Source organism: Microtetraspora niveoalba (assembly GCF_001570405.1).
GTDB classification, from domain to species: Bacteria; Actinomycetota; Actinomycetes; order Streptosporangiales; family Streptosporangiaceae; genus Microtetraspora; species Microtetraspora niveoalba.
This window is the reverse complement of sequence record NZ_BBYM01000037.1, coordinates 1-55812: the sequence shown is the minus strand read 5'-3', so window position 1 is coordinate 55812 and position 55812 is coordinate 1. Positions and strand designations below refer to the sequence as shown.

Annotated in this window: 51 protein-coding genes and 1 pseudogene (1 of these 52 only partly in view); 27 read left to right on the top strand and 25 right to left on the bottom strand. The window is 72.5% G+C overall.

Going from position 1 to position 55812, the window contains the following annotated elements:
- Window positions 1-110, top strand: the final stretch of a protein-coding gene (locus AWQ70_RS30630) for a bifunctional copper resistance protein CopD/cytochrome c oxidase assembly protein (protein WP_067183761.1). It extends 1882 nt beyond the left edge of the window; the window shows 110 of its 1992 coding nt (coding positions 1883-1992); the start codon falls outside the window, past its left edge; its stop codon occupies window positions 108-110.
- 235 nt (window positions 111-345) lie between these two features.
- Window positions 346-762 carry a sensor histidine kinase gene (locus tag AWQ70_RS30625; RefSeq protein ID WP_067183757.1) on the top strand — a complete coding sequence of 139 codons (417 nt, stop codon included), beginning with the start codon at window positions 346-348 and terminating at the stop codon, window positions 760-762.
- Between the two features lie 90 nt (window positions 763-852).
- On the opposite strand, the gene map is transcribed toward AWQ70_RS30625, so the two are convergent.
- A complete protein-coding gene (gene map / locus AWQ70_RS30620) occupies window positions 853-1701 on the bottom strand; it encodes a type I methionyl aminopeptidase (protein ID WP_067183754.1) in 849 nt (282 codons plus the stop codon).
- 43 nt (window positions 1702-1744) lie between these two features.
- Here map and AWQ70_RS30615 point away from each other — a divergent pair, with 43 nt between their 5' ends.
- The gene (locus tag AWQ70_RS30615; RefSeq protein ID WP_245647223.1) at window positions 1745-1921 is read left to right on the top strand and encodes a hypothetical protein; all 177 of its coding nucleotides are present in this window, start codon (window positions 1745-1747) and stop codon (window positions 1919-1921) included.
- Between the two features lie 73 nt (window positions 1922-1994).
- Window positions 1995-2450: a hypothetical protein gene (locus AWQ70_RS30610; RefSeq protein WP_067183748.1), complete on the top strand. Its 456-nt coding sequence runs from the start codon at window positions 1995-1997 to the stop codon at window positions 2448-2450.
- A 17-nt stretch (window positions 2451-2467) separates the two neighbouring features.
- On the opposite strand, the gene AWQ70_RS30605 is transcribed toward AWQ70_RS30610, so the two are convergent.
- A complete protein-coding gene (locus AWQ70_RS30605; RefSeq protein WP_174552438.1) occupies window positions 2468-3046 on the bottom strand; it encodes a hypothetical protein in 579 nt (192 codons plus the stop codon).
- Between the two features lie 286 nt (window positions 3047-3332).
- On the opposite strand from AWQ70_RS30605, the gene npdG reads away from it, so the two are divergent.
- Both npdG and AWQ70_RS30595 read left to right on the top strand, forming a co-directional pair.
- Window positions 3333-3998 carry an NADPH-dependent F420 reductase gene (npdG, locus tag AWQ70_RS30600; protein WP_067183743.1) on the top strand — a complete coding sequence of 222 codons (666 nt, stop codon included), beginning with the start codon at window positions 3333-3335 and terminating at the stop codon, window positions 3996-3998.
- A 253-nt stretch (window positions 3999-4251) separates the two neighbouring features.
- Window positions 4252-5421: a trans-sulfuration enzyme family protein gene (locus AWQ70_RS30595; RefSeq protein WP_157530634.1), complete on the top strand. Its 1170-nt coding sequence runs from the start codon at window positions 4252-4254 to the stop codon at window positions 5419-5421.
- Between the two features lie 237 nt (window positions 5422-5658).
- Here AWQ70_RS30595 and panB read toward each other — a convergent pair whose 3' ends face one another.
- Entirely contained in the window at window positions 5659-6501 is an 843-nt protein-coding gene (panB, locus tag AWQ70_RS30590; RefSeq protein WP_067183737.1) for a 3-methyl-2-oxobutanoate hydroxymethyltransferase, read from the bottom strand.
- A gap of 157 nt (window positions 6502-6658) precedes the next feature.
- Here panB and AWQ70_RS30585 point away from each other — a divergent pair, with 157 nt between their 5' ends.
- From AWQ70_RS30585 to AWQ70_RS30570, 3 genes are all read left to right on the top strand, one after another.
- Entirely contained in the window at window positions 6659-7849 is a 1191-nt protein-coding gene (locus AWQ70_RS30585; protein ID WP_067183734.1) for an MFS transporter, read from the top strand.
- A gap of 636 nt (window positions 7850-8485) precedes the next feature.
- Window positions 8486-10084 (top strand): MFS transporter, encoded by a 1599-nt coding sequence (locus AWQ70_RS30575; protein ID WP_245647222.1) that lies wholly within the window; start codon window positions 8486-8488, stop codon window positions 10082-10084.
- A gap of 7 nt (window positions 10085-10091) precedes the next feature.
- Window positions 10092-10706, top strand: coding sequence for a TetR/AcrR family transcriptional regulator (locus AWQ70_RS30570; RefSeq protein ID WP_245647221.1), 615 nt, complete (start codon window positions 10092-10094; stop codon window positions 10704-10706).
- A 145-nt stretch (window positions 10707-10851) separates the two neighbouring features.
- On the opposite strand, the gene AWQ70_RS30565 is transcribed toward AWQ70_RS30570, so the two are convergent.
- The 4 genes from AWQ70_RS30565 to AWQ70_RS30550 form a co-directional block, all read right to left on the bottom strand.
- A complete protein-coding gene (locus AWQ70_RS30565) occupies window positions 10852-12633 on the bottom strand; it encodes an NAD+ synthase (RefSeq protein ID WP_067183724.1) in 1782 nt (593 codons plus the stop codon).
- Between the two features lie 166 nt (window positions 12634-12799).
- Window positions 12800-14335: a BTAD domain-containing putative transcriptional regulator gene (locus tag AWQ70_RS42285; protein ID WP_067183720.1), complete on the bottom strand. Its 1536-nt coding sequence runs from the start codon at window positions 14333-14335 to the stop codon at window positions 12800-12802.
- Window positions 14336-14495: 160 nt separating this feature from the next.
- A complete protein-coding gene (locus tag AWQ70_RS30555) occupies window positions 14496-16526 on the bottom strand; it encodes a sensor histidine kinase (protein ID WP_067183717.1) in 2031 nt (676 codons plus the stop codon).
- A 12-nt stretch (window positions 16527-16538) separates the two neighbouring features.
- Window positions 16539-17759, bottom strand: a complete 1221-nt coding sequence (locus AWQ70_RS30550; RefSeq protein WP_067183715.1) for an MDR family MFS transporter — start codon at window positions 17757-17759, stop codon at window positions 16539-16541.
- 81 nt (window positions 17760-17840) lie between these two features.
- Between AWQ70_RS30550 and AWQ70_RS30545 the strand changes: the two genes are divergently transcribed.
- From AWQ70_RS30545 to AWQ70_RS30535, 3 genes are all read left to right on the top strand, one after another.
- The gene (locus AWQ70_RS30545; RefSeq protein WP_067183713.1) at window positions 17841-18803 is read left to right on the top strand and encodes a DUF5937 family protein; all 963 of its coding nucleotides are present in this window, start codon (window positions 17841-17843) and stop codon (window positions 18801-18803) included.
- Between the two features lie 97 nt (window positions 18804-18900).
- Entirely contained in the window at window positions 18901-20262 is a 1362-nt protein-coding gene (gene glnA2 / locus AWQ70_RS30540) for a gamma-glutamylpolyamine synthetase GlnA2 (protein ID WP_067183710.1), read from the top strand.
- A gap of 289 nt (window positions 20263-20551) precedes the next feature.
- Window positions 20552-21313, top strand: a complete 762-nt coding sequence (locus AWQ70_RS30535; RefSeq protein ID WP_067183708.1) for a hypothetical protein — start codon at window positions 20552-20554, stop codon at window positions 21311-21313.
- 167 nt (window positions 21314-21480) lie between these two features.
- On the opposite strand, the gene AWQ70_RS30530 is transcribed toward AWQ70_RS30535, so the two are convergent.
- The gene (locus AWQ70_RS30530) at window positions 21481-22341 is read right to left on the bottom strand and encodes an alpha/beta hydrolase (protein ID WP_067183704.1); all 861 of its coding nucleotides are present in this window, start codon (window positions 22339-22341) and stop codon (window positions 21481-21483) included.
- Window positions 22342-22461: 120 nt separating this feature from the next.
- Here AWQ70_RS30530 and AWQ70_RS30525 point away from each other — a divergent pair, with 120 nt between their 5' ends.
- The 3 genes from AWQ70_RS30525 to AWQ70_RS30515 all read left to right on the top strand — a co-directional run bounded on the left by AWQ70_RS30525 (window position 22462) and on the right by AWQ70_RS30515 (window position 27733).
- Complete coding sequence (locus tag AWQ70_RS30525; protein WP_084517984.1) at window positions 22462-23190, top strand: type 1 glutamine amidotransferase; 729 nt, start codon at window positions 22462-22464, stop codon at window positions 23188-23190.
- A 127-nt stretch (window positions 23191-23317) separates the two neighbouring features.
- Window positions 23318-26323: a bifunctional [glutamine synthetase] adenylyltransferase/[glutamine synthetase]-adenylyl-L-tyrosine phosphorylase gene (locus AWQ70_RS30520; RefSeq protein WP_067183830.1), complete on the top strand. Its 3006-nt coding sequence runs from the start codon at window positions 23318-23320 to the stop codon at window positions 26321-26323.
- Window positions 26324-26542: 219 nt separating this feature from the next.
- Window positions 26543-27733, top strand: coding sequence for a hypothetical protein (locus AWQ70_RS30515; RefSeq protein ID WP_067183699.1), 1191 nt, complete (start codon window positions 26543-26545; stop codon window positions 27731-27733).
- Window positions 27734-27914: 181 nt separating this feature from the next.
- Here AWQ70_RS30515 and AWQ70_RS30510 read toward each other — a convergent pair whose 3' ends face one another.
- Both AWQ70_RS30510 and AWQ70_RS30505 read right to left on the bottom strand, forming a co-directional pair.
- Entirely contained in the window at window positions 27915-28706 is a 792-nt protein-coding gene (locus tag AWQ70_RS30510; protein WP_067183697.1) for an HAD family hydrolase, read from the bottom strand.
- Window positions 28703-29488, bottom strand: coding sequence for a GntR family transcriptional regulator (locus tag AWQ70_RS30505; RefSeq protein ID WP_067183693.1), 786 nt, complete (start codon window positions 29486-29488; stop codon window positions 28703-28705). The genes AWQ70_RS30510 and AWQ70_RS30505 overlap by 4 nt, the downstream gene beginning before the upstream one ends.
- Window positions 29489-29643: 155 nt before the next feature.
- Here AWQ70_RS30505 and AWQ70_RS30500 point away from each other — a divergent pair, with 155 nt between their 5' ends.
- The 5 genes from AWQ70_RS30500 (at window position 29644) to AWQ70_RS42280 (ending at window position 35850) form a co-directional block, all read left to right on the top strand.
- On the top strand, window positions 29644-30780 hold the full coding sequence (locus AWQ70_RS30500) for a TIGR03364 family FAD-dependent oxidoreductase (RefSeq protein WP_067183690.1): 1137 nt from the start codon (window positions 29644-29646) through the stop codon (window positions 30778-30780).
- A gap of 42 nt (window positions 30781-30822) precedes the next feature.
- Window positions 30823-31764: a phosphate/phosphite/phosphonate ABC transporter substrate-binding protein gene (locus AWQ70_RS30495; RefSeq protein ID WP_067183687.1), complete on the top strand. Its 942-nt coding sequence runs from the start codon at window positions 30823-30825 to the stop codon at window positions 31762-31764.
- Window positions 31761-32585: a phosphonate ABC transporter ATP-binding protein gene (locus AWQ70_RS30490; RefSeq protein WP_084517980.1), complete on the top strand. Its 825-nt coding sequence runs from the start codon at window positions 31761-31763 to the stop codon at window positions 32583-32585. Before AWQ70_RS30495 ends, AWQ70_RS30490 begins: the two co-directional genes overlap by 4 nt.
- Complete coding sequence (gene phnE / locus AWQ70_RS30485; RefSeq protein WP_067183684.1) at window positions 32582-33388, top strand: phosphonate ABC transporter, permease protein PhnE; 807 nt, start codon at window positions 32582-32584, stop codon at window positions 33386-33388. The genes AWQ70_RS30490 and phnE overlap by 4 nt, the downstream gene beginning before the upstream one ends.
- Window positions 33389-33495: 107 nt before the next feature.
- Window positions 33496-35850 (top strand): GH1 family beta-glucosidase, encoded by a 2355-nt coding sequence (locus tag AWQ70_RS42280; RefSeq protein ID WP_067183681.1) that lies wholly within the window; start codon window positions 33496-33498, stop codon window positions 35848-35850.
- A gap of 42 nt (window positions 35851-35892) precedes the next feature.
- Here the strand turns inward: AWQ70_RS42280 and AWQ70_RS30475 are convergent, their stop codons facing one another.
- Window positions 35893-36396 (bottom strand): DinB family protein, encoded by a 504-nt coding sequence (locus tag AWQ70_RS30475; RefSeq protein WP_067183679.1) that lies wholly within the window; start codon window positions 36394-36396, stop codon window positions 35893-35895.
- A gap of 148 nt (window positions 36397-36544) precedes the next feature.
- Complete coding sequence (locus AWQ70_RS30470; protein ID WP_067183677.1) at window positions 36545-37198, bottom strand: pyridoxamine 5'-phosphate oxidase family protein; 654 nt, start codon at window positions 37196-37198, stop codon at window positions 36545-36547.
- Window positions 37199-37596: 398 nt separating this feature from the next.
- Between AWQ70_RS30470 and AWQ70_RS30465 the strand changes: the two genes are divergently transcribed.
- On the top strand, window positions 37597-38148 hold the full coding sequence (locus AWQ70_RS30465) for a hypothetical protein (protein ID WP_218004718.1): 552 nt from the start codon (window positions 37597-37599) through the stop codon (window positions 38146-38148).
- 17 nt (window positions 38149-38165) lie between these two features.
- Here AWQ70_RS30465 and AWQ70_RS30460 read toward each other — a convergent pair whose 3' ends face one another.
- The 3 genes from AWQ70_RS30460 to AWQ70_RS30450 all read right to left on the bottom strand — a co-directional run bounded on the left by AWQ70_RS30460 (window position 38166) and on the right by AWQ70_RS30450 (window position 40614).
- Window positions 38166-38651 carry a DnaJ family domain-containing protein gene (locus AWQ70_RS30460; RefSeq protein ID WP_067183672.1) on the bottom strand — a complete coding sequence of 162 codons (486 nt, stop codon included), beginning with the start codon at window positions 38649-38651 and terminating at the stop codon, window positions 38166-38168.
- 194 nt (window positions 38652-38845) lie between these two features.
- Window positions 38846-39499, bottom strand: a complete 654-nt coding sequence (locus AWQ70_RS30455; RefSeq protein WP_067183671.1) for a response regulator transcription factor — start codon at window positions 39497-39499, stop codon at window positions 38846-38848.
- The gene (locus tag AWQ70_RS30450) at window positions 39487-40614 is read right to left on the bottom strand and encodes a sensor histidine kinase (protein ID WP_067183668.1); all 1128 of its coding nucleotides are present in this window, start codon (window positions 40612-40614) and stop codon (window positions 39487-39489) included. Before AWQ70_RS30450 ends, AWQ70_RS30455 begins: the two co-directional genes overlap by 13 nt.
- 229 nt (window positions 40615-40843) lie before the next feature.
- Between AWQ70_RS30450 and AWQ70_RS30445 the strand changes: the two genes are divergently transcribed.
- A complete protein-coding gene (locus AWQ70_RS30445; RefSeq protein ID WP_084517978.1) occupies window positions 40844-41989 on the top strand; it encodes an alpha/beta hydrolase in 1146 nt (381 codons plus the stop codon).
- Window positions 41990-42074: 85 nt separating this feature from the next.
- Entirely contained in the window at window positions 42075-42653 is a 579-nt protein-coding gene (locus AWQ70_RS30440; protein ID WP_067183666.1) for a maltokinase N-terminal cap-like domain-containing protein, read from the top strand.
- A 358-nt stretch (window positions 42654-43011) separates the two neighbouring features.
- Here the strand turns inward: AWQ70_RS30440 and AWQ70_RS30435 are convergent, their stop codons facing one another.
- A complete protein-coding gene (locus AWQ70_RS30435; protein ID WP_169808765.1) occupies window positions 43012-43572 on the bottom strand; it encodes a CAP family protein in 561 nt (186 codons plus the stop codon).
- A gap of 813 nt (window positions 43573-44385) precedes the next feature.
- Between AWQ70_RS30435 and AWQ70_RS30430 the strand changes: the two are divergent.
- Window positions 44386-44709: pseudogene (locus AWQ70_RS30430) on the top strand (tyrosine-type recombinase/integrase); the annotation flags it as partial.
- Between the two features lie 27 nt (window positions 44710-44736).
- Here the strand turns inward: AWQ70_RS30430 and glnA are convergent.
- Together glnA and AWQ70_RS30420 are read right to left on the bottom strand one after the other, a co-directional pair.
- Window positions 44737-46161 carry a type I glutamate--ammonia ligase gene (glnA, locus tag AWQ70_RS30425; RefSeq protein ID WP_067183659.1) on the bottom strand — a complete coding sequence of 475 codons (1425 nt, stop codon included), beginning with the start codon at window positions 46159-46161 and terminating at the stop codon, window positions 44737-44739.
- Window positions 46162-46811: 650 nt separating this feature from the next.
- Window positions 46812-47225 (bottom strand): hypothetical protein, encoded by a 414-nt coding sequence (locus AWQ70_RS30420; protein ID WP_067183657.1) that lies wholly within the window; start codon window positions 47223-47225, stop codon window positions 46812-46814.
- A gap of 103 nt (window positions 47226-47328) precedes the next feature.
- Here AWQ70_RS30420 and AWQ70_RS30415 point away from each other — a divergent pair, with 103 nt between their 5' ends.
- The 3 genes from AWQ70_RS30415 to AWQ70_RS30405 all read left to right on the top strand — a co-directional run bounded on the left by AWQ70_RS30415 (window position 47329) and on the right by AWQ70_RS30405 (window position 49807).
- The gene (locus AWQ70_RS30415; RefSeq protein WP_067183654.1) at window positions 47329-47790 is read left to right on the top strand and encodes an RDD family protein; all 462 of its coding nucleotides are present in this window, start codon (window positions 47329-47331) and stop codon (window positions 47788-47790) included.
- A gap of 285 nt (window positions 47791-48075) precedes the next feature.
- The gene (locus AWQ70_RS30410; RefSeq protein ID WP_067183652.1) at window positions 48076-48735 is read left to right on the top strand and encodes a TetR/AcrR family transcriptional regulator; all 660 of its coding nucleotides are present in this window, start codon (window positions 48076-48078) and stop codon (window positions 48733-48735) included.
- Between the two features lie 127 nt (window positions 48736-48862).
- Window positions 48863-49807, top strand: a complete 945-nt coding sequence (locus AWQ70_RS30405) for a glycoside hydrolase family 113 protein (RefSeq protein WP_067183650.1) — start codon at window positions 48863-48865, stop codon at window positions 49805-49807.
- Here AWQ70_RS30405 and AWQ70_RS30400 read toward each other — a convergent pair.
- The 7 genes from AWQ70_RS30400 to AWQ70_RS30370 form a co-directional block, all read right to left on the bottom strand.
- Complete coding sequence (locus tag AWQ70_RS30400; protein ID WP_067183648.1) at window positions 49788-50576, bottom strand: class I SAM-dependent methyltransferase; 789 nt, start codon at window positions 50574-50576, stop codon at window positions 49788-49790. The genes AWQ70_RS30405 and AWQ70_RS30400 overlap by 20 nt on opposite strands.
- Window positions 50577-50589: 13 nt before the next feature.
- On the bottom strand, window positions 50590-51261 hold the full coding sequence (locus AWQ70_RS30395; protein ID WP_067183645.1) for a DUF4191 domain-containing protein: 672 nt from the start codon (window positions 51259-51261) through the stop codon (window positions 50590-50592).
- A gap of 96 nt (window positions 51262-51357) precedes the next feature.
- On the bottom strand, window positions 51358-52287 hold the full coding sequence (gene lipA, locus AWQ70_RS30390; RefSeq protein WP_067183642.1) for a lipoyl synthase: 930 nt from the start codon (window positions 52285-52287) through the stop codon (window positions 51358-51360).
- A gap of 35 nt (window positions 52288-52322) precedes the next feature.
- Window positions 52323-52976 carry a lipoyl(octanoyl) transferase LipB gene (gene lipB / locus AWQ70_RS30385; protein WP_067183640.1) on the bottom strand — a complete coding sequence of 218 codons (654 nt, stop codon included), beginning with the start codon at window positions 52974-52976 and terminating at the stop codon, window positions 52323-52325.
- Between the two features lie 52 nt (window positions 52977-53028).
- On the bottom strand, window positions 53029-53778 hold the full coding sequence (locus AWQ70_RS30380; RefSeq protein ID WP_067183637.1) for a Type 1 glutamine amidotransferase-like domain-containing protein: 750 nt from the start codon (window positions 53776-53778) through the stop codon (window positions 53029-53031).
- Between the two features lie 29 nt (window positions 53779-53807).
- Window positions 53808-54704, bottom strand: a complete 897-nt coding sequence (locus tag AWQ70_RS30375) for a TIGR01777 family oxidoreductase (protein ID WP_067183634.1) — start codon at window positions 54702-54704, stop codon at window positions 53808-53810.
- A 301-nt stretch (window positions 54705-55005) separates the two neighbouring features.
- Window positions 55006-55812 (bottom strand): 2-oxo acid dehydrogenase subunit E2 (locus AWQ70_RS30370; protein ID WP_174552437.1); only part of this gene is annotated, 807 nt, incomplete at its 5' end.

The window sequence follows — 55812 nt, the reverse complement described above, 5'->3', positions numbered from 1 at the left end:
ACCGCCGGGCCGAGGAGCGCGCCGCGAAGGTGGGCGGCACGGGTGACGCCGAGCTCGACGCGTACAACGACTACCTGGCCAAGCTGAACAGGCGCGACACCGCCCAGTGACCGGGCGGGGCCCCGGTCCGGCGTTCCGGGCCGGGTCGCGCGTCGCCCCGCCCGGCGCGGCCACCCGCGGGTACGGTGGAAGCGCGTGACCTGCTCAGTGAGCGGGCATAACCCTGAGTGACGTCCGCCCGGGACCGCGGCGGGGTCGTGAGCCGGCAAATCCTGTTCGGAGCTCCCGCCGCCGGCCTCCGCGTCGCCCGCCCGGAAGGCGGTGCGACGATTGAGGAGGGGCGGGTTGGCGGAAGAGCTGCGGATCCGGCCGAACGGCGATCTGGCGTCGGCCCTGAGGGACTACCTCACGGAGTGGTCGGAGCGCTCGGGCATCGCCGTCGAGATCTGGGCGCTGCCGGTCACGGCCGTGCCGGGCCGGGTCGCCCGGGTCGTGTACACCACCCTCGTCGAGGCGCTGTCCAACGTCGAGCGGCACAGCCGCGCCCGGCAGGTGTCCGTCGCCGTCACCGCCGGCAAGGCGGGCCTGCGGATGACCGTGAGCGACGACGGCGCCGGGTTCGCCGTCGACGAGGTCGGGCCCGGCTCGGCGCGGGGACTGGCCGCCATGCGGGCGCGCTTCGCCGAGGCCGGGGGCATGTTGACGATCAACAGCGTCCCCGGCGGCGGCACGACCGTCACCGGAGTGATCCGGGCCCGCTGACCGGCGGGGACGCCTGGTCCCCTTGAAGCGCCGGGGAGGGCGGCCTGAGAACCGCAGGGACGCGGCCACGGAAGCCGCTCGGGGCGCCGGTCAGGGCAGCGTGAGGATCTCGTGGCCCGAGTCGGTGACCACGATCGTGTGCTCGAACTGGGCGGTCCGCTTGCGGTCCATGGTCACCGCGGTCCACTTGTCCGGCCAGATCTCGTAGTCGATGGTCCCCAACGTGAGCATGGGCTCGATCGTGAACGTCATGCCGGGCACGAGCGTGACCGCCAGCGAGGGGTCGTCGTAGTGCGGGACGACCAGTCCCGAGTGGAACGACGCGCCGATGCCGTGGCCGGTGAAGTCGCGGACCACGCCGTAGCCGAAGCGCTTCGCGTACGCCTCGATCACCCGGCCGACCACGTTGAGCTGGCGACCGGGCGCGACCGCCCTGATCGCCCGCATGGTGGCCTCGCGGGTGCGCTCGACCAGCAGCCGGGACTCCTCGTCCACGTCGCCGACGAGGAACGTCGCGTCGGTGTCGCCGTGGACGCCCCCGATGTACGCGGTGATGTCGACGTTGACGATGTCGCCGTCGTTCAGCACTGTGTCGTCGGGGATGCCGTGGCAGATGACCTCGTTGATCGAGGTGCACAGCGACTTGGGGTAGCCGCGGTAGCCGAGGGTCGACGGGTAGGCGCCGTGGTCGCAGAGGAACTCGTGGCCGATCCGGTCCAGCTCGTCGGTGGTGACGCCGGGCGCGACGTGTCTGCCGACCTCCTCGAGGGCCTGGGCGGCGATCCGGCCCGCGATCCGCATCTTCTCGATCGTCTCAGGGGTCTGGACGTCGGTGGCGCCCTTCTTGGGGGCGGCCTTCCCCACGTACTCCGGACGTTCGATGTGGGCGGGGACCTTACGCATGGGCGACACTCGCCCTGGCCGGAGGAGTGTTGTCATGCCGCCAAGTCTAGATGCGGTCCGGAGGGGGAGGATTAGCCCTGTGAGCGATCAATGGTGGTTCTGTCTGAAGCACATGCGTGTGGAGCCGGAGAAGGGCTGCCCCAACAAGGACCGGATGGGCCCGTACGCCTCGGAGGCGGAGGCGTCCAGGGCCCTGCAGACCGCGTCCGAGCGGAACGAGGTGTGGCAGGCCAAGGACGAGGAATGGGACGAGTAGTGCCTTGACCTGATATTGGGGGACATGCCCGCCGAGGGCCTGCGAAGCTGGCCTGGGGCGGGAGGTGGCACACATGACGGAGCTCGGCGAGCCCGGAGCCCCGGGCGGGGTGGACGAGCGCGCGCGCCGGATGTCGGGCGCGGAGCGCCGCGTCGCGGCCCTGCTGGCGGCCGAAGGACACCGGGTCGTCGCCGTTCCCCCCGTCGGCGAGGGGCGGTCCGGCCGCCCGACCCCGGCGAGCCGTCCCGACGCCCTGGTGGACGGGCGACCCACCGACTTCGTCGTCCTCGCCGAGGGCGACACCGGCGTGGCGGTCACGATGGCGCTCAGCCGCGCCGCCCGCCACGCCGACCGGGCCGTGATCGACGCCCGCGGCACCGGGATCGGCCGCGCCGCCGCCGAGGCGGGAGTCCGCTGGTTCACCGCCGTCCCGCACAGCAACGTGCTGCGCGGCTGGCGGGTCATCGGCGACGACTACGACATCAGGCACGGCTTCGACCACGAAACGGACCGCGACCCCGCCCGGTAGGCCGTCCGAGGAGGCCCCTAGTCGGGCACGCGCGGCCCCGTGACCCGGTCGACGAGGCGGGCCAGGCGTTCGCGCAGGCCGAGCCGCCGGATGTCGCCGGCCGCGCTGCTCACCAGGTGCTGGGCGGCGTCGAAGCTGAGCGGGCCGTCCACGCGCGGAATCGCCAGCGAGTCGTGCGCCAGCGACTCCAGCGTGGGATCGCCGCCGTCGAGGGCGAGGATCGTGGCGCCGGTCCGCCGCGCGTCGTCGACGCGTTCCAGCAGGGGAACGGGAGCCTCGTCCTCGCTCACCACGAAGAGCGTCTCGCCGCGCCGGGCGTCGCGCAGCCGGTCCAGGCCGACCCGCAGGTGGGCGGGCGCGTCCGCGGGCGGCGACCAGCGCAGCAGCGTCGGGGAGAGCTGGGGGAGCCCCGACAGCCGCGCCTCGTCCGACAGGTGTGCGGTCAGGTGCCACGGTTCGTCGCCGGGTGTTCCCACCAGGAGCAGCCCTCCGGGGGATCGGGTCGCGCGCAGCGCCAGCCCCAGCTCTCGGGTGCGCTCCAGCCAGCCGGTCGAGGCGAGCACCTCGCGGAGGAGGCTCACCGAGTCAGCATCCATGGCAGCCATGGTGCCTGACATGCCCTCGCGGGGCCGGGCGAATGTCGCTTCTGACACGCCGGCGCCCGCGATCGCGGCGTTCGGCGCGCCCCACCGGTTCGGCGGTCCGCCCCGCTTCGGTGCCCCGCGTCGTGCCGCCCGGTTCCGTGCCCGGCTCGGTCCGGACCCGTGCTCCACGTGCCGCGTTCCGTGCGGCCGCCGGGCCGTGGCCGGGCCGTGCCCCGTGGCCGCCCCGTACTCGGCCCTGGCGGCGACCTGCCGGAACCGCCCTGGCATGATCTGGCCTATGGCTGAGCTGAATGACTTTCCGGATGTTTCCGGCCTCTCCATCGGCATCCTCGGAGGCACCGGGGACCAGGGCAAGGGTCTGGCCCGCAGGTTCGCCCTGGCGGGGCACACCGTGCTGATCGGTTCCCGCAACGCCGAGCGCGCGCGTGAGGCCGCCGAGGGCATCGGCGTACGCGGCGCCGAGAACGCCCAGGTCGCCGCCGAGGCGGACATCGTGATCGTGGCCGTGCCCTGGGACGGGCACAAGGCCACCCTGGAGTCCCTGCGCGCCGAACTCGCCGGGAAGATCGTCGTCGACTGCGTGAACCCGCTCGGCTTCGACAAGAAGGGCGCGTACGCGCTGCCGGTGGAGGAGGGGAGCGCGGCCCAGCAGGCCGCGGCGGTCCTCCCGGACAGCCGCGTCGTCGCGGCGTTCCACCACGTGTCCGCGGTGCTGCTGCTCGACCCGGAGGTGGACGAGGTCGGCCTGGACGTCCTCGTGCTCGGTGACGACAGGGAGGCCACGGACATCGTCCAGGCGCTCGCGTCGCGCATCGCGGGGGTGCGGGGTATCTACGGCGGCCGGCTGCGCAACGCGGGCCAGGTCGAGGCGCTGACCGCGAACCTGATCGCGATCAACCGCCGGTACAAGGCCCACGCCGGGTTCCGCGTCACCGACGTCTGAGGCGCCCGCCGGGCGTGGGACGGCGCTCACACGCCCGGCGTCGGCGGGAGCGTCCCTGGCGTCGGCGGGAGTGTCCCTGGCGTCAGCGGAGCGTCCCCGGCGTCGGCGGGAGTGTCCCCGGCGTCGGCCCTCCGCGGACCGGTGTCCGCCTTCGAGGGGCCGGCGGGCCGGCGGTGATCTGTGACGATTCGCACGGTCCTGTGGCGCCCGCCGCGTCCTGACAACCGGCGGCCGGCGGGTAATCCTTGTGAGCATGACCATGCGCCCGGAGACGCGAGCCGTCCACCTGCCCAGACCCGACCTGAACGGCAGCACGCCGATCACGATCCCCATCTACCAGACGTCGGGTTTCGCGTTCGACAGTCCCGCCGTCTTCGCCGACGGGATGGGGCGCCCGGACGGCCCCTTCGTCTACGGGCGGCTCTCCAACCCGACCGTACGGGCTCTCGAGGAGGCCGTCGCCGGGCTGGAGGGCGGCCAGGGGGCGGTGGCCACCGGGTCGGGCATGGGCGCCATCAACTCGGTGCTGCTCGCGCTGCTGGCGCCGGGTGACCACGTGATCGCCCAGCGGCCGTTGTACGGCGGCACCGCCCACATGCTGGCCGACCTGACCGCGCGGTTCGGCGTCGACGTGACGTACGTGCACGAGGCGGATCCCGCGGCTGTGCGCGACGCGGCGCGTCCGGAGACGAAGCTGCTCTACCTGGAGACGATCGCCAACCCGATGACCCAGGTGGCCGACCTGCCCGGCATGGCCGCCGCGGCGCGCGAGGCGGGGGCGCTGACGGTCGTGGACAACACGTTCGCCTCGCCCGTCCTGTGCCGGCCCATCGAGCACGGAGCGGACGTGGTGCTGCACTCCACCACGAAGTACCTCTCCGGGCACACCGACGTTCTGGGCGGCGTCGCGGTCTTCGCCTCGCCGGAGCTGCACCGCAAGGTCTGGTCGTACGCGATCGAGCTGGGGGCGACGGCCGACCCGTTCGCCGCCTGGCTCACCCTGCGCGGCATCCAGACGCTTCCGCTGCGCATGGAGCGGCACTGCGCGAACACCCGGCTGCTGGCCACCCGCCTGGCCGAGCATCCCGCCGTGGCGGCGGTCCACTGGCCGGGCCTGCCGTCGCACCCGTCGCACGACGTGGCGGCCAAGCTGCTGCCCGACTTCGGCGGCGTGTTCTCGTTCGACCTGCACGGGGGCCGCGCGGCCGGTGAGGCGTTCATGAGCTCCGTACGGCTCGCGCTGCTCGCGCCGTCGCTCGGCGGAGTCGAGACGCTGATCCTGCACCCCGCCACCACCTCGCACCGGTCGCTCGACGCCGCCGCACTGGCCGCCGCCGGGATCGCCGAGGGGACGGTCCGCGTGTCCGTCGGCATCGAGCACCCCGAGGACCTGTGGGCCGACTTCGAGCAGGCGCTCGGCTGACGCCCGCCTTTCGCGGCGGGGCGGCCCTGCCGCGAAAAGGGCGCCGTCTGCGGAAAGCGCCGCCGCGGAAAGGGCGCCGCCACAAGGTGTCCGGCCTCCGCGTACGGTGCCCGCCGCGGGCGGGCGGCCGGGTTCCGAGACGGCCGCGGAACCGGAAGGGCCGGCCCCGTTCGATCGGGAGCCGGCCCTTCGCCTCGTTCGCCACTGTTCGCCGCCCTTCGGCGGGATCGTGGAGGATCAGTGGTAGCTGTGCTCCGGGGCGGGGAAGGCGCCGGACACGACCTCGTCGGCGTAGGCGCGGACGGCCCGCTCCATCTCGCCCGCGAGATCGAAGTACTTCTTCACGAACTTCGCCGGGCGCGGGGTGAGACCCATCAGGTCCTGCCAGACGAGGACCTGGGCGTCGGTGCCCGATCCCGCGCCGATGCCGATCGTCGGGATGCTGAGCGACGCGGTCACCCGCTCCGCCAGCTCGGCCGGGACGCATTCGAGCACGACGGCGAACGCGCCCGCGTGCTCCAGGGCCTTGGCGTCGGCCATCAGCTCGTCGCCCGACTGGCCCCGGCCCTGTACGCGGTATCCGCCGATGACGTTCACCGACTGCGGCGTCAGGCCGATGTGCGCCATGACCGGGACGCCGGCCGACACGAGCAACTCGACCTGGGACAACACCCGGTGCCCGCCCTCCAGCTTCACGGCGTGGGCCCCGGCCTCCTTCATGAACCGCGCGGCCGTCTCCAGCGCCTGCTGCGGCGACGCCTGGTAGGACGCGAACGGGAGGTCGGCGACCACCATCGCCCGTGAGGAGCCGCGGACCACGGCGGCGGTGAGCGGGACGAGGTCGTCGACCGTGACCGGCAGGGTCGAGTCGTACCCGTAGACGACCATGGCGGCCGAGTCGCCGACGAGCAGGACGGGGATGCCCGCCTCGTCGAAGACCTTCGCGGTCATCGCGTCGTACGCCGTCACCATCGGCCACTTCTCGTGGCGTTCCTTCGCGGCGGCGAGATCACGGACGGTCACCCTGCGCCCCGACGTGCCGCCGTAGAGAGCAGCGGGTGCAGCGGAAACAGAGGACATGATTACCTCCAGGTCTCGTGGCGCCCCTGTGGCGTCCCCGGACAGTCAGATCATCGCATGCGGCCCGCAAATAGAACACCCGAGGGACCGACCGTAATCCGGTGGAAATCCTGTCGGAGGGGCACGGCACAATGCCTTCCCGGAGGTACGCACCAAAATGGCACTCGAACCTTATCGGAGGGTTCTCGCCCTGCCCGGAGTCCGCGCGCTGCTGCTGGTCGGCACGCTCGCCAGGATCCCGATGACGGGCACGGGCATCACGCTCACCCTGCACGTGGTCAACGGGCTCGGCATGGGATTCCTGCAGGCCGGGCTGGTCGGCACGGCCAACCTGATCGGCGCCGCGATCGGCTCCCCGCTCGCCGGGCGGTTCGTGGACCAGCGCGGTCTGCGCCCGGTGTTCGCGGTGACCACCGCCGTGCAGCTCGCCTTCTGGTGCTGCGCGCCCTGGCTGCCGTACGCGGCGCTGATCCCCGGCGCGCTGATCGCGGGACTGTTCAACCAGCCCGTCTTCGGCGCGCTCCGGCAGTGCCTGGGCGCGATGGTCCCCGGGGAGCGCCACCAGTCGGCGTTCGCGCTGGACTCGATGGCCGTCGAGGTGTCGTACATGGTGGGCCCGGCCCTGGCCGTGGCCCTCTCGACCGGTTTCTCCACGACCGTGACGATGTACGTGGTGGGCGTCGGCCTGGTGGGCACGGGCGTCGCCCTGTACGCGCTGAACCCGCCGACCAGCATTCCCGGCGAGGAGATCGCCGAGACGGTGCCGCGGCGCGCCTGGCTCCGGCCGGGGCTGATCACGCTGTTCGGCGTCGCGGCGTCGCTCACGTTCGTCCTCACCACGACCGAGTTGTCCGTCGTCGCCATGCTCAAGTCCGGGGCGGCCACCCAGTGGACGGGGCTGGTGCTCGGGCTGTGGTGCGGATACTCCCTCATCGGCGGGTTCGTGTACGGCGGGCTGCCCCGAGGGTTCTCGCCCCTGCTGCTCACCGGCGTCCTGTGCGCGTTCACCGCACCGGTCGGGATCGTCGGCGGCGGCTGGTGGTGGCTCTGCCTGGCGCTGGTCCCCGCCGGTCTGCTGTGCGCGCCCGCGATGTCGGCCACGGTGGCGGCGGTGAACGGACGGGTGCCGGCCGGCGCGCGCGGGGAGGCGATGGGGCTGCACGGCACCGCGCTGCTGATCGGCGGCGCCCTGGCCGGCCCGGCGGCCGGAGCGGTGGTCGACTCGCACGGCCCCGCCTGGGCGTTCGCCGCGGCGGGCGCGATCGGCGTGGCGCTGGTCCTGATCGCCCTCCCGTTCTGGCGCGACGCCAAGCGGCCGGTCGCCGATCCGGTGTCCGTCCCGCTCTGAGCCGGGCGTCCCTCCGGCCGGGGCGGCACCCGGCGCAGGCCGCCGGTCAGCGTGCCGTCGTGCCCTGTGGGCATCGTGTCGCTCCAGGCCTGATAGGCCGCCCCCATTGCCGCTTCGAACAGCGAGAACTGGATCAGGAAGCCGCTCAGGCGCTCAGGCTCGGCGAGCGGCTCCGAACAGTCGTCGACCATCCACACGACGGGGTCGTCCTCGGACGGGTCGAGCGACCATGCGGAGAGGGCGCCCTCCTCCAGCCGGACGATCAGGTGGGCCCGCAGGGAGGAGGTCCACTCCAGGAGCCGGGCGGCGGCAGCGCCCGGCACCGGGCCGAGCAGGCGGAACTCCTCGCCGTTCCACACCCCGCTCGCGGCGAGGTCGTCCACCGCGTCCACGGTGATCACGGCGCCGCGCGGCCCGAGGAGGGCCTCGGCGCCGCCGGCGGTGAACACCTCGGCCTCCGGACCGGCGAGACCGGTCGCCTCCGAACCCTCGACCACGTCAAGGCGATTGAGCCGCAGGGCGCGCAACTCTAGCCGGGCCCCGCCGCCGGCCCGGCGCTCCGCGGGGCCGTCCGCATTATGAAACGCGACGGTTGCGTATCGAATCTTGCTCCGCTACGGTACCGTTCCGAAACTCATGCGTATCGAAACTCTACTGGGGGACTTTGTGGACGCGCATACCGGGCACCCACGCCGATGGCAGATCCTCGGCGTGATGGTGTTCAGCCTGCTCGCCGTCGTGCTCGACAACACCATCCTGAACGTCGCGATCAAGACGATCGCCGACCCGGTGCAGGGTCTGGGGGCGACCCAGAGCGAGCTGGAGTGGGCGATGAACTCCTACACGCTCGTCTTCGCGGGTCTGCTGTTCACCTTCGGCGTGCTCGGCGACAGGTACGGCCGCAAGAAGATGCTCCTGATCGGCATGGTCATCTTCGGTCTCTCGTCGCTCGTCAGCGCGTACGCGCAGGATCCGATGCAGCTCATCATGGCCCGCGCGCTGATGGGGCTCGGCGGCGCGGCGATCATGCCGGCCACGCTCGCGATCATCTCGAACGTCTTCCCGATCCACGAGCGGGGCAAGGCGATCGGCATCTGGGCGGGCGGCGTCGGCATCGCCGTCGCCATCGGTCCGATCACGGGGGGCCTGCTTCTCGAGCACTTCTGGTGGGGCTCGGTCTTCCTGGTCAACATCCCGATCGTGCTGCTCGGCCTGGTGCTGATCGCGATGCTCGTGCCCGACTCCAAGGACCCGGGCAAGACGGGTCTCGACCCCGTCGGCGTGCTGCTGTCGATCGTCGGCCTGGTGGCCCTGGTCTACGGCATCGTCCGGATCAGCGACCTCGGCACGTTCGCCGACGTCTCGGTCGTGGTCCCGTCGCTGGTCGGCCTCGCCATCCTCGGCGTCTTCTTCTGGTACGAGCGGCGCATCGACCACCCGGCCTTCGACGTGCGCTACTTCAGGAACGCCTCCTTCTCCACGGCGATCGCCAGCGTGGGCCTGGTCTTCTTCGCGGCCATGGGCGTGATGTTCTTCATGGCCTTCTACTGGCAGATCGTCCGCGGATACTCGCCGCTCCAGTCGGGCGCGCTGGTGCTGCCGTTCGCCGTGGCTCAGCTGATCTTCGCGCCGCGCAGCGCCAAGGTGGTCGAGAAGTACGGCGCCAAGGCGGTCGGCACCGTCGGCATGCTCGTGATCACCGCCTGCCTCGCGGCCTACGCCTTCGTCGGTGTGGACACGCCCATCTGGATCCTGCTGGTCCTCACGTTCATCCAGGGATCGGCGATGGCGCACATCATGCCTCCGGCCACCACCGCCATCATGAACGCCCTGCCCCGCGAGAAGGCCGGCGTCGGCTCCTCCATGAGCAACGTCGTCCGCCAGGTCGGCGGCACGCTCGGCATCGCCATCCTCGGCGCGGTGCTGTCCGCCGCGTACCGCGACGGCATGGAGGGCAAGGTGACCGGGGTCCCGGAGGAGCTCCACCACGTGGTGACCGAGTCGATCTCGGGCGCGGCCGGGGTCGCGGAGCGCCTCGGCGACCAGGGCGCCGGCCTGATGAAGGCGGCGGGCGAGGCGTTCGTCGGAGGCATCCACTGGGCGGCCCTCGGCTCGGCCCTCGTCGCGCTCGTCGGCGCCGTCCTGATGGCCCGCTGGATGCCGGGTAAGGTGTCCGTTCCCGCCGTCGTCCCGGAGAAGCCGACAGAGGCGGATCGCGAAGCGGCGATAGTGTGAGGCCACGATGATGACGCGGCAGATGGCGGAAGGGGCGGCTCGCGCCGCGGGTCGCCCGCGCAGTGAGAAGGCGGAGAAGTCGATCATCGAGGCCACCCTCGAACTGATCGGCGAGGGTGTCGCGGTGTCCGAGTTGTCCATCGAGGGCATCGCGTCCAGGGCGGGCGTCGGCAAGACGACGATCTACCGCCGCTGGTCGAACAAGGAGGACCTCGTCGTCGACGCCCTGACGACGCTGAAACCGCCCATCCCGCCGCTGGAAGGGGACAGCGTCCGGGACGACCTGATCGCCTACCTCACGGTGATAAGGGAAGAGTCCCGGCACACCCACACGCGCTGCATCATGAACATCGCGATGAGCGACTCCGAGCGGCACCCCCGCCTGGCGGCGCGGTTCGACGAACTGGCGATCCAGCCGCGCCGCGCCGTCATGGCGGAGGTGCTGCGGCGCGGCATCGAGCGCGGGGAGCTGCGCCCCGACCTCGACGTCGAGATGGCGATGGCCATCCTGACCGGCGCCATGTTGTGGCACACCAAGTGGTCGCACCGGGCCGCCGACCTTCGCGACGACCTGGCCGAGCGCATCGTCGACGAGGCGCTGCGCGGCTTCCGCCCCCGGTAACGCTCCCTGCCCTGCCGTGGGCGCCGCGCCGCCCCCGGCCAGGGAAGTGCCACCAGCCGGGGACCGTCCTGGTGGCGGGCCCCCGGTGAGGTTCGTCAGGACGCGGCGGCGTTCGTCGACGCGGAGGTCGAAGGCGGGTGCCCGGTCAGCGGGCCGTCGTCTCCCGCCAGCGGTTGGTGATCGGGAGACGCCGGTCGCGGCCGAAGTTCTTCGGGGTGATCTTCGGCCCCGGCGGGTACTGGCGCCGCTTGTACTCCGCCAGGTCCACCAGGCGGATGATCCGGCTCACCAGCTCGGTGTCGTGCCCGGCCGCGACCAGCTCGGGGGCGCCCATGTCCTTCTCCACGTAGTCGTCCAGCAGCCGGTCGAGCACGTCGTACGGCGGGAGCGAGTCGGTGTCGCGCTGGTCGGGCCGCAGCTCGGCGCTGGGCTCCTTGGTGATGGAGTTCTCCGGGATCGGCGGCTCGGCGGCGCGGAGCCGGAAGAAGTCGTCGGGCCCCTGGGCGTTGCGCCACTTCGAGAGCTCCCAGACCAGGGTCTTCGGCACGTCCTTGATGGGCGCGAAGCCGCCGGCCGAGTCGCCGTAGAGGGTCGAGTAGCCGGTGGCCAGCTCGCTCTTGTTGCCCGTGGTCAGCACCAGGTGGCCGTGCTCGTTCGACAGGCTCATCAGCAGCATCCCGCGCACGCGCGCCTGGAGGTTCTCCGCGGCGAGGCCGTGCAGGTCGATCTCCTTCTCGAACGCGCTGACGATGTCCGCGATCGGCACGGTCCGCGCGGTGACGCCCTGCCGCCGCACCAGCTCCTCCGCGTCCCCGACGGAGTGGTCGGAGGAGTAGCGCGAGGGCATCAGCACGACGTTCACCCGCTCGGGCCCGACGGCGTCGGACGCGATCGTCGCGGCGAGGGCGGAGTCGATGCCGCCCGACAGGCCGAGGATGACGGAGCGGAAGCCGTTCTTGGCGACGTAGTCGCGCACACCGAGGACGAGCGCGTGGTAGATCTCGGCGAGGTCGTCCAGCCGCGGGGCAACCGTGGGCGGCTCGGGAGCGTACGGCTCGACCGGCCCGCCCGCGAGCTCGAGCCGCTCGACCGTGATGACGGTCCCGTCGAGGGCGTCGACCGGGAACTCGCCCGGCTCGCCGGCACCGAGCGGCAGGTCGAGGTCGGTGACGAGCAGCTCCTCCTTGAACTGGGAGGCCCGGGCGACCAGCTCGCCGGAGGCGTCCACGACGATCGAGTCGCCGTCGAAGACGAGCTCGTCCTGCCCGCCGACCTGGTTGACGTAGGCGAGGGCGCAGCCCGCCTCCCGAGCCCGCCGACCGACGAGCTCCAGCCGCACGTCGTCCTTCTCCACCTCGTACGGCGAGGCGTTGGGCACGACGAGCAGGCCCGCGCCGGCCCGCGCGACCGCGGAGACGGGGCCGCCGTCCTGCCAGAGGTCCTCGCAGACGGCGACGGCGACGTCGACGCCGCGCACCCGCACGACGGGCAGCCGGTCGCCCCGCACGAAGTAGCGGTACTCGTCGAATACGCCGTAGTTGGGCAGGTGGTGCTTGGCGCTCCGCGTCACGACGCGCCCGCCGTACAGCACGGCCACGGCGTCGAGGGGCGCGCCCTTCGGCTGGCCGACCCGGGGTTCGAGGTCGGCCCGGTCGACATAGCCGGTGACGACGGGGATCTCGCCGAGCCCCTCGTCGGCGAGCCGTCGCGCCACGGCGTCCAGCGTCGCGATCGAGGCGTCCACGAACGAGGACCTGAGCACCAGGTCCTCGACGGGATATCCGGTCAGGAACATCTCCGTGAAGACCACAAGGTGCGCGTCTCTCTCGGCGGCGCGGCGGGTCCACTCGACGAGCCGGTCGGCGTTGCCGCCGAGGTCGCCGACGACGGGGTTGGTCTGGGCTAGGGCGATGCGCAGTTGTGCCACACGCCCAGCGTAGAACCCGCCGTCATTTGTCGTCAAAGCGACGATAAGTCCGATGTGTGGCGGGTCGCCCGCACTGTCGCCGGCTGGGACGCCGTCGCCGGCCGGGACGCCGTCGGCGACGGCCACCCTCGCCGTCGCCCGGCGAGGACGCCGCCGCGGACGGCCGTCAGTCCCGGGGCGAGCCGGGGCTGATCAGCCCGCTCTCGTACGCGAGGACGACGAGCTGCGCGCGGTCGAGCAGGTCCAGCCGCCCGAGCAGCGCGGCGATCTCGTCGGCCACCTCCCGTTCGTGGACGGCCAGGGTGACGGCGATCTGCCGGTTGGTGAAGCCGCGCGCCACCAGCTTGACGAGGTCGAGGTCGGAGTCCGACAGGCCCGCCGGAGCGGCCGGGTCGCGCCGCCCGGCGAAGGCCGCGATCAGGTGCGTGGTCACCGCCGGGTCGAGCAGGGCGTCGCCCGCGACGGCCGCCCGGATCGCCGCCACGAGCTGCTCCGGCGGCGACGTCTTGAGCACGAAGCCGCTCACCCCCGCGCGCAGCGCCGCGTACAGGTTCTCGTCGGTCCCGAAGGTCGTCATCATGATCACCTTCGGCGGGGTCTCGCCCGCGAGGATCCGGCGTGCCGCCGCCAGCCCGTCCAGCCGGGGCATCTGGATGTCCATGAGGACCACGTCCGGCCGCGTCTCCCGCACGGCGGCGATCGCCTGCTCGCCGTTCTCGGCCTCGCCGACGAGCTCCAGACCGGGTTCGAGGTCCAGGATCACCTTCAGGCCGGTGCGCACGAGCGCCTGGTCGTCGGCGATCACGACGCGGAGCGGGGGCGTCGCCCCGGCGTCCGCCGCCCCGGCTCCCTGCGCCGCCCCCGTCCCCGAGGCCGGGGCCGTCCCGAGCCCGGAGGCGGGGCCGCCGGACGGCGCGGCGGCCGTGACGGAGGCCCCGGGGGCGGGCGCGTCCAGGTGCGGCGCCTGCGAGAAGATGTCCTGTTCGAGCCGCTGCAGGGTCGGGCCCAGGTCCAGGCCCAGCTCGTCGCGGAGCGCCTCGCGCGCCCGCCGCAGGGCGCCGAGCGCGTCCCCCTGCCGCCCCGCCCGGTAAAGCGCGAGCGCCAGCAGCCGCCACGCCTCCTCGCGCAGCGGGTACGCCGACGCGTGCGCCTCCAGGTCCGGGATCAGCGCGCCGGTCCTGCCGAGCCGTACGGCGGCGTCGCCCCGGCGTTCGACCGCGAGCAGGCGCAGTTCCTCCAGGCGCAGCCCCTCGGTCACCGCCCAGGGCAGGTCGAGGAACTCGGCCAGCGCGGGTCCCCGCCACAGGCCGAGCGCGGTCTCCATCCGTTCGAACGTCCGCGCCGGATCGCCGTCGTGGTCGCTCTTGACGAGGTCCTCGAACCACCAGGAGTCCACCTGCTCGACCGTGGCGCGCAGCGCGTACCCCGGGGGAGCCGAGACGAGGACCCCCGCCTGCTCGCGCGGCGCGCGGTCCGGTTCGAGTGCGCGGCGCAGCCGCGACACGTACCCCTGGACGGTCGAGAGCGCCTGCGCGGGCGGCTCTCCCGGCCACAGGTCGTCGATGAGCATCCCGACGGGCACGGCGCGGCCGCCCGCGACGAGCAGCCGGGCCAGTACGGCCTGCTGCCGCTGTCCGCCCAGGTCAAGGACCTGACCGTCGGATTCCGCCTGGAACGGTCCGAGAGCACGAAATTTCACCATCGCACGGGTAAGCGTAGGGCCATCCGGCCGAAGTGAGCAGTGCTCGGTTATGGGGCGTAAGGGCCGTTCTGAGAGATTCGCCCCCAAATTGGCGAGATGTCGGCCCGTTCCTCGGCGGCACGCCGTCGGCCCACCCGGGGACGGCGCGTTCCGTACGGCGTCAGCTCGGCGAGGCGGTGGACGCGCTCGCGGAGTCGTGGGGGGAGGGAGGCCCTCCGTCGGAGGCGAGGGGGAACCGGGCCTCGACCGTGGTCCCGCCGCCCGGCGGGGAGGCGACGACGCAGCTTCCGCCCAGCTCGGCGGCGCGTTCCCGCATCGAGGAGGTCCCCACCCCGGCCCGCCTGCCCTCCGGCAGGCCGACGCCGTCGTCGGCGACGGTGACCCGCAACTCGGCGTCGCGGGACAGCGTCACCCGCACATGCTCGGCGCGGGCGTGCCGGCGGACGTTGGTGAGCGCCTCCTGGACGATCCGGTACACCGCCACCTCGACGGCGGCCGGCAACCCGGACGTCTCGCCCTCCACCACGACCTCCGCGGGCGGCGGCCCCTCCTCAGCCAGGGCCCGTACGGCTCCCGCGAGGCCGAGGTCGTCGAGCGCCGGGGGCCGCAGGCCGTACACGAGCTGCCGGATGTCGCCGGTGACGGCGTCCATGCCGGTGCGCAGCTCGCGGAGCAGGCCGTCGGCGTCGGCGGGGGAGCGCGTGAGGGTGAGCCGCGCCATGTTGATGGTCATCGCCATGCCGGACAGGGTCTGGCCGAGGCCGTCGTGCAGGTCGCGGCGCAGCCGGCGGCGCTCCTCCTCCCGCGTGGAGAGGATCCGCTCTCTGGACCGCTGGAGGTCGGCGGCCATGCGCACGGCGTGGGCCACGTCGGCGACGTGGGGCAGCAGGGTGGTGATGACCCGCTCGTCGTGGGCGGCGGCGAACCGCCGCGCGCCCGGCTCGCCGATCAGCAGGCGGCCCACCGGCTCGCCGTGCCAGACGAGGGCGATCTCTCTGGGGGCGCCGCCGACGTCGCCGCTCGCGACGTAGCCGGGCCTGCCGCCCGCGACCTCGACGGCGGCGCCGCCGACCGCGAGGCCGTCCCGCACGACCGCGACGACGGAGGCGAGCGCGTCGGCGGGGCCGGCCCGGCGCACCTCCTGGGTGAGCCGCTCGGCGAGCGCCCTGGGGTCGCCGACCGGGCCGTAGAGCATGTGGTCGACCGCGCGCTGGAGGCCGCGGCGCAGCGGCTGGAACAGCGCGCCGGAGGCCAGCGCCGCGACGAGCCCGGCGATCTGGTGGTACCCCGACGCGAGCACGCCGGCCAGGGCGCTCGCGCCGAAGTAGACGGCGCCGACCACGCCGAGCAGGCCCGCCGCCACGAAGGTCCTGCTGATGACGGTGTCGATGCCGTACAGGCGGTAGCGCAGCGCGGAGAAGAGGATCGCGATGGGGATGACGGCCGTCCACGCCGTCGCGAGCACCATCGTGGACATGCCCGGCAGATAGAAGGCGACATATCCGGCGAAGGCGATGAGCGGCCAGGCGATCTGGCGGCGCGTGACCGGGTCGGCCCGCCGCAGCCGCAGCACGAGCGAGAGCAGCGCGGCGACCACGCACACCTGCACCGTGTACGCGAGGACGTCCAGGATCCCGGCGTAGTACGGCGCGAGCGCCTCGATCGCCAGGGGGTTGGGGATGACGGCGGGCAGGCGGTAGCGCGCCGGGTCCGGGGTGGGGCGCGCGACGATCACGACGATCTCGGCGAGCGTCGCCAGGCCCCCGGCGAGGACGACCGGCAGCCAGCGGCGCGACGGCAGCCGGCCGGTCGGCGAGTAGAGGGGGAGCACGATGGCGAGCAGCAGGCCCGCGACGCCCCAGCAGATCACGTCCGCCCAGCGCATGACCCCGGCGACGGCGAGGTCGCCCCGGGACCCGAAGTGGAGGAGGAGCGCCACGCTCGCGACGTTGCCCGCGCCGAGCAGCCCGCCCGCGCACATCAGCCAGGCGAGGCTCAGCCGCGGGCGTTGCGCGACGAGGAAGGCGCCGACGGGCGCGAAGGTGAGGCCGACGCCGAGATCCGGGGTGACCGGGAACTCGGGCCGCCACTCCGGGGGGAGCCCGAGCTGGACCAGCACGCCGAACGACGTCAGGGCGAGCGCCGTGGCCGCCATGACGGTCGCGACCACCCGCCCGCGTCGTTCGTTCATGGTGGACGTGGATTATGTCGGGATAAGTCCCTCAACGCCAGAGCGGCGGCGGATCGCGGGGGCGATGCCGAGCATGGCCAGGGCGGCCAGCACTCCCAGTGCGCCGCAGGTGACCCACAGGACCGGCGCGCCGGCTTCGAGCAGCCGGGTGCCGAGGAGCGGCGCGAGCAGCGAGGCGGCCGACCAGGCGAAGCCGTTCAGGCCGGCGTAGCGGCCCCGCAGGTGGGGCGGGGCGAGCGCGGCGACGATCGTGCCGGGGATGCCGGCCAGGGCGATCTCGCCGAGCGTCCAGACGGCGATCGCGAGGCCGTGGCCGAGCGCCGACGACATCAGGGCGGTGAGCGCGAACCCTCCGCCCACGACCGCGAATCCCAGGGCGAGCAGGCGGCTCGGGTCCCGGCGGGACAACCAGGCGTTCGTCAGCGGCTGGACGACCACGATCAGCACGCCGTTCACCGCCATCGCGCTGCCGTACGCGCTGGTCGCGAGGCCCTGGCCGGTCATCGCCAGCGGCAGCGTGGTGAACCCCTGGAGATAGACGAACGCGTACACGAGGTTGATCAGCGTGAAGGCGACCATCAGGCGGTCGCGCAGAACGTCGCCGAACCCGCCCTCGGACACTTCGCTCTTGGCCGGGCGGGTCTCGGGGATCGCCCGCCACACCAGGACGCCGAAGGCGGCGCAGGTGATCGCGTCGATCCAGAACAGCGTGGTGAAGCCGGCCTTGGCCAGCCAGCCGCCGGCGATCATCGCGACGGAGAAGCCCAGGTTGAGCGCCCAGTAGATCAGGCCGTACGCGCGGGGCCGGTCCTCGGGGGAGACCAGGTCGGCCACCAGCGCCTGGGAGGCGGGACGGTAGGCGTCGATCACGATCCCGAGCACGAACATCCCGGCGACGATCCCCGGGACGCTCGTCGTGTACCCGAGCACGATGAACGCGACCGCCGTCAAGATCATCGATCCGGTCAGCGTCACCCGCCGCCCGAAACGGTCGGCCATCCACCCCGCCACCGGCTGGGACGCCAGCGACCCCGCGCCGTAGACGGTGAGCACCAGGCCGGTCGACGCGAGCGACATCCCGCGCGACTGGGTCAGGTAGACGCCGATGAACGGCTCCACCATGGTGCCGAGACGGTTGACGAGGGTGCCGCCGAAGAGGGCCCAGAAGGGACGGGGGAGGCCGCCGATCCGCGACCGGAGGAAGCCGGTCCTGGCGATGGTCGTGCTTGTCACGGGGAAAGCCTCGGACAGGTGTTCGGTACGATGCGAATGTTTTAGCCCTCGCTGAAACGTCCTGCGCCGAAAGGTGGGCCGGTGACCATCGAGTGGTGGTTCGCCCCCGGTGACGTGGCCCGGCTGCGGTTCGCGTTCTCGCCGTTGTGGGAGCTGGTGTCGAGCCTGCGCGTGCTGCGTCAGCCCGGCCGGCACTCCGTCCACCTGCCGTGGCTGCGCGCCGTACGGCCCCGGGTGGCCGGGCTCGACCTCTCCGAGCTGTACGCGCTCGTCCCGATGCGGGGCTACCTCCCCGACTTCCTGACGCCGCCGCCGGACACGACGCTCCCGGACTTCGCGGCCGAGCTGGAGAGGGTACGGCGCACGCGGCCCGAGAGGGCCCTGGAGGAGGTGGCCCACGTGCGCTCCCCCGACCCCGAGGCGCTGCGCGGGTTCGCCGACGACCCGGAGGCCGGCATCCGCCGCGTGTCCGACACGCTGTGGGACCTCTGGACCGTCGCCATGGAGGAGTTCTGGCCGCGCGTCTACGGCGTGCTGGAGGCCGACGTCATGCGGCGGTCCCGCATCCTCGCGACCGGTGGAGTGCAGGAGGTGTTCGCCGACCTGCACGACTCCGTCGTCTGGCGCGGCGACCGGCTCGTCGTCGCCAAGGCGTGGAACCACTCCGGGCCGGTCACCGGGGACGGCCTGCTGCTCGTGCCGAGCGCGTTCCACTGGCCCGACGCCGCGATCATGTGCGAGCCGTACCAGTCGCTGCTGTGCTATCCGGCGTGGGGCGTCGGCACGCTGTGGACGACGGGACGGCCGTGCACCTCCGGAGGGCTGAGCGCGCTCATCGGCCGTACCAGGGCGGGCATCCTCGCCGCGCTGGAGGAGCCCGCCTCGACGTCCGCGCTGGCCCGCCGGATGGATCTCACCCCGGGGGCGGTGAGCCAGCATCTGACCGTGCTGTCCGGCGGCGGACTCGTCACCCGGCAGCGCATGGGCAGGGAGGTGCTCTACCGGCGCACCTCCATGGGGGACGCGCTGGTCAGCGGGGCGTGACGGCCGTCGCCGGCGGGCCGTTCCCTCGTAATGCAGGTGAAACACGCAGAGGGCACACTGGTACGAGACCAGACGTGTAGTTCCCGAGAGGTACGCCGTGGACCGCCAGCAGGAATTCGTTCTCCGCACGCTCGAAGAGCGCGACATCCGGTTCATCCGGCTGTGGTTCACCGACGTGCTCGGCTTCCTCAAGTCGGTGGCCATCGCGCCCGCCGAGCTCGAAGGCGCCTTCGCCGAGGGCATCGGGTTCGACGGGTCGGCGATCGAGGGCTTCTCGCGGGTCTACGAGTCCGACATGCTCGCCAAGCCGGACCCGTCCACGTTCCAGATCCTGCCGTGGCGCAGCGAGTCGCCCGGCGCGGCCCGCATGTTCTGCGACATCCTCATGCCGGACGGCTCGCCGTCGCACGCCGACCCGCGCTGGGTGCTCAAGCGCACGCTGGCCCGGGCGGCCGAGATGGGCTTCACCTTCTACACCCACCCCGAGGTGGAGTTCTTCCTGCTCCGCGACCGGCCCGAGCGCGGGGAGCGGCCCAGCCCGATAGACGAGGGCGGCTACTTCGACCACACGCCGCACAGCGCGGGCCACGACTTCCGCCGCCAGGCGATCATGATGCTGGAGTCGATGGGCATCTCGGTGGAGTACAGCCACCACGAGGGCGCCCCCGGCCAGCAGGAGATCGACCTGCGCTACGCGGACGCGCTGACGACCGCCGACAACATCATGACCTTCCGGCTGGTCATGAAGGAGGTCGCGCTGGAGCAGGGCGTGTGGGCGTCCTTCATGCCCAAGCCGTTCACCGAGTACCCCGGCTCGGGCATGCACACCCACATGTCGCTCTTCGAGGGCGACCGGAACGCCTTCTACGAGCCCGGCGCCGACTACCAGCTCTCCAAGGTCGGCCGGTCGTTCATCGGCGGCCTGCTGCGCCATGCCGCCGAGATCACGGCGGTCTGCAACCAGTGGGTGAACTCGTACAAGCGGCTGTGGGGCGGCGCCGAGGCGATCGCCGGGGCGGGCGGCGAGGCGCCCGCGTACATCTGCTGGGGGCACAACAACCGCTCCGCCCTGGTGCGGGTGCCGATGTACAAGCCGCACAAGAGCGGCTCGACCCGCATCGAGTTCCGCTCGCTCGACTCCTCGTGCAACCCGTACCTGGCGTTCGCGGTGATCCTCGCCGCCGGGCTCAAGGGCATCGAGCAGGGGTACGACATGCCGCCCGGCGCGGAGGACGACGTGTGGGCGCTGACCAGCGGGGAGCGGCGCGCGCTCGGCATCCAGCCGCTGCCGCAGTCGCTCGACGAGGCGATATCGGTGATGGAGCGCAGCGAGCTGGTGGCCGAGACGCTGGGCGAGCACGTCTTCGACTTCTTCCTGCGCAACAAGCGGACCGAGTGGCGCGAGTACCGCCGCCAGGTCACCGAGTTCGAGCTCGGGCGCTACCTTCCGATCCTGTGACGCCTGTGTCTATTCGCGCTCGCTTCGCTCGCGCGGGCTCGCGGCGCCCTCAGGTGATGTCTTCCCTCGTCGCCCGACGGTTCCCGCCGCAATGATTGACAGCGCTTGCGCGGGCTCGCCGTCCCGACCGCGAGGAAGGACCGTTGCGTCATCGTTCCGTTACATATGGTGAACGTGGCCAACATCTCGCTCTGTTTAACTTCTCTCAAGCGGAGAAGCGTAAAATCGGATGGTTAGTTACGACTGTTGCGGATGGGCCGTAATCAGGCGTGACGTTGGAGGGTGTTGCATGACGACGGCTGCCGGGCTGCAGACCGTTCTGACCGTTCCGGAGCGTTTCCGGGGGCCCGAGGGGACCGCCAACGGCGGGTGGATCTCGGGCACACTGGCCGGCCTGCTGACCGGCTCGGGCGACGGCTCGGCCGTCGAGGTCACCCTCCATAAACCCGTCCCGCTGGAGACGGGGCTCGCGGTCGCGCAGGTCGGCAACACCCTCGCCCTCGGCGACGGCGAGCGGCACCTCGCCGAGGCCATCCCGGTCGCCGAGACGCTGACCCCGCCCCCGTTCGTGGCGTTCACGGACGCGGCGCGGGCCGAGGCCGGGTTCGCGGGGCTGCGCGGGCACGCGATCGCCGGGTGCTTCGCGTGCGGGCTGCGCGAGCCGGGCGACGGCCTGCGCATCTTCCCCGGCCCGGTGCCGGAGGCGGGCGCGGTCGCGGCGGGCTGGCGGGTCCCGGTCAACGTGACCGACGAGGACGGCGTCGTCCCCGACTCGATCGTCTGGTCCGCGCTCGACTGCGTGACCTTCTGGGCGCACTTCGGCGGCCCGGACGCGCCCGCGGACGCGCAGCCCGAGCCGGGCCGGTCCGCGCTCCTCGGCCGTTTGACCGCGCAGGTGTTCCGCCGGGTCTACCCCCTCGGCCGGTACTCCGTCGTCGGCCGGGTCTCCGGGCGCGACGGGCGCAAGCTCTTCGGCGAGAGCGCCGTCTACGAGGTCGACGGCACGCTGGTGGCGGCCGCGAAGGCCACCTGGATCGTTCCGCGCGGCTGAGCCCGCAGGGCGTCCGGCGACATCCGGCGGCCCGTGGCCCCCGCGAGAGCGGGCGCGGCCACGGGCCGCCGCGCGTCGGGGAACGGTGATCCGCCGCCCGGCGCGCGGGACCGGGCCCGCCCCGTCGGGGCGGGCCGGTTCCTCGCCGTGCGTCCGTCCGGCCGGGATCAGTCGGCGGTGAGGCGGTCGACGACCGTGCGAACGCAGCGGTCGTCGAAGACGATCGTGTAGTGGTTGCAGTCCTCGACCACCTCGTCCCGGAGTCCGGGAAGCCGCGCGGTCCAGTGCGCGGCCAGGTCGTCGGGCAGCATCCCCACCGGCTGGTCGAGGAGGCCGCGCGGCGCGCGCAGCAGGCCGAGCGGCGACGTGATCTTCTCCAGCGCCCGGCCGATCTCCTCCGCCCCGGTCAGCAGCCAGCGGCCGTCCTGCCGTACGGCGTCCTCCTGGGCGCGGGGCCGCACCGCGCCGTCGGAGCCGGCCGCGTCGTACCGCACGTACTCCTCGACGGCCGGGGACCAGTCGCCGGCGAACGCGGGGTGCGCCTGGAAGAAGCGGACGTAGTCGTCCACGCTCGGATAGGTCTGGCTCAGCCGCGCGATGGCGGGCCCGAGCGTGGCCTCGAGCACCGCGTCCGGATCGGCACCCGGCGGCATCGGCAGCGGGAGCCCGCCGTCGACCATGACGACCCTCGCGTACGCGCGCCGCGCGCCGTGCAGCGCCGCGACGTACGCGCCCATCGAGTGGCCGGTGAGCACCGAGGACTCGTCCGCGCCGACGTGCTCGGCGACGAGGTCGAGGTCGTCGGCGTGCCGGGGCAGCCCGTACGGCCCGGGCACGTCGGCGCTGTGGCCGCGCCCGCGCAGGTCCACGGCGACCAGCGACCATCCGGCGGGAAGCGCCTCGCCCACCGCGCGCCAGGCCATGAGAGAGGCGGTGATGCCGTGCGCCGCGATGATCAGACGCGGCCCAGCGCCGAACGTCGCGATGCGCAGCCTGCCGCCCGGGACCGTGACCTCGTCGAACCGCATCGGCTCCTCCTGGGATGAACGATCTTTCCGCTGCCGTTGCCCGGCACTGTACGGCAGCGGCCTCACAAAAGGTACGTCCAGTGACAGACGTGTAATTTCTCCCCCTTTATGCTCGTCGGCATGAGCGAGCGTGTCGTCGTGGTGGAGCATGAGGCCCACGCGGGCCTGGGGTTCTTCGCGGAATGGCTGGAGGACGCGGGCATCGAGTACGAGGTCGTCCGGCCGCACAGGGGAGAGGCCGTCCCGTCCGACCCCGGGGCCGGGCTCGTCGTGCTCGGCGGATCGCCCTCGGCCTGGGACGACGACGGGTGCGCGTGGTTGCCGGACACCCGCGCGCTCATCGCCGGAGCGGTGCGGAGCGGCGTCCCGACGCTGGGCGTCTGCCTCGGCGCGCAGCTCATGACGATCGCGTGCGGCGGCGCCGTCGAGCGCGGCTCGAACGGCCTGGAGATCGGGCTCGGCTCCGTCGAGCTGCTGCCCGAGGCGGCGGACGACCGCCTGTTCGGCCCGGTGGCCGCGGCGGCGGCGGAGCCGCGGGCCGTGCAGTACCACTACGACGCGATGACCGCGCTGCCTCCGGGCGCGGTGCGCCTGGCGACCGGGTCGCGCTATCCGAACCAGGCGTACCGGCTCGGCGACTCGGCCTGGGCGGTGCAGTTCCACCCCGAGGCGACGCCGGAGATCTTCGCGAGCTGGACCGCCGCGGGCGACCTGGCCGACCACGACGTGGCCGAGCTGGACCGCGAGGTGAAGGAGGCCGAGCCCGCGCTCCGGGCCGCGTGGCGTCCGCTGGCCGAGGCGTTCGCCGGCCTCGTACGCGAGCACCGGGAGGGGCGCGGGCGCCGCTGACGGCGTCCGCCGCGCCGGGACCGATCTCCGCGACGGGCCCTTCCCCGCCCTGTGTACCGTTGCCGTGGAGGGCACCCGACATCGAGCTGGAAGGCTGGAAGAGGGCACGGTGAACGCCGACTCCCGGATGCAGACCACGGCCGGGCGACTGGCCAGGCTCGGATTCGCCGACGGGGCCAGGGCCGGGCGGCTGCTGGACGGGCTCGGCACGGAGGCGGCGGGCGACGTCGGCCTGCTCGGCGACCTCCTCGCGACCGCCGACCCCGACCTCGCGCTCACCTCGCTCACCCGCCTGGCCGAGCGCGACCCGGGCGTGCTCGGGACGCTGCGCGCGGACCCCGCCCTGCGCGCCCGCCTGCTGCGCGTCCTCGGCCTGAGCGCCGCGCTCGGCGACCATGTCGTACGGCACCCGGAGCACCTGCGCCTCCTGGAGGAGCGCTCGCACGGCGCGGCGAACGGCGCGCGAACGGAGCCGGCCATCGAACCGGAGAGCGGGTTCGCGGCCGGGGCCGGGCACACCGGACGAGATCCGCGCGAGGAACTGGTCGACGCGGTCGCGGCCTTCCCGGGGGACCGCCGGGCGGCGCTGGACGCGCTCCGCGTCGCGTACCGCGGCAGGCTGCTCCACCTGGCGGCCCGTGACGCGATGGGCGAGTCGGCGTTCGCCGAGACCGCCGCCGAGCTGTCCGACCTCGCCGCCGCCGCGCTCGACGCCGCCCTCGTCATCGCCCGCGCCGAGGTCCCGGACGCCGGCGACGTGCGGCTCGCCGTCATCGGCATGGGCAAGTGCGGCGCCAGGGAGCTCAACTACATCTCCGACGTCGATGTGATCTTCGTGGCGGAGCCGCGGCCGGGCGCCGACGAGACGAAGGCGCTGCGGGCCGCGACCAGGCTGGCCCAGGCGATGATGCGCGCCTGCTCCGAGAGCACCCCCGAGGGCGCGCTGTGGGAGGTCGACGCCGGACTGCGCCCCGAAGGCAGGATGGGCCCCCTGGTCCGCACGCTCGACAGCCACCTCGTGTACTACCGGCGGTGGGCGAAGACCTGGGAGTTCCAGGCGCTGCTCAAGGCCAGGCCGGTCGCGGGCGACCAGGAGCTCGGCCGGGAGTACGTCGCCGCCGTCGACGAGCTGGTCTGGCAGGCCGCCGCCCGGGAGAACTTCGTCGAGGACGTGCAGGCGATGCGGCGGCGCGTGGAGGCGCAGGTCAGGGCCGGCGACGCCGAGCGGCAGCTCAAGCTCGGACCGGGCGGGCTGCGCGACATCGAGTTCGCCGTCCAGCTCCTCCAGCTCGTCCACGGGCGGCGCGACCCGCTGCTGCGCCGCCGCGCCACGCTGTCCGCGCTCGCCGCCCTGTCCCGGGGCGGGTACGTCGGGCGGGAGGACGCCAGGTCGCTCGCCGAGGCGTACACGTTCCTGCGCCGGGTCGAGCACCTGATCCAGCTTCACCGGCTGCGCCGTACGCACGTGGTGCCGTCGGAGACCGCCGACCTGCGCAGGATCGGGCGGGGCCTCGGCCTGACGGGCGATCCCGTCGGCCGGTTCACCGCCACCTGGCGGCGGCACGCGCTCGAGGCGCGGCGGCTGCACGAGAAGCTGTTCTACCGGCCGCTGCTGCAGGCCGTCGCCCGGCTGCCCGGGACCGAGACCCGGCTGTCCGCGGCCGCGGCCACGGCCCGGCTGGAGGCGCTCGGATACGCCGACGCCGAGGGCGCGCTGCGGCACATCGCCGCCCTCACCAGCGGCGTCTCCCGCCGCGCGGCGATCCAGCGCACGCTGCTGCCCGTCATGCTCGGCTGGTTCGCCGACGCGCCGGACCCGGACGCCGGCCTGCTCGGGTTCCGCCAGATCAGCGACCGGCTCGGGGCGACACCGTGGTACCTGCGGCTGCTGCGCGACGAGACCGCCGTCGCCGAGCGGCTCGCCCGCCTGCTCGGGACCAGCCGCTACGTGACCGGGCTGCTGCTGCACGCGCCCGAGGCCGTCGCGATCCTCGGCTCCGACGACGCCCTCGCCGTACCGCCCGCCTCCGCGCTCGCGGCCGAGGCCGCCGCGGCGGTCGCCCGGCACGGCGGGGACGCCGAGACCGCCGTCGCCGCGGTACGCGCGCTGCGCCGCCGCGAGCTGCTGCGCACGGCGTGCGCCGACCTGGCCGGGCTGATCGACATCGAGGGCGTCGGGCAGGCGCTCTCCGCGCTGAACGACGTGACCGTCCAGGCCGCGCTCGACGCGGCCGTCAACAAGGTGAGCGTGGAGCGGCGCGGACCGCTGCCCACCCGGATCGCCGTGATCGCGATGGGCCGCCTGGGCGGCCTGGAGAGCTCCTACGCGAGCGACGCCGACGTGATGTTCGTGCACGCCCCGCTGCCGGGGGCGGCCGACCGGGACGCCACGGACGCCGCCCACGCCGTCGCCGAGGAGCTGCGCAGGCTGCTCGCCCTCCAGGCCCCCGATCCGCCGCTGCTCGTGGACGCCGGGCTGCGGCCCGAGGGCAGGCAGGGGCCGCTGGTCCGGACGATCGCCTCCTACCGGGCGTACTACGGCCGCTGGTCGTCCCACTGGGAGGCGCAGGCGCTGCTGCGCGCCCGGTTCTGCGCGGGGGACGCCGGGCTCGGCGCCGAGTTCATCGACATGATCGACCCGATCCGGTACCCCGAGGGCGGCATTCCCGGCGACGCCGTACGGGAGATCCGCAAGCTGAAGGCCCGGATGGAGGCCGAACGGCTGCCGCGCGGCGCCGACCCGGCCCTGCACACCAAGCTGGGCCGCGGCGGGCTCTCCGACGTGGAGTGGGTCGCGCAGCTCGTCCAACTCCGCCACGCGGGAGCCGTGCCGGCGCTGCGCACGACCAGGACGCTCGACGCCCTGCGCGCGGCCGTGGCCGAGGGGCTGCTGGCCTCCGAGGACGAGGCGGTGCTTGAGCGGGCGTGGCGGTTCGTCTCACGCATCAGGGACGCCGTCATGCTGGTCAGGGGCCGGGCCGCGGACACGATCCCCACGGCGGTCAAGGAGCGGGCGCTGATCGCCTGGGCGCTCGGCTACCCGCCCGACGGTTCCGAGGACTTCATCGAGGACTACCGCCGCGTCACCCGCCGGGCCCGGGCGGTCGTGGAGCGCGTCTTCTACGAGGACTGAGCCACGAGGAGGGACGCGGGGCTCGACGTGGCGTGTCCCAGCCTGTCGTGAGGGGGCGCGCGAGGGTCGGGCCGTCGACCGGGGCCGCGGGGACTCGATGTGCCGATTCCGTTGCCGTCGCCGGGCGCCGCGGTGTATCAACGGTGCGGTCGGCATCCCCCACGTGGATCCCCGGCCCCGGCGCACGGGACCTCCACGCGCAGATTCGCGGTGATCTCCATGATCTCGTACTACACCGACCTCGCCCTCGGCCTGGTGCTCGCCTTCCTGCTGCTGTCGCTGCTGGTCAGCGGCATCAACGAGGGCATCGTCCGGCTGCTCGGCATCCGCGGCAAGTTCCTGTGGGCGTACCTGCGCGACACCCTCGACGGCGCGGAGGTCGCGGACCGGGTTCCGGCCGCGCTGCGGTTCCTGGTGCGCGTGCTCGACCGGTTGAAGAGGGTCGGGCGCTGGTTGTGCGACCGGCTGGCCGACCTGCTCCCGCCGCCGGGCGAGGGACGCTCCCGGCTGCCCGCGACCGTGCTCGGGGTGTTCGCGAAGCTGCCCTTCGGCCGGGATCCCCGCCCGGCCTTCACCGCGCGGCCCGCTCCCGTGGAGAGCCCGCCGCTCGCCGACGAGACCCGGGCGGAGGCCGGGACCGCCGCGCCGGGACAGGGCAGGACCATGGCCGACCTCCTCCACGAGCGGCTGCAGGAGATCGACCACTCGGCGCGCGGCAGGACCGGCATCGCCCAGATCCCCCCGGTCCGCTTCGCCGTCGCGCTGCTGGAGATCGCCGGCGACATGGGCGGCGTCGAGCGGCTGATGCACGAGCTCGACACGCTCGGGAGCCCGCTCTACCGGCCGCTGAAGGCGGTGTGGGACCGCGCCTCCCACGACGCCGAGGCGTTCCGCAAGGGGGTCGAGGACTGGTTCGACGGCGAGATGCAGCGGCTCACCGTCCTCTACCGGAGATACGTCCGCTGGGTGATCGCCGTGCTCAGCCTCCTCGTCACGGTGCTCTTCGGCATGGACGCCCTGGAGTACGGCAAGTCGCTGCTGAACGACAGCGCCTACCGCAGCTCGGTCGCGGCGTTCGCCCAGTCCGGCCCGGACGCGCTGGCCCCGCTGAAGGAGCGCTGCGCGCCGGGGGAGGACACCTACACCTGCGTGACCGAGGTGCTGAGCACACCCGCGTTCGCGCGGATCTTCACGCACGCGCCGGTGGGGGTGGAGATGTCCGCCGAGGCCGAGGCCGGGCCGTCCTGGTCGTGGCGCGGGGGCGACTGGTGGAGCCGGGTGTCGTCCCCGTCCCACTGGCCCGGCTTCCTGGTCACCCTGGTCGCGCTGCTGTTCGGCGCCCCCTTCTGGTGGGACGTCCTCCGCCGGATCACCGGCATCCGCTCCCGCGCCTCAACTCCGGACAAATAGCCGCCCCAGCGAACGGCCGCCCGGATGAGCGGCCGCTCGATCCACCATGCCGCCCGGGTGAGCGGCCGCTCGATCCACCATGCTGCCCGGCCCATCATGCCGCCCGCACGAACAAGCGTCTGGCCGAACAGCGCCTGGACCCACGGCCGCCCGCCGGCCGCTTCACCGGGCGGCCGTGCCCCTACCGGGCGGGCAGGCCGAGCAGGCCGGGCAGGTCGGCGACGCCCGGCAGCAGGTGGGTGTGCCGCTCAGCGCCGAGGCCGACGGCGTCCAGCTTCCCGGTCAGCACGCCGACGACCAGGCCGGCGCCCGCGTTCGTCCCGGCCTGGAGGTCGCGCACGGTGTCGCCCGCCACCGCGACCCGCGCCACGTCCCGCACGCCGGTCGCCTCCATCACCCGGAAGATCATGTACGGCGCCGGGCGGCCCGCGGGCACGTCGTCCACGCAGGCCACGGCATCGATCACCACGGAGCCGCTCACCACCGGGTCGGCCACCACCGGGTCGACCACCACCGGGTCGGCCACAACCGCGCCGTCCGCCGCGTCGCCGGAGGCCGCCGTGCCCGCGCCGGACGCGACGCGCCAGCCGAGGGTGGCGAGCAGCGCGGCGGTGACCTCGCGGTCGAAACCGGTCGTCAGCGCCACCTTGATCCCGGCTGCCCGGATCCGCTTCAGGGCCTCGGGGACGCCGGGCAGGGGAGCGGGCGGGCGGTCGCGGTACGCCTTGTCGAGCCGGGCCCGGAAGTCGGCGAACGCGGCGTCGACGGTCGCCTCGTCCGGGTCGCGTCCGGTGCTCTCGGCGAGCAGGCGCGTGATCGCCTCACGCTTGCTCGCGCCCATCCAGCGCTGGACGTCCGGCTCCGTGGGGCGGCCTCCGGCGGCGGTGACCGCCTCGGCCAGGGCCTCGTACACGGCTCCGTACTCGTCCACGGTCGTGCCGGCCATGTCCAGGACCACGAGTTCGATCGTCATGGGGTCTCCTCGTCAGTGGGTGCGTTCGTCTCGCCCACGCCCGGGCGGCAGGCGCGGCCGACCGAGGGACGGGCCTCCTGGGCGTTCTCGATCGTGAAGGTGACGACGTCGGGCCGGTACCGGTCGTCGGAGTACTCGTACGGCTCGCCCGCGGCGCTGCCGGCCCTGCGGCGCTCGCGCAGCAGGGGCGCGCCCGGCGGTACGCCGAGCAGTTCGCCGTCCGTCCCGTCGGCGGCGACCGCGTCGAAGACGTGCCGGGCGACGGAGAGATCGACCCCCCGCTCCGCGAGGTAGGCGTAGACCGACCCCGAGTCGGTGTCGAAGTCGAAGAGCAGGCGGCCCACCGGCTCGACGAACGCGGTGCGCTCGACCATCGTCGGCCGCCCGTCCAACAGGCGCAGCCGCAGCAGCTCGACGACCGGGTCGCCCTCGTCGATCGCCAGCGCGTCGGCCACCTCGGGCCGCGCCGGCCGCCGCGCGATCTCCACCGTGCGCTGCCCCGGCGTGCGGCCGAGGCCGCGCGCCCAGAGCGAGAACGACAGGAACGTCTCGAACGGTTGCGGCACCTGGCCGGTGCGCACGACCGGCGGCCGCCCGCGGCCCCCGCCGACGAGCCCCTCGGCGCGCAGCGCGCTCAGGGCCTGCCGTACCGGGCCGCGCGAGACCGACCACTGCTCGCACAGTTGGGACTCCGACGGCAGGGCCGCCCCGACGGGGAACTCGCCGCCCGCGATGCGGCGGCGCAGGTCGTCGGCGATGCGCTGATGAATAGCCTGCTCCACGGCAGTTGACTATACATCTCGACCCGGGTGCCGCAAGCGGCTGCGATCTCTTCGAAAATCGCTTTGACCTGCGAGGTTAATAGCAGGCGAACAGGTCGCGACAACTCGCTCGGACGTGTTGACGGCCGCCGGACGGGTCGGCCACCTTGCTTGTCATGACAAGTGCACCGCTGCTCGCGAGGCCACGGGAACGCACCGACGTCGTCATCGTCGGCGCCGGGATCGTCGGCCTCGCCCACGCCGTGGACGCCGTGCGCCGCGGCCTGTCCGTCGTGGTCGTCGAACGGGACGATCACGCCGTCGGAGCCTCGGTGCGGAACTTCGGCCACGGATGCTTCACCGCGCAGGACGGCCCGGCCCTCGACTACGCGCTCGCCGCCCGCGACGCCTGGGTCCGGCTGGCGAAGGAGGCCGGCTTCTGGCTGCGCGAGTGCGGCACCGTGGTGGTCGCCCGCGCCGACGACGAGCGCGCCGTGCTCGAGGAGTTCCGCGAGCGCCGCGGCGACCAGGTGAGGCTGCTCGACCGCGCCGGCGTCGAGGCCCGGGTGCCGGTCGGCGAGGACGCCGTCGCGGGCGCCTGGCTCCCGCTGGACATCCGGGTCGATCCCCGCGAGGCCGTCCACGCCCTCGCCGCCTGGCTGGCGGGCCGGGGCGTGCGCTTCCTCTGGGGGACCGCCGCCCTGACGATCGAGCCGGGCCTCGTCCGCACCGGCCGGGGGGACGTGACGGCCGGCGCGGTCGTGCTGGCCGTCGGCCACGACGTCGACCGGCACTTCCCGGACCTGGCCGACGAGGCGGGCGTGGTCCGCTGCGCCCTGCAGATGGTGCGGGTGCGCGCCCCCCTGGGCCGCGCCGTCGACCCGGCCGTCTTCAGCGGCTTCTCGCTGCTGCGCTACCGGGGCTTCGGGGGCTGCCCGTCCCTGCCCGCCGTCCGCGCCCGCCTGGAGGCCGACCACCCCGACCTGGTCGCCGCCGGGCTCAACCTCATGCTCACCCAGCGGCCGGACGGCGACCTCACCCTCGGCGACACGCACCTGTACGGCCGGACGCTCGACCCGTTCAGCACCGAGGCCCTCGACGAGGCGGTGCTGGACCAGGCGGCCCGGCTGCTCGGCACGGGCCCGCTGAAGGTGGTCGAACGGTGGCGCGGCGTCTACGCCGCCGCCCCCGAGCACGACTTCCTCGTCGAGGCCCCCGCCCCCGGCGTGCGGGTGGTCGCGGTCACCTCCGGCGTCGGCATGACGACCGCGCTGGGACTCGCCCCGCGCGTCCTCGACGACCTGCTCGCCTGATCCCGTCCCCCTTATCCGTAGAAGAAGTCGAAGGAGACTCAGATGCGCGCCAAGCGGCCGATCATGTTCGTCGCGGCGGTCTCGTCCCTCTGTCTCGCTCTCGCCGCCTGCGGCGGCACGGGCACGGACGCGGCCGCCGGATCCGCCGGGTTCACCGCCGGGTCCGCGTCCGCCACCTGCCCGGACGGCAGGATCCGGTTCGGCATCGAGCCGTACGAGGACCCGGCCAAGCTCAAGCCCGCCTACGAGGTGCTCGCCTCGGCGCTGGAGAAGAAGCTGAACTGCCCGGTCGAGCTGCAGGTCGTCGACGACTACTCCGCCGAGGTGCTCGCCATGCGCAACGGCAAGCTCGACATCGCGCAGTTCGGGCCGCTCGGGTACGTCTTCGCCAGCGAGAAGGCCGGCGCCCAGGCGCTCGTCTCCTTCGCCGACTCCTCCGGCCGGCTGACCACGTACACGGCGGGGATCTGGGTGCCGAAGGACTCGCCGATCACGTCCGTCGCCGACCTGAAGGGCCGCACCCTCGCCCTCGGAGGCACCGGATCCACCTCCGGCGACGCGCTGCCCCGGTACGCCCTCAAGCAGGCCGGCGTCGCCGAGGCCGACGTGAAGATCAACTACGCGGGCGGGCACCCCGAGGCGCTGCTCGCGCTGACCAACGGCAAGGTGGACGCGGCCGAGATCAACAGCCAGCAACTCGCCGCCGCGCAGGCCGCGGGCACGTTCGACCCCGCCGGATACCGGAGGATCTGGACGTCCGACCCGATCCCGAACGACCCGATCACCGTCGCCGGCACCCTCGACCCGGCCTTCCGCACCGCGCTCAAGGACGCCCTGCTCGGTCTCGAACCCGGCGACGTCGCCAAGGTCGGCGCGTTCCTCGACGTCGACCCGCCCGGCCCGCTCGCCGAGGTGACCCGGGACACCTACCGGCCGCTGTTCGACCTGGCCGCCGCGCTCGGCCTGACCGAGAAGGACGTATGAGCGTGTCGCCGGGACGTTCAGCGGGCGGCACCGCCCTCGCCGACAGGTCTCCGTCCCCCGAGGCCGCGCCGCCGCTCTCCATCTCCGGGCTGCGCAAGTCCTTCCCCGGCCGCACCGTGCTCGCCGGGCTCGACCTGCGGATCACCGCCGGACGGCTGGTCGCGGTGCTGGGCGCGAACGGTTCGGGCAAGTCCACCGCCCTGCGCTGCGTGGTCGGACTGGAGCGGCCCGACGGAGGGTCGATCCGCCTGCACGGCGAGGAGATCGTCGGGCTGTCCGGGCGCGAGCTCGCCCGGCGGCGCAGCCGGGCCGCCATGATCTTCCAGAAGATCCACCTGGTCCAGCGGCGCGGCGTGCTCGACAACGTCTGCGCCGGGGCGCTCGGACGGCTGCCGCTGCGCCGGTCCCTCACCCCCGCCCTGTTCCCGCGCGAGCTGCGGGAGGAGGCGATGGAGTGCCTGCGCCGCGTCGGGCTCGCCGACCGGGCGGGCGACGTGGTGGGCAGGCTGTCCGGCGGACAGCAGCAGCGCGTCGCGATCGCCCGCGCGCTGTGCCAGCGCGCCGACATCGTCCTGGCGGACGAGCCCGTCGCCGCCCTGGATCCGGCCGCCGCCGCGCAGGTCCTGGAGCTGCTGTCCGAGCTGGCCCGGGAGCAGGGCCTCGCCGTCGCCGCCGTACTGCACCAGCCGGAGCTGGCGCGGCGCTACGCGGACCGGGTCGTGGGCCTCGCGCGCGGCCGGCTCGCCTTCGACACCTCGCCCGGACACCTGTCGGACCGCGACCTCGACGACCTCTACGCCACCGGGGAGGCGGCGCCATGACCACCGGCACACGCGTGCCCGCCGCCTCCGGCCGCAGGTCGCCCTCGGCGGCCGGGGCGGCCGTCGTCACCGTGCTCGTCGTGCTGCACGTCCTGGCCTGGCAGGGGACCGGGTTCTCCCCGGCCGACCTGGTGCGGGGCTGGCGCGGGATGGCCGACTTCGCCGGCGAGGCGATCCCCCCTGACCTGTCCTGGCCCGTGCTGGGCGCCGGGATCCGGGCGGCGCTCGTCACGCTGTACATCGGCCTGCTCGGGACGACGTTCTCGGTGCCGTTCGCGCTCGTCCTCGCCGTCCTCGGCGCCCGGACCACCGCGCCGAACAGATGGGTCTACCAGGCGGCCAGGTCGCTGCTGTCGTTCCTGCGGGCCGTGCCGGACGTCGTCTTCGCGCTGATCTTCGTGACCGCCGTCGGGCTGGGGCCGTTCGCCGGGGTGCTCGCGCTGATCTTCCACAACACCGGCGTCATGGGGAAGCTCTGGTCGGAGGCGATGGAGGAGATCGACCTCGGGCCGCGCGACGCGCTGCGCACCAACGGCGCGAACGGCGTCCAGGTCGTGGCGCACGCGATCCTGCCCGCGGTCGTGCCGCAGTTCGTCGGGCTGCTGCTGTACCGGTTCGACGTCAACGTGCGCTCGTCCCTGGTGCTCGGGCTCGTCGGCGCCGGGGGGATCGGCTTCCTGGTCAACCAGTCGATCAAGCTCTTCCGGTTCGACCAGATGGCCACGCACCTGCTGATCGTGCTCGTGCTCGTCGTCGGCGTCGACCTTCTCTCCGCCGCCGTACGCCGCCGCGTCGCCGTCTGACGCGCGACGGCCCGTCGGCTTCCCGGCCGCGCGCTCTCTCCGACGGCGTTCCGGCGCCCGTGGTGGCAGACTGGGCGTTCATCGAGTCGCTGGAGGGTTTCGCGTAGATGCGCACCGCTTCGTTCCCAGAGGGGTTCGTCTGGGGAGTGTCCACGTCCGCGTTCCAGATCGAGGGCGCCACCGACCACGACGGGCGGGGACCCTCCATCTGGGACGCCTTCGGGGGCGGAGGGAACGGCGACCCGGCCTGCGATCACTACCGGCGCTACGCGGAAGACGTCCGGCTGATGCGGGACCTGGGCATCGCCGCGTACCGGTTCTCGGTGAGCTGGTCGCGGGTGTTGCCGGAGGGGCGCGGCCGGGTCAACGGCCCGGGGCTCGACTTCTACGACAGGCTCGTGGACGAGTTGCTGCGTGCGGGCATCGCCCCGTACGCCACGCTGTACCACTGGGACCTGCCGCAGGCGCTCCAGGACGGCGGAGGGTGGGTCTCGCGCGACACGGCCCGCCACTTCGCCGACTACGCCCGCGTCGTGTACGACAGGATCGGCGACCGCGTGGACACCTGGTTCACGTTCAACGAGCCGTGGGTGGCCGCCTTCCTCGGGCACGCCTCGGGAGTGCACGCGCCCGGCCGGCAGTCGGCGTCCGACGCCTTCGTCAGCGCCCACCACATGCTGCTCGCGCACGGGATGAGCCTGGAGGCGCTGCGCGCGCGGGGCGCCGCGAAGGTCGGCGTCGTGTTGAACCTCTCGCCCGTCCTCACCCCCGCGCAGCTCGGCGACATGTCCGTCGACCTCCCGGAGGAGGACGCCGAGGCGGTGGCGAGGATCGACGCCCTGCACAACCGGCAGTTCCTGGATCCGGTGCTGCGCGGCCGCTACCCCGCCGACCTGCTGCCCCTGGTCGAGAAGGCCGCGGGGCTCGGCCACATCCACGACGGTGACCTCGACCTCATCGGCCGGCCCGTCGACCTGCTCGGCGTCAACTACTACACGCCCCTCGCCGTGCAGGCGCAGCCCAGCGCGCCGGCCGACCCGGCGTTCCCGGGCAGCGAGGGCGTGCTGTTCTGCAGCGTGCCCACGGCCGTCACCGCGATGGGCTGGCCCATCATGCCGAGCGGCCTCTCGCTGGTCCTGCGGCGCCTGTCAGAGGAGTACCCCGAGACCGAGCTGATGATCACCGAGAACGGCGCCGACTTCGTCGACGTCGTGGCCGGCGACGGCATCCACGACGTCGACCGGATGAGCTTCGTCGAGGAGCACCTGCGCGCCCTGGAGACCTCGCTCGACGAGGGCGCCCGGGTCCGCGGCTACCTGCTGTGGTCGCTGCTCGACTGCGTCGAGTGGGCGGACGGCTACCGGCGCAAGTTCGGCATCGTCCACGTCGACTTCACCACGCAGCGGCGGCTGCTCAAGGACAGCGCGCTGTGGTACCGCGACGTCATCAAGCGCAACGGGCTCGGCGCGGAGCCTCCGAAACGGCCGACCCTCGAGACCGTCGCCGCGCGCGCGGGCGTCTCCCGGGCCACCGTCTCGCGGGTCGTCAACGGCGAGGGGTCGGTCAGCCCCGAGGCGCGCGCCGTCGTGATGCGCGCCGTCCAGGAGCTGGGCTACGTGCCGAACGCCGCCGCGAGAAGCCTCGTCACCCGGCGGACCGACTCGGTCGCGCTCGTCCTGTCCGTCCCGCGGCACGGCGGCGACCCGCTGATCTCCGCCGTCGTCCGGTACGTCGCCGGCGTCCTGGAGGGGGCGGGCAAGCAGATCACGCTGATGCTCGCCGACACGGCCGAGAGCCACCGGCGCATCATCCGGCACGTGGAGGCGAGGCAGGTGGACGGGGTCGTCCTCGTCCCTCCGGACGGTCCCGACACGCTGGCCGAGCGGCTCGCCCGCACCGGTGTGCCGATCGTGCTGCTCGGCCGGCCCGCCGTCGCCTCCCTCGTGCCGTACGTGGACGTGGACAACACGGGCGGCGCGAAGGCCGCGACCCGGCATCTCCTCGACCGGGGACGCCGCCGCGTCGGCGTGATCTGCGGGCCCATGGACCTCGTCGCCGTGCAGGACCGCCTCGCCGGGCACCTGGCCACGCTGCACGAGGACGGACTGCGGCCGGCGATCGCGCTCGCCGGCCCGGACCGGGCGTCGGGCGTCACGGCGGCCCGCGAGCTCCTTTCCGGCCATCCCGGCCTGAACGCCGTGTTCGCCACCTCCGACGAGCTGGCGATCGGCGCGCTCGAGGCGGCGCGCGAGGCGGGGCTGCGGGTGCCGGAGGACCTGGCGATCGTGGGCTTCGACGACATCCACGCCGCCTCCTGCACGACCCCGCCGCTCACCACCGTCCGGGTGCCCGCCGCCGACCAGGCCATGGCCCTGGCCCGCCTGCTCCTGTCCCGTCTCGACGGCCGCCACACGACCCCCGTCGTCCTCCCCACGCGTCTGGTGGTCCGCGGCACGACGTGACCCCGCGGCGGGACGTACGGGGGCGGACGGTTCGGACGCGGCTCAGTCGCCGGTGACGCCGTCGGCCATCTCCCTGAGGATGTCGATGTGCCCGTTGTGGCGGGCGGTCTCCTCGATCAGATGCATGATGATCCAGCGCAGCTCCACCTCCTTGCCGCCCCGGATCTTGCGCTTCGCGAGCGTGCCGAGATCGTGGGACGCCACCAGCTCGCGGTAGCGGTCGCACTGGGCCTCGTAGTCGGCCAGCAGCTCCGCCAGGGGGAAGTCGGGGCCGATCCGCATCTCGCGGTCGGGGTCCTCGCGCGTCCACGGCCCCTCGTCCTCCTCGCCGAGGAACACGACCTGCATCCAGGAGTACTCCACCCAGTGCAGATGGCTGACCAGGCCGGAGATCGTCATGAGCGGGGAGCCGGGGAGCGGGGCCTTGCGGGCGTCCTCGTCCGAGAGCCCCTCGCACTTCGCGTGGACGGTGGCGCGGGCGTAGTCGAGGAAGGTCGTCAGCATGGTGCGCTCGTCGAACGACGAGGGCATGTCGGTGCGTGTCATGCGCCGATCATTCACAGGGCCGCATCCGGTGTCCACTCGATAAACGCCCCCGCCCGCCGGTCCGTGCGGGGACACGGCGAGCGTGCGGGGGCTCCGGTGTGCGGCTGGTCCGCCGGGTGCTCACCGGGCCCGGGCCGGGCGCCGGCGGTCAGGCGGTGTGGCGAGGGGCCGGCTGGTAGAGCCGCTTGGAGTAGGACTCGCCGTAGTAGCGCTCCAGCTCCTCCAGCGTCTCCTCCGTGGGCTGGACGCTCTTGACGATGCTGGCGTGCGACGGCAGCGCGTCGGGGTTCCACGTCTCGGGCTTCCACAGCTCCGAGCGGAGGAACGCCTTGCCGCAGTGGAAGAAGATCTGCTCGATCTCGACGACGAGGGCCAGGCTCGGCCGGTGCCCCTTGACGACCATCCGGTCGAAGAACGGGGCCTCGCGGACCAGACGGGCCCTGCCGTTGATCCGCAGCGTCTCGTTCCGGCCCGGGACCAGGTAGATGAGGCCGACGTACGGGTTGGCCAGCACGTTCAGGAAGCCGTCGGCCCTCCGGTTGCCGGGCCGCTCCGGGATCGCGATCGTGGCGTCGTCCAGGACGATCGTGAACCCCGCCGGGTCGCCCTTGGGGGAGACGTCGCAGGCCCCGTCCGCGCCCGCGGTCGCGACCAGGCAGAACGGCGAGGCCGCCAGCCACTCGCGGTCGCGTTCGTGCAGCGTCACGCGCTCCTTGGCGACCGCCCTCGGCATGGGGTCGCCCAGCAGCTCGCGAAGCTCGGCCGCCGACGTTATCTCCACGAACTCGCTGCTTTCCTCCATGGCCGCTCCCGTCGTCGCGCGTTGATCAACCGTCGTTGAGCATACTTCGCGGCATTCGTCTCATCAGGGGCGGGCATCGCCGCATGCTTCGATCGGGCGTCGCCCGCCCGCGCCGCGTACGGAACCGCTTGAAAATCTACACTGTAAAGGCGCGGGAAGGCCGTCGCCTCATGATCGGCGGAGCGCACGGCCGGTTCGCGTGCTGGACGACCCCCGCAAGGCGGCGATGCTCAGGGAGCTGCACGGCGGGGGCGACCTGCACCGCGACCGAGGACGACAACAGGCGGGTGCTGGCGGTGCTCGCCTACTTGCGCGGTGCGGCACGGTAGTCCCAGGCCTACCTCGGCCTCGTCCTGGCCCCCATGCGGAGGCGCCCCCGCGCCGGTTTCAATGAACGCGTGCAACGAATGACCGGATTGCTGATCGGCGCGACCTTCGGCGCCGTTTTCGTCCTCGTCAACGCGGGGCCCCCGCTGAGCGACGTGGTCGTGTACCTCCTGCGACTGGCGGCCTGCCTGGCCGCGGCGAGCGTTCTCGCCATGTGGTTCGTCGCCGCCCGTAGGGGACGGCCCGCCGAGGGACGGCGGCCGGCCGAGGGACGGCGGCCGGCCATGTTCGGCCGGGGCTACCTGGTCGTCGTGGCGGCGGAGGCGGTGCTGCTCTTCGGCGGGCTCCGGATGCTGGCCGCCTGGGGACGCCCCGAACAGGCCAACGTGGCCTGGGTGGCGTTCGTGGTCGGCGTGCACTTCGTCGCGCTCGCGCCGATCTGGAGGGACCGGAGCATCGCCGTCCCCGGTGCGCTTCTCACCCTGCTCGGGGCCGCCGGTCTCGTCCTGGCGTCGACGGCCGCCGTCGCCTGGGTGCCGTTCGTCAGCGGCGTGTTGCCGGGGGCGGTGCTGCTGATCGGCGGCGTCGCCTTCGGCCGGCGCGCGCTGCCGCCCGCACACTGAAGACCCACGGGGCGGGGTCAGCTCGTTCCGCGCCGCCGCCGGAACCAGGAGCGCTTCCTCTCCGGGCGCTGCTCCCGTGGCGGAGCCGCGGGCGGGGTCTCCGCGGGCCGCCGCTCGCGCCAGTCGTGTACGACCTTCTCCACGTCGAAGGGCGCCAGGTTGAGCGGCGGCCCCGACATCGCCTTCCTGGTGCCTTCGACGATCTTCTCGTTGATCTCCGCGACGATCCGGCGGACCTCGGCCTCCCTCCTCGCGCCCGCCGCGGCCGCCAGGGACTCCTCGGCCTCCTTGCGCAGGGCCAGCGTGCCGGGCAGCGGCATGGACAGGTTCTCCTCGCGGAGCTTCTGCTTGATCCACCACATCTCGTCGTACGGCTTGCCCTGGTCGGGGAGGGGCTTCCCCGCGCCGGGCAGGTCGTCGAACAGGCCCCGCTCGGTGGCCTCGCGTATCTGCCGATCGATCCAGCTCTCGAAGCTGACGCCGGGTGGTTTCCGTTCCGTCATGGCTTCGCCTCCCCGTCACAGGCGGTCATACGGAGCATAACCGCGTGCCGGGCGGCCCTCCGGGTCGGCATCGGCGCGCCGGAACGCGCGGTCGTGCACGCCCCAGGAGAGCAGGTGACAGGAGAGCAGGTGACAGGGGAGCGGGCGGCAGGACGCCGGCCGCGCCGCCGGGGCGGGATCGGGGGGCGCGCCGGTCAGACGAGGCCCGCGTCGTGGACGAGGAGCGCGATCTGGGTGCGGTTGTCCAGGCCGAGCTTGATGAGGATGCTGGAGACGTGGGCCTTCACCGTCGTGACGCCCATGGCGAGCTCCGCGGCGATGCCCGCGTTCGCCCGGCCGCGCCCGATCGCGAGGGCCACCTCGTGCTCGCGAGGGGTGAGGACGGCCAGCGCGGCGCGGGCCCGCTCGTAGGTCCCGGACTGGACGACGGTGCGGTCCATCAGCCGCCGGGTGATGCGCGGGGACAGGATCGGGTCTCCCGCCGCGACCCGGACGACCGCCTCCACGATCCGCGGCGGCGGTGTGTCCTTGAGCAGGAACCCGCTGGCGCCCGCGCGCAGCGCGTGCAGGATGTTCTCGTCGGTGTCGAAGGTCGTCAGCACGATCACCTCCGCCGGGCGGGCCCGGGAACGTAGCCGCCGGGTCGCGGTGATGCCGTCCACACGGGGCATGCGCAGGTCCATGAGGACGACGTCGGGGGCGTGGGCGTCGGCGGCGGCGATGGCCTCCTGGCCGTCGGCCGCCTCGCCGACGACGGTGATGCCGGCGACGCCGTCCAGCATCATGGACAGTCCGGCGCGGACCAGGGCGTCATCGTCGACCAGGAGCACGCGGATCACGACGGCCATGGTAGCCACGCCTGGAGCCGGAACCGCCCGTCGGTGCTCTGGTGGTCGAGCTGCCCGCCGGCGAGCCGTACCCGCTCGGTGAGCCCGACCAGGCCGACGCCGCCGCCGGGCGCGATCGGCGCCGAGCCGGACGCGGGCAGCGGGTTGCGGACGTCGATCAGCAGGCGCGCGCCCGGAGTGCCGCGCAGCAGCACCTCCACCGGTTGGCCGGGGGCGTGTTTGCGGGCGTTGGTCAGCCCTTCCTGCACCACGCGGTAGCCGGTCCTTCCGGCAGGGGCGGGCAGGTCGGCGCCGGCGGTCTCGTCGCTGATCCGTACGGCCTGGCCTGCCTGGCGTGCTTCGGCGATCAGACGCGGCAGGTCGGCCAGGGTGGGCTGAGTTTCCCGCTCGTCCAGTAGGTCGTCCTCCTCGCGCAGCAGGCCGATCACCTGGCGCAACTCCTCCAACGCCTGGTGCACACCGGAGCGGACCACCCCGGCGGCCCGGGCGAGTTGCTCGGGGGAGGAGTCCGGGCGGAACTCCAGCGCCCCGGCGTGGGTGGCCACCAGCGACAGGCGGTGGGCCAGCACGTCGTGCATCTCCCGGGCGAGCGTGCGGCGCTCGGCCATGCGAGCCTCGGCGATCCGCCTGCCCTGCTCGGATTCGGCGCGGCGGGCGCGCTCGCGCAGCGAGATGAGGAGCGCGCGGCGGGAACGGGCCAGCGCGCCCCAGCCGAGCAGCGCGCCGTACGAGGCGCAGATCAGCAGCAGCCACCAGCGGAGGGAGATGCCGGAGTTCGGCCGCCACAGGCCCTGGACCAGATGGGCCGCGATGCCCGCCGTCGCCACCGCCGCCGCGACGGGGAACCGCCTGCTCTGGGCCACCTGCAGCGCCCCCAGCGACGCCGCCGGCGTGGCCGCCGGAGAGGCCGCGGCGAGGAGGGTGGCGGCGAGCGCGCCGGAGACCGGCCACCGGAGCTGCGCGAGCGCGGCGACCAGGCTCACCCCCGCGACCGCGATATCCAGCCACAGCTCGGATCCGCCCGCCCGCCCCCACAACGACACGCCGGTCAGCGCGCCGATCCCGAGGACCACGCTCGCCACGGTCACGGCTCGCCGGTATCGCGTCTCGCTCACCGGCCAAGGCTAACCACGGGCACGGCGGAGCCGTCACCTACCAAAGTCGGACCCGGCCCCCACCGGGGGAGGGCGGCGCCCGACCACGCGCCCGATGCGGCGCCCCACTCGGCCGGGCGAGGCTGATCGGCGTGAACACCTCCATCAGAAGACTGCTCCTCACCGTGATCGGCGCGCCGGCGGCCGCCCTGGCCGTCGGCGCCGTGCTCGCCCCGGGGCTGGGGCGGCGATGAACCCGCCCTACGGATACCTGATCACCCTGGTCCCCGTCGCGATCTGCACCCTGTTCGCACTGGCCCCGCCGGCCCGGCCCCGGCCGCTGGCCATGCTCGGCTTCCGCCTCGGCGTAGCCCTGAACGAGCTGCCCTTCGTGGTGCTCGCCTGGATCCTGGCCGCCACGGTCCTCGCCCTCGTCCAGGGCGATCTGACCTCACCGGTCATCGCCGGGGCGGCGGCCGTGACCATGGCGGGCCTCGGTGTGGTGGCCTGGCGCGGCCGCCAGGCGATGCCCGCCGTACAACGCGCCATGGGGGCGGTGCCCGTCTCGCGCCGCCTGCCGTACGGGCGCGTCCTGCTCGGCCCGTTCCTCCGCCGCCACCGCGCGGTCGAACGGATTGCCGACCTCCCGTACGGCCCGGCCGGCCGCCGAAACCTGCTCGACCTCTACCGCCATCGCTCCCGGCCCACGGGAGCGCCGGTCCTGATCCACCTGCACGGCGGCGGCTACCACGGGGGGAGAAAGGACAGCCAGGCGCTGCCGCTTCTGTACCGGCTGGCCGGGCAGGGCTGGGTGTGCGTCAGCGCGAACTACCGGCTGCGTCCCCAGGCGACCTTGCAGGACCACCTCGTGGACGCCAAGAAGGTGATCGCCTGGGTCCGGGAGCACGGTCGCCGCTACGGCGCCGATCCCGACCGCATTGTCCTCGCGGGCAGTTCGGCCGGCGCGCACATGGCGGCCCTGGCCGCGCTCGGTCCCGACGACCCGGCCCTCCAGCCCGGTTTCGAGCGGGTGGACACCTCCGTCGCGGCGGTGATCGGCCTGGGCGGCTACTACGGCGCCTACTACGGCATGGGCCCGGAGACCTCGCCCCTCGCCCATGTGCGGCCGGACGCGCCGCCGTTCTTCATCGTGCATGGGGACCGCGACACAGTCACGCCGGCCGAGGACGCCCGGCTCTTCGCCGAACGCCTGCGCGCCGTCTCGACCCGGCCGGTCGTCTACGCGCAACTGCCCGGCGGGCAGCACGCCTTCGACCTGTTCCACTCGTTGCGCTTCGAAGCCGTCGTCAACGCCGTGGTCGCCTTCGCCGACCGAGTCCTGTCCCCCGGGCCCCAGGCGACTGCACGGGGTCCCGAGTCAGGCGGGCCGCGGTGAGAGGCAGGGGCATGGGCACCGCCGGTTCCTATAGGTTCGAGCCCGTCAGACGACGGAGCCGGACCCGCGCCGTGAAGGAGCTCGCATGGCCCAGATCCACCGCACCACCATGACGCCCACCAAGCTGGAGTTGCTCCACGAGTGGTTGCCGAAGCAGAGCTGGTACGCGGGCGACGGGGGAACGCCCGAGCTGGTCCGGGCCGGTGGGTTCCGGTTGGACGATCCGGAGGGCGAGGTCGGGATCGAGTTCATGGTCGTGGTGGACACCGCCGCGCAGGAGCCGGTGGCGTACCTGGTGCCGATGAGCTATCGCGGCGCGGCTTTGGAAGGAGCCCCAGGCGAGGCGCTGATCGGCACCTCCGAGCACGGGGTGCTGGGCCTCCGGTGGATCTATGACGGCGTCCACGACCCGGTGGTGACGGCACAGTTGCGCGCACTCCTGCGGGGCGAGGCGACGCCGCAGCACCAGAGCGAGAGCGACACCCCGGACCCGACCGTCACCGTGTACGGAATCGGCCCTGACGGCGAGCTCGACGTGGAGATCAACCGCGTCCTGCGGCCGGCCGAGGCCGCGGAGGGGCCGTCCGGACGCCTCGTCGCCGGATGGACCTGGCCGGACGGAACGGCCGCGCGTGGCGTGTTCGCGGCCGTCACGCGGCGGTAGCCCTCGACGACGACAGGGCGGCGGTCGCTGCGGTGCGGTCCGCGAGCCGGACCAAGGTCTTCGAGGGGATCGACCCGGTTCCACCAGCTGGAAGCTTCAGACGCGGATCCCGTCCGGGACCACGCACGGCTTCTCGGACTCCTGGCTGCCGGTGGAGCCGCTGCCTTCGGCGACGACGTCAGCTCGGCACGCATCGAAGCGAAGATCGACGTCCTTGTGACCCGGCGACCGCCGACCGGACTCGCCTCGACGATCACGAGACTCGGATGCCGGAGGGCCGGGGGACGCCCTCGTTCGTGCACGGCAGCGGGCTGCACGGTCGGCAGGCGGAAGAGCGGCGCTTCCGGCCTCGAACGGGTTATTTGACCGGCCGAGGCACGTTGGACCCGAATTGCCCCTGCACGTTGCCGGGCGGGTTGTAGAGGCACACGATGTACGTCGTGGTCCGGCCGGAATCCGTGCGAGTACCTGGTGCGCAGCCCAACCGGGTTGAGGACTTCCACACCACCTGGGTGAACCGGCCCCAGTTATTGAAGCTCGCCAGGTTGTCGGGGTCGTTGAAGTTGTAATCCTTGATCCCGTCGTACCAGGCATTCACAGCGTCAGCGCAGGCGGCCACCCTCCCTCCGGAGAACGACGCGAGGTACAGATTCTCCGCGCGGCCGGCCTTATAAGGCGAGGTGTGGTCGATGCTGCCCTTCTGGGCGTAATAGGCAGCGGATTTCTTGGCCGCTTCGATGCCCTCCGGCTCGGTGCGCATCGCAGGCACCCCGTGCCGCGCGCGATAGGTGTTGTGCGCCTTGAGGCAGTCCTGTTGGAAGGCGTCATCCGCGAGGAGCCGCGACGGGGCGCCGGCGGACGCGGATTCAGCCGGCCCGGCTACGGCGATGAGCGCGGGCATGGCCAGGGTGATGGACATGAGTGCGGATCTGAGCATGAGCGCTCCCAGGGGACGGAGTACGAAAAACGTCCTCGTTCACCCGCTCATCCTGTCCGGCGGAGAGTCGCCACGATGGCGCCTCGCTGCGCTGGAGCGCCAAGATCGCGTGTACGGCTGCGCGTGGGATGGGTGCGACACGCTTGCCGATCTTGCAGCCAGGGGTCTGGACGTGCCCGGCCCTCGCAAACCGTCACCTATCCGCGGACACGGAGGGGCGCCGCGAACCGTGGCGCACCTCCTGACCTGGTAGTCGATCTTCCAATCGGCGTAGACGCCCAGGCTTCCGTTCTATCCGTGCGAAACGGATATGCGTCGTCGCGACAGGAAGACAGCGAACAGTGTGGCCCCGCCTGCAGTGATCAGTACGGTAGCGGGGATCTTAACGAGGTTCCGCAGGTCTGTGCAGTTATCCAAATGGTGCAGCCTATCGGCCAGGCCGGAGGACGGATCGAGTTGGTCCCACGTAACTCCGACAAATGCCGAGCCGCAAGACTCACCGCCTGAAGTAACGGACATCAGACCAGTAAGAATGCCTGAACCGATTAGCAGAAAGGCGACAAACGCCACCGCTTTGGGGGACATGCACAGTCCTTACGTGGATCCAGCCGCAGTGGATCATTTCATGGCGAGGCTTGAGCCGGGAAGGCGTCTGGCCAAGCCTCTTGCCCGACCTCCAACGCAGGGCCGATCCCGTGGAGGGCGTGCCGGGTTGACGAATCGTTGCGGTGGTACTGGATCTGATGGGGAAGATCAGCCAGGAGTGCCCATGTCCAGGTCGACTACAGCGGTGAGACGCTCTTGACCGATGACAACGGCGCACAAGTCGGCCCATGGAAGCTTGAGCGTGCAATGCGGAAAGCCCGCAGCAAGGTGCAGGACCTTCCCGCGGGCTTTCGATTCCACGACTTGCGGCACTACCTCGCGTCGCTCCTGATCGCCTCGGATGCCGACGTCAAGGTCGTCCAGGCCCGACTACGGCATGCGAGCGCCAAGACGACCCTCGACACCTACGGCCACTTGTGGCCCGACTCCGACGAGTCGACGCGGGCCGCCATCGATGCGGTTCTCGTTGCCCGGACGGAACTGAGGCAGAGCCAGGCGGGAGCCGCGCGATGAACATGCAGGTCACCGCGCGGTAGCCCGTCAGCAGTCGTAGTAGAGCTCGAACTCGTGCGGGTGCGGGCGGAGGCGGATCGGGTCGATCTCGTTCTCCCGCTTGTACGAGACCCAGGTCTGGATCAGGTCCGGCGTGAAGACGCCGCCTTCGAGCAGATAGTCGTGGTCGGCCTCGAGGGCGTCGAGCACCTCAGGCAGCGAGCCCGGCACCTGCTGGACCTGGCGGGCCTCCTCCGGCGGAAGCTCGTACAGGTCCTTGTCGATCGGCTCCGGCGGCTCGATCTTGTTGCGGATGCCGTCGATGCCGGCCATCAACTGCGCGGCGAAGGCGAAGTACGGGTTGCAGGACGGGTCCGGAACGCGGAACTCCAGGCGCTTGGCCTTTGGGTTCGAGCCGGTGATCGGGATGCGGACGCACGCGGACCGGTTGCGCTGCGAGTACACCAGGTTGACCGGCGCCTCGTAGCCCGGGACCAGGCGGTGGTAGGAGTTCACCGTCGGGTTGGTGAACGCCAGCAGCGACGGCGCGTGCTTGAGGAGGCCGCCGATGTAGTAGCGGGCCAGGTCGGACAGGCCCGCGTAGCCGACCTCGTCGTAGAAGAGCGGCTCGCCGTCCTTCCAGAGGGACTGGTGGCAGTGCATCCCGGAGCCGTTGTCGCCGAAGAGCGGCTTGGGCATGAACGTGACGGTGTGCCCGTGCTGGAGCGCCGTGCTCTTGATGATGTACTTGTACAACATCATGTTGTCGGCGGTCTTGAGCAGCGTGCCGAACCTGAAGTCGATCTCGGCCTGGCCGGCGGTGCCCACCTCGTGGTGCTGCATCTCGGTCTCGATGCCCGCCTCGATGAGGTTGCGCACCATCTGCGAGCGCAGGTCGGTGAAGTGGTCCATCGGGGGGACGGGGAAGTAGCCGCCCTTGTAGCGGGGCTTGTAACCCAGGTTCCCGCCCTCGGCGGCCTTGCCGGTGTTCCAGGCGCCCTCGATCGAGTCGATGTAGTAGTACCCGGCGTTCTGCCTGGTCTCGAACCGGACGTCGTCGAAGATGTAGAACTCGGCCTCCGGGCCGAAGTAGGCCGTGTCGGCGATGCCGGTGCCCTTGAGGTACTGCTCGGCCTTGCGGGCGACGTTGCGCGGGTCCCTGCTGTACGCCTCACCCGTGAGAGGGTCGTGCACGAAGAAGTTGATGTTCAGCGTCTTGTGCTGACGGAACGGGTCCAGCACGGCGGTGGACGGGTCGGGCAGCAGCAACATGTCCGACTCGTGAATCGCCTGGAAACCGCGGATCGACGAGCCGTCGAACATCAGGCCGTCGGTGAAGACATTGGGGCCGAAGTTCTCGACGGGGAAAGTGAAGTGGTGCGTCGTGCCCGGCAGGTCCGTGAACCTGACGTCGACGAACTGCACACCCTCGTCCCGGATGAACTTCAGGACGTCATCGGCAGAGTTGAACACTCTCGAACCTCCCAGGGGCATGGGCCAGCAGACCCGAAAATAGGTCCCGGCCGTTTCCGCCCCATGTCTCGTTTGTTTCGCCCGTGTTAATGGGAGCGTGCTCCGACAGTAGCTCCGAACCGGCGCCTTTCCGGGCGTCGTACCAGGTCAAAGCTGTGCTCGTGTTTCGTGCCGGACGCCTTGCCCGCCATGGGTTCTGTCGCTCGGGAGGGCGGTGAGGGCCCTCGCCGCCCGATCGGCTCCTCGTCGGGCGGCCCGTACCGGACGGCCCCGTACGTGCTCGCCGTACACGCCGGGCCGATTTCCATCATGGGAGCGCCGAGGGGCAGCGATGGCGATTCTTGTGTGGAAATTGCCCGTTCAATGAATATCTTTGCGATTCGCCTCGCTTGTCGTGAAGCGATGGTGCTGAAGCGAAATGCGGGAAGGTCAGGGTTTCGCGAGAGGCGATTCAACGGCGGCGAACGATGTGCGGCTCGCTCCCGCCCTCGGAAGGAATCCGGTAGGCCACGGCATCAGGCCGGTTGACTCGTACATACGGGGCCGGGCCGCCGATGTGATGCGCACGGCCTCGTCCTGGCCTGGTGCATCGGGGGCGGCGGCGAGGGTCCGCCCGCCGCTCTCGGAAGGAATCCGGTGGGCCACGCCGTTCAGGGGCGGGCCGCGGGGCCGAGGGCGGACGGCGGCGGCGTGGACGGCAGGGACGTGGACGTCGTCGGTGTGGACGGCGGGGGCGTCGCGTCGCGTGTTCCCGCATCCGAAGGCGTACCGGTGACCGGCGGTTCGGTGGTGCCCTCCGCCGGGCGCAGGATCGCGGGGGCCGGGGGGCGAGGTGACGGCGCCGGCGCGGCGTCGCCGCTGAACAGGTCGGGCCGGAGGCTGATGATCGCGCCCGCGACGGCCACCACCCCGAGGACGGCCAGCATCACCACCGGTGTACGGCGCCGCCCCGAGCGGGGGAGGCGGGCCGCCAGCGCCTCCATCCGCTGGATCTCGTCCTCGCCGAACTGCGCGACCAGCGCCTCGAAACGCGCGTCGATGTCGTCAGGGTCCGCCGGGCGCACAGTTCACTCCAATAGCTGAAATTTCGAGAGATGGTGGGATTAATCATGGTCGTCATGGCCGCCGAGCGGAAGACCGGTGACAGGCGCGGATACCCTTTGGGTCATGAGCAAGCAGCAGCCCCGGTGGACCCAGACCTGGATGGGGGGAGTCCGGTCGGCCGGCATCGACCTCGGCTATCCGGGCGAGCGGCTCGGCTTTCCTCCCGAAGGCAGCGGTTCCGTCACCGGATGGGGGCGCCGCCTCGGCGCGATCCTGGTCGACTGGCTGCTGTGCACCTGGGCCATCGCCGGAGGCGTGCTCGGCGCCCAGGGCCAGGCCACCGGCTGGGTCGGCCTCGCGGTCTTCGCCGTGGAGAACCTCCTCCTGGTCGGCACCGTCGGCATGACCCTGGGCATGCGGCTGTTCGGTCTCCGCGTCGCCATGCTCGACGGCGGACGGCCTCCGCTGGTGCCCGTGCTGGTCCGGACCTTCCTGCTGTGCCTCGCCGTGCCCGCCCTGATCTGGGACCGCGACCGCAGGGGCCTGCACGACAGGGCGTCCAACACCGTCGTCGTCCGCCTCTGACAGTCCGCCCCGGCATCCTCGTACCGGTCCGCGATCTCCGTCACCGGCGCCTTCACCGCCCTTCACGGCAGACGTCCCGCCGCCGGCCTCCGAACGCCCGTCACCGGTGCCCGGCATCGGCCTTCGAGCGCCTGCGGCCGCTGCCTCGCCGATCTGCGAGCGGTCGGCGCCTCGTACTCAGGAGCGGGTCCGGGTCGCGCTGAGACGGCTCCGCCGGGCCTGCGCGCCACACGTAAATAGATGAACCGGGTTTGCAAATGAACCCGGTTCATCTATTGTGCCGGTATGGCGGGCCTCAGAGAGGACAAGAAGCGGCGGACGCGACAGGCGATCGCCGACGTGGCGATGCGGCTCTTCGCCGAGCGTGGGTTCGAGGCGGTCACGGTCAACGAGATCGCCCAGGCGGCCGGGGTCGTCAAGGTGACCCTCTTCAAGTACTTCCCGACGAAGGAGTCCCTCGTCCTGCACGCGCTCGAGGACGAGGACCTGGCCGCGATCGTGAGATCCCGGCCCGCCGGTGAGACGCCCCTGGGAGCGCTACACGCATACATGCGGGCGTTCGCCACGGACCCGGACATCGGTGACGCGGACGACCTCGTCGCCCGGATGAAGGTGATCGTGGACAGCCCCCTGCTCACCGCCGCCGTCAACCGCCTCCAGTACGGCCGGCGGCGGGCCCTGGCCCGCGCCCTGTCCGGCGACGACGATCCCGACCCGCCGTGCCGCCCCGCCGAGGGGCAGGGCCGCGGGCGGGACGCCGGATTGGCGGCGGAGCTGGCGGCCGCGCAGATCAGCGCCGTCGTCCTGACGGTCCAGGAGACGTTCTTCCACCGCATCGCCTCCGGAACGGCTCTCGCCGACGCCGGACGGCTGCTGCTCGACGACGTCGACCTCGCCTTCGACCAGCTCGGAAACGGCCTGGCCGGCCGCTTCGGCCCGGCATGAGGCACCCGCCCGCGACACCCGTCCGGATCCCGCATCTCCGATCCCGCCATCTCCGATCCCGAGTCTCCGGCTCGCGCCGGACAACAGGGCCGATCTCCGCCCATCACCCCCGACCTGGAGCTGTGACATGAGAGCCGTCGGCATCAACTACGACACCGGGTTCCTCCCCGGGGCCGCCTCACGGCGGCACTTCGACCCGGAGGTGGTGCGCCGCGAGATGCGCGTCATCGCCGACGACCTCCACTGCACCGCCGTACGCGTGTCAGGAGGGGACCCGGAGCGGCTCGGCGTGGCCGCCGAACACGCCGCCGCGGCCGGCCTCGACGTCTGGTTCGCGCCGTTCCCCTGCGAGCTCACCACCGAGGAGATGTTGCCGTTCTTCGCCGACTGCGCCGCGCGGGCGGAACGGCTGCGTACGGCGGGCGCCGAGGTGGTCTACGTCATGGGCTGCGAGATCAGCGGGTTCGCCCCAGGTTTCCTGCCGGGAGAGACGCTCGACGACCGGCTGAACGCCCTGGCGTCCTTCACCGCCGACGACTGGGCGTCGATCGGACCCATGCTCGGACGGCTGAACACGTTCCTGGCCGAGGCCGCGGGCGTCGCGCGCGAGCGGTTCGGCGGGCGGCTGACCTACGCCTCGGCGCCCTGGGAGTTCGTCGACTGGACGCCGTTCGACGTCGTCGGCGTCGACGCGTACCGCGCCGCCTACAACGCCGCCGGCTTCCAGGAGGAGATCCGGAGCCACTTCCGGCACGGCAAGCCGGTCGCGGTCACCGAGTTCGGCACCTGCCCCTACCGAGGCGCGGGCGACCGGGGCGGCATGGCCTGGGCGATCGACCAGGTGGACGACCTGGTGCCGGACGAGTCCGAGCAGGTGCGCTACTTCGACGAGCTGCTCGCCGTCTTCGAGGAGGAGGGCGTGGACAGCGCGTTCTGGTTCACCTTCGCCGGATTCGAGCGGCGCGGCGACCTCGACCCCGGCTCGTACGGCGTCGTCAGCATGATCGACGAGGTGCGGTGGAGGCCCAGGGAGATCTTCCACGCCATGGCGGCTAGGAACGCACGCAGCTGAAGATCACGGTGCCGGGGAAGTGCCGGCCGCGCAGCGGACTCCAGCCGCCCCACACGCCCTCGTGGCCGTCCGGCCACTCAGGCTCGACCAGCCCGGCCAGGACGAACCCCGCCCCCGTGATGAGCCCCACCCAGTCGCCCAGCGTCCGGTGGTGCTCCACGTAGGACGGCACGCCGCCGTCGTCCAGTTCCACGTACGGCGAGCGGTCGAAGTAGGACCGGTCCGCCGTCAACCCCCGCGGACCGGGATCGTCCGGGAACGCCCACCTGATCGGGTGGCTCACCGAGAACACGAACCGCCCGCCCGGCCGCAGCACCCGGCGCACCTCGCCGAGCACGGCACCGGCGTCCGCGACGAACGGCAGCGCCCCGAACGCCGAGCAGGCCAGGTCGAACGAGCCGTCGCGGAACGGCAGGACCTCCGCGTCCGCCTGCACCACCGGCAGGGAGAGCCCGGCCGCGTCGTCGATGCGGCGCGAGTGCTGGAGCTGCCGGTGGGACAGGTCGAAGCCGACGACCGCCGCGCCCCGGCCGAGAAGCCACCGGCCGCACTGCCCGGCGCCGCAGCCCACCTCGAGCACCCGGCGGCCCGCGACGTCGCCGAGCAGCCCGGCGTCGGCCTCGTCCAGCCCCTCGGGGCACCAGACGAACCCGTCGTCGCGGAGGAACTCGCCGTGCTCCGCCTGGTACTCGTCGGCCGCGCCGTCCCACCAGCCGCGGTTGGCCCGGGACGTCTCCGCCCGGGTGACCGGCCGCTTCGCGACGCTCACCTCGCCCCCCGGCTCAGCGGCCCTTGGGGCCGCGCGGCATCCGCACGTTCTTGGGCATGGGGCCCTTGGGCATCGGCATCGCCGGGGTCAGCGCGCGCATCCGGTTGTTCACCTCGGAGACGACCGGCTTCCTGAGGTTGCGCGGCAGCTTCATCAGGTGGCGCTGGAGCTTCGCCAGGGGCACCTGGCCCTCGTCGTCGCCGCACTGGATGTCGTACACCGGGACGTCGATCGCGACCCGCTGCACCCGCTTCTTCTCCGCGACCAGCATCCGCTGCACCCGGTTGCCCGGACCCTCGGAGACGAGGATCACACCCGGGTAGCCGACCACGCGGAACACGAGGTCCTGCTCGCGGTTGACCGCCACCGGCTTCTCCTCGACGTACCAGTTGCCGCGCAGGCCCTGCAGGATCGCGTACGTCGCGCCGGCCTGGCCGTGGAGCATGCTGTACTGCGCGCGCTGCGCCAACCGGCTGAACACGATGAGGCCCACCAGGACGGCGGCCAGCACGCCGAAGACGTACCAGGTCCAGCCGAAGAACACACCGAGGACGACGAAGACGGCGAGGGTGCCCAGCGCCGACCCGTAGACGATCGGCATGCCCTTGGGGTTGGCCTGTTTAACGAACTGGGCGACCATCCGGATCTGCTTGAGCCGTCCCGGAGTCGCAGGGTCTTTCGCCATGCTCTGCAGGATACAAATCCCAGGGTGAATTAATGAAAACGAGACCCGCCCGCACGGCTCGCGGCGGAGCCGTAGGGGCGGGTCGTGACGGTGCGTCTAGAGCGTCTGCCGCGCCGCGATCGCCTGCTGGTAGAGGCGGCCCGCACGGTAGGAGGAGCGGACGAGCGGCCCGGACATGACGCCGGCGAAGCCGATCTCCTCGGCCTCCTTCTGCAGCTCGACGAACTCCTCGGGCTTGACCCAGCGCTCCACGGGGTGGTGGCGGGGGCTCGGCCGGAGGTACTGCGTGATCGTCACCAGATCGCAGCCCGCCTCGTGGAGGTCGCGCAGCGCCTGGGTGATCTCCTCCCGCTCCTCGCCCATGCCGAGGATGAGGTTGGACTTGGTGACCATCCCGGCCTCGCGCGCCGTGGTGATCACTCCGAGGGAGCGCTCGTAACGGAACGCGGGGCGGATCCGCTTGAAGATCCGCGGGACGGTCTCGATGTTGTGCGCGAACACCTCGGGCTTGGCGGAGAAGACCTCCTCGAGCTGCTCCTGGTTGCCGTTGAAGTCGGGCACCAGCAGCTCGACGCCGCAGCCGGGGAGCTGCGCGTGGATCTGGCGGGCGGTCTCGGCGTACAACCAGGCGCCGCCGTCGGGCAGGTCGTCGCGGGCGACACCGGTGACGGTGGCGTAGCGAAGGCCCATCTGCTTGACCGACTCGGCCACGCGGCGCGGCTCGTCCCGGTCGTACTCGGCGGGTTTTCCGGTGTCGATCTGGCAGAAATCACAGCGGCGGGTGCACTGGTCGCCACCGATGAGGAAGGTGGCTTCCCGGTCCTCCCAGCACTCGTAGATGTTGGGACAGCCGGCCTCTTCACAGACCGTGTGCAGTCCCTCGCGCCGCACCAGCGATTTGAGCTCGGTGTACTCCGGCCCGGTCTTCAACCGGGTCCTGATCCACGGCGGCTTCTTCTCGATCGGGGTCTGGCTGTTGCGCACCTCCAGGCGGAGGAGCTTACGGCCATCAGGGGCAACGGACACGTCGTCCAGCTTATTACCAGACGCCTGATGTGCCGTCAGGCGAGGTCCTCCTCGTACATGTCGTACGGCTCGGTGCCGAGGGCCTCGGCGAGACGCTTCTCGGCGAACGGGATGACCTCGTCCACGGTGATGCGGCGGCCGGTCTCGGCGGACAGGGAGGTGACGCCCGAGTCGCCGTCGACGATCCGGTTGTACCAGCTCAGGTCGTTCACACAGTTGAGCGCGAACCCGTGGCTGCTGACGCCGCCGGCCACCCGGATGCCGATCGCGGCGATCCTGCGGTCGGGCAGGCCGCTCGCGGCGTCACCGGGCATCCACACCCCGCCCTGGCCCTCGATGCGCCGCGCGGCCAGCCCGAAGTCGGCGCAGATCTGGACCAGCACCTCTTCCAGCAGCCGCACGTACGCGGCGACGTCGGAGATCCGCAGGATCGGGTAGCACACGAGCTGCCCGGGACCGTGCCAGGTGATCTTCCCGCCGCGGTCCACGTCGATGACGGGCGTGCCGTCGGCGGGCCGCTCGTGGGGCAACGTGCGGCTGCCCGCTGTATAGACCGGCGCGTGCTCCAGCATCAGGCACAGGTCGGAGATCTCGCCCGCCCTCCGGCGCAGGTGCGCCCGGCGCTGGAGGCTCCACGCCTGCTCGTACGGAACGTCGACGCCCAGCCGCACCACGGCGAGCCCGGTCATGCGACGCTCCCGGCTTCCGGGCCGGCCGGTCTCGGGGTCATGCTCGGCTCGTTCACCCGTCCAGGGTAGAGGTGAGCACCCGAGGCTCGATACGGAACTCCTTGACACCACCTGCACCGTCCCCCTCGATCCGGTACGCGTAGCCGCCGGGGTCGACCGTCACGGCCTGGATGAAGTCGGTGCCCACGTAGTGGAGCCCGACGCCCTCGTCGGCGGCGTAGCCGTCGGGCAGCTCGCCCGCGGCCACCGACGCCTGCAGCAGCTGCCTGCGCTGCGGGTCAGAGTTGTAGTGGACGCCGCAGGAGTACGGCAGGAAGCCCAGCCCCTCCGCCCACGGCTGGAGTTTCGGCCCGAACGAATCGGTGTTGCCGCCGATGTGCCAGCACAGCGCTCCCGCGCTCTGACCGGACAGGACGATCCCCGACCGCCACGCCTCGGCGAACGCCTCGTCCAGCCCGTGCAACCGCCACAGGGCGGCGAGATTGGCCACACTGCCGCCGCTCACATAGATGGCGTCCTGCTCCAGGATCCACTCGCCCGGCTCGGCGACGTTCGGCATCGGGAAGACCGTCAGGTGGCTGACCTCGACGTCCCACTCGCGGAACGCTCCGTACATCTTCAGCAGCCAGTCGGCGTCGTCTCCGGTCGCGGTGGCCAGGAGCCCCAGCTTGGGCCGGTCCTGGCCGGTGAGGTCCAGGACGTAACGCAGCAGGCCGGTCGGCTCGATGAAGCCGTACCGCTCGGTCTGCCGGAACGAACCGCCACCGATGGCGACGATGTGCGACTGCCCAATGCGGCTCATCGGTCACTCCAAAATCGGGAAACAGGGATTCACCAGAGTACGGCGGCCAGCGCCTCTTTGAGGGTGGGATGCGAGAACCTGTGGCCGGCCTCCAGCAGGCGGCGGGGGAGGACGCGCTGCCCGGCCAGCAGTCCCTCGTCCGCGAACTCGCCGAGCGCCAGACGCAGCGCGAACGCGGGCGTCCCGATGGGCATGACCGGCCGGCGCAGCGCCTTCGCCACGGCCTTCGTGTACTCGGCGTTGGTCGCCGGCTCGGGAGCGGTGAGGTTGACCGGCCCGGACATCTCGGGCGTGGACAGGAGGAACCGCACCGCGTTCAGCCAGTCGGGCAGGGAGATCCACGAGACGTACTGGCGTCCGTTTCCCAGGACGGCGCCCGCACCCACCTTGAACAGGGGCAGGAGCCTGGACAGCGCCCCGCCGTGGCGGCTCAGCACCACCCCGGTGCGCAGCCGTACGAGCCGGATGCCCTCCTGCTCGGCCGGCGCCGCCGCCTCCTCCCAGTCGCGGACCAGGGCGGCCAGGAAGCCGGAGCCCGAAGGGGCGGACTCGTCCACCTCCCGGGTCCCGGTGTCGCCGTAGTAGCCGATCGCCGACGCCGACAGCAGCACCCGCGGTCTCCTCCTGAGCAGGCCCAGGGCCTCGACGAGCGTGTGCGTGCCGACGACGCGGCTGTCGACCAGCTCCCGCTTGTACGACTCCGTCCACCTGTGGTCGGCGATCCCGGCGCCGGCCAGGTGGACCACCGCCTCCGCGCCCTCCAGGACGGACGGGTCGAGGAGGTGCCGTTCCGGGTCCCAGAACGCCTCGTCCGACGCCGCGGGCGCCCGGCGTACGAGCCGCAGGACCCGGGCACCGTCGGCGCGCAGCGCCCGGACGAGGGCCGAGCCGAGGAAACCCGACGTTCCGGTCACAACGATGGTCATGACGTCCACGGTAGGCGGCGCGGCGGGGCGCGGACAGACCCGCCCCGCGACGGCGGCGTACAGGCCGGGCACGGCGGGCGCGCGGACGGCCCGGCCCCCCTGTGAGCGGCGTACAGGCGGTGCGGCCGGGAAACGGCGGAGGCCGCCCCGCGAACTCGCGGGACGGCCTCCTGCTGCGAACCTCGTCAGGCAACCGTGCTCAGGCAGCCCTGCTCGGGCAGTCCTGTTCAGGCGGCCCTGTTCGAGCGGGCCCGTTCAGGCGGGCGCCTGTCCGGGGTGAGCCCTCGTCAGGCAGCCCTCGTCAGGCGAGCCCGAGCTGGTTCTCGAAGCGGCCCTCCTCCAGGCGGCGCTTGACCGTGGTGAGGAAGCGGGCGGCGTCGGCGCCGTCGACCAGGCGGTGGTCGTAGGTCAGCGCGAGGTAGACCATCGAGCGGACCGCGATGACCTCGCCCTCCGGCGTGTCGAGCACGACCGGGCGCTTGACGACCGCGCCGGTGCCCAGCATGCCGACCTGCGGCTGGTTGAGGATCGGCGTGTCGAACAGGGCGCCGCGGCTGCCGGTGTTGGTCAGCGTGAACGTGGCCCCGGTGATCTCGTCCGGCGTGACCTTGTTGGCGCGGGTCCGCTCGGCGAGGTCGGCCGTCTTGCGGGCCAGACCGGCGAGGTTGAGGTCACCGGCGTTCTTGATGGTCGCCGCGATCAGGCCGCGCTCGGTGTCGACCGCGATGCCCAGGTGCTCGACGTCGAAGTACGTGACCTCCATGGTCTCGTTGTTGATCGTCGCGTTGAGCTTGGGGTGCTGCTTGAGCGCCTCGATCGCCGCCATCTCGAAGAACGGCATGAACGACAGCTTGACGCCCTCGCGGCGGAAGAACTCGTCCTTGGCCCGCTCGCGCAGCCGCGCGATCTTGGTGACGTCGACCTCGACGACCGTGGTGAGCTGGGCCGCGGTCTGCAGCGACTCGACCAGGCGCTTGGACATCGTCTGCCGCAGGCGGGACATCTTCTCGGTGGTGCCGCGCAGCGTGGTGTCCACCTGGACCTGCTCGGGCGCGGCGGCCGGAGCCGCCGGGGCGGCGGGAGCGACCGCGGCGGGCGCGGCCGGAGC

What these genes read in the sequence shown, in the direction of transcription:
- map (WP_067183754.1), bottom strand. Translation starts at nt 1,701, where the DNA reads ATGACAACACTCCTCCGGCCAGGGCGAGTGTCGCCCATGCGTAAGGTC.
- AWQ70_RS30610 (WP_067183748.1), top strand. Translation starts at nt 1,995, where the DNA reads ATGACGGAGCTCGGCGAGCCCGGAGCCCCGGGCGGGGTGGACGAGCGC.
- AWQ70_RS30605 (WP_174552438.1), bottom strand. Translation starts at nt 3,046, where the DNA reads ATGGATGCTGACTCGGTGAGCCTCCTCCGCGAGGTGCTCGCCTCGACC.
- npdG (WP_067183743.1), top strand. Translation starts at nt 3,333, where the DNA reads ATGGCTGAGCTGAATGACTTTCCGGATGTTTCCGGCCTCTCCATCGGC.
- AWQ70_RS30595 (WP_157530634.1), top strand. Translation starts at nt 4,252, where the DNA reads ATGACCATGCGCCCGGAGACGCGAGCCGTCCACCTGCCCAGACCCGAC.
- panB (WP_067183737.1), bottom strand. Translation starts at nt 6,501, where the DNA reads ATGTCCTCTGTTTCCGCTGCACCCGCTGCTCTCTACGGCGGCACGTCG.
- AWQ70_RS30585 (WP_067183734.1), top strand. Translation starts at nt 6,659, where the DNA reads ATGGCACTCGAACCTTATCGGAGGGTTCTCGCCCTGCCCGGAGTCCGC.
- AWQ70_RS30575 (WP_245647222.1), top strand. Translation starts at nt 8,486, where the DNA reads ATGCGTATCGAAACTCTACTGGGGGACTTTGTGGACGCGCATACCGGG.
- AWQ70_RS30570 (WP_245647221.1), top strand. Translation starts at nt 10,092, where the DNA reads ATGATGACGCGGCAGATGGCGGAAGGGGCGGCTCGCGCCGCGGGTCGC.
- AWQ70_RS42285 (WP_067183720.1), bottom strand. Translation starts at nt 14,335, where the DNA reads ATGGTGAAATTTCGTGCTCTCGGACCGTTCCAGGCGGAATCCGACGGT.
- AWQ70_RS30555 (WP_067183717.1), bottom strand. Translation starts at nt 16,526, where the DNA reads ATGAACGAACGACGCGGGCGGGTGGTCGCGACCGTCATGGCGGCCACG.
- AWQ70_RS30535 (WP_067183708.1), top strand. Translation starts at nt 20,552, where the DNA reads ATGACGACGGCTGCCGGGCTGCAGACCGTTCTGACCGTTCCGGAGCGT.
- AWQ70_RS30530 (WP_067183704.1), bottom strand. Translation starts at nt 22,341, where the DNA reads ATGCGGTTCGACGAGGTCACGGTCCCGGGCGGCAGGCTGCGCATCGCG.
- AWQ70_RS30525 (WP_084517984.1), top strand. Translation starts at nt 22,462, where the DNA reads ATGAGCGAGCGTGTCGTCGTGGTGGAGCATGAGGCCCACGCGGGCCTG.
- AWQ70_RS30520 (WP_067183830.1), top strand. Translation starts at nt 23,318, where the DNA reads ATGCAGACCACGGCCGGGCGACTGGCCAGGCTCGGATTCGCCGACGGG.
- AWQ70_RS30515 (WP_067183699.1), top strand. Translation starts at nt 26,543, where the DNA reads ATGATCTCGTACTACACCGACCTCGCCCTCGGCCTGGTGCTCGCCTTC.
- AWQ70_RS30510 (WP_067183697.1), bottom strand. Translation starts at nt 28,706, where the DNA reads ATGACGATCGAACTCGTGGTCCTGGACATGGCCGGCACGACCGTGGAC.
- AWQ70_RS30500 (WP_067183690.1), top strand. Translation starts at nt 29,644, where the DNA reads ATGACAAGTGCACCGCTGCTCGCGAGGCCACGGGAACGCACCGACGTC.
- AWQ70_RS30495 (WP_067183687.1), top strand. Translation starts at nt 30,823, where the DNA reads ATGCGCGCCAAGCGGCCGATCATGTTCGTCGCGGCGGTCTCGTCCCTC.
- AWQ70_RS30490 (WP_084517980.1), top strand. Translation starts at nt 31,761, where the DNA reads ATGAGCGTGTCGCCGGGACGTTCAGCGGGCGGCACCGCCCTCGCCGAC.
- phnE (WP_067183684.1), top strand. Translation starts at nt 32,582, where the DNA reads ATGACCACCGGCACACGCGTGCCCGCCGCCTCCGGCCGCAGGTCGCCC.
- AWQ70_RS42280 (WP_067183681.1), top strand. Translation starts at nt 33,496, where the DNA reads ATGCGCACCGCTTCGTTCCCAGAGGGGTTCGTCTGGGGAGTGTCCACG.
- AWQ70_RS30475 (WP_067183679.1), bottom strand. Translation starts at nt 36,396, where the DNA reads ATGACACGCACCGACATGCCCTCGTCGTTCGACGAGCGCACCATGCTG.
- AWQ70_RS30470 (WP_067183677.1), bottom strand. Translation starts at nt 37,198, where the DNA reads ATGGAGGAAAGCAGCGAGTTCGTGGAGATAACGTCGGCGGCCGAGCTT.
- AWQ70_RS30460 (WP_067183672.1), bottom strand. Translation starts at nt 38,651, where the DNA reads ATGACGGAACGGAAACCACCCGGCGTCAGCTTCGAGAGCTGGATCGAT.
- AWQ70_RS30455 (WP_067183671.1), bottom strand. Translation starts at nt 39,499, where the DNA reads ATGGCCGTCGTGATCCGCGTGCTCCTGGTCGACGATGACGCCCTGGTC.
- AWQ70_RS30445 (WP_084517978.1), top strand. Translation starts at nt 40,844, where the DNA reads ATGAACCCGCCCTACGGATACCTGATCACCCTGGTCCCCGTCGCGATC.
- AWQ70_RS30440 (WP_067183666.1), top strand. Translation starts at nt 42,075, where the DNA reads ATGGCCCAGATCCACCGCACCACCATGACGCCCACCAAGCTGGAGTTG.
- AWQ70_RS30435 (WP_169808765.1), bottom strand. Translation starts at nt 43,572, where the DNA reads ATGTCCATCACCCTGGCCATGCCCGCGCTCATCGCCGTAGCCGGGCCG.
- AWQ70_RS30415 (WP_067183654.1), top strand. Translation starts at nt 47,329, where the DNA reads ATGAGCAAGCAGCAGCCCCGGTGGACCCAGACCTGGATGGGGGGAGTC.
- AWQ70_RS30410 (WP_067183652.1), top strand. Translation starts at nt 48,076, where the DNA reads ATGGCGGGCCTCAGAGAGGACAAGAAGCGGCGGACGCGACAGGCGATC.
- AWQ70_RS30405 (WP_067183650.1), top strand. Translation starts at nt 48,863, where the DNA reads ATGAGAGCCGTCGGCATCAACTACGACACCGGGTTCCTCCCCGGGGCC.
- AWQ70_RS30395 (WP_067183645.1), bottom strand. Translation starts at nt 51,261, where the DNA reads ATGGCGAAAGACCCTGCGACTCCGGGACGGCTCAAGCAGATCCGGATG.
- lipB (WP_067183640.1), bottom strand. Translation starts at nt 52,976, where the DNA reads ATGACCGGGCTCGCCGTGGTGCGGCTGGGCGTCGACGTTCCGTACGAG.
- AWQ70_RS30380 (WP_067183637.1), bottom strand. Translation starts at nt 53,778, where the DNA reads ATGAGCCGCATTGGGCAGTCGCACATCGTCGCCATCGGTGGCGGTTCG.
- AWQ70_RS30375 (WP_067183634.1), bottom strand. Translation starts at nt 54,704, where the DNA reads ATGACCATCGTTGTGACCGGAACGTCGGGTTTCCTCGGCTCGGCCCTC.